The sequence below is a fragment of the Dermacoccus sp. GAS27A genome (genome assembly GCF_044909235.1).
In the GTDB taxonomy this organism is placed as follows: Bacteria; Actinomycetota; Actinomycetes; order Actinomycetales; family Dermatophilaceae; genus Dermacoccus; species Dermacoccus nishinomiyaensis.
Window position 1 is genome coordinate 230687 of record NZ_JBIYDW010000003.1, and the last position, 57358, is coordinate 288044.

56 protein-coding genes (1 of these 56 only partly in view) are annotated in these 57358 nt (G+C 67.4%); 22 read left to right on the forward strand and 34 right to left on the reverse strand.

The features are described from left to right. Window positions 1-608, reverse strand: the start of a protein-coding gene (locus ABH936_RS04685; protein ID WP_165584408.1) for an NADP-dependent isocitrate dehydrogenase. It extends 613 nt beyond the left edge of the window; the window shows 608 of its 1221 coding nt (coding positions 1-608); its start codon is at window positions 606-608; the stop codon falls past the left edge of the window. A 422-nt stretch (window positions 609-1030) separates the two neighbouring features. Between ABH936_RS04685 and ABH936_RS04690 the strand changes: the two genes are divergently transcribed. The 13 genes from ABH936_RS04690 (at window position 1031) to wecC (ending at window position 16376) form a co-directional block, all read left to right on the forward strand. Next, window positions 1031-2446, forward strand: coding sequence for a polysaccharide biosynthesis tyrosine autokinase (locus ABH936_RS04690; RefSeq protein ID WP_404602721.1), 1416 nt, complete (start codon window positions 1031-1033; stop codon window positions 2444-2446). A gap of 4 nt (window positions 2447-2450) precedes the next feature. Further along, window positions 2451-4367 (forward strand): polysaccharide biosynthesis protein, encoded by a 1917-nt coding sequence (locus ABH936_RS04695; protein ID WP_404602722.1) that lies wholly within the window; start codon window positions 2451-2453, stop codon window positions 4365-4367. Further along, window positions 4367-5500: an aminotransferase class I/II-fold pyridoxal phosphate-dependent enzyme gene (locus ABH936_RS04700; protein ID WP_404602723.1), complete on the forward strand. Its 1134-nt coding sequence runs from the start codon at window positions 4367-4369 to the stop codon at window positions 5498-5500. Before ABH936_RS04695 ends, ABH936_RS04700 begins: the two co-directional genes overlap by 1 nt. Continuing rightward, window positions 5500-6174, forward strand: a complete 675-nt coding sequence (locus tag ABH936_RS04705) for a sugar transferase (RefSeq protein WP_404602724.1) — start codon at window positions 5500-5502, stop codon at window positions 6172-6174. Before ABH936_RS04700 ends, ABH936_RS04705 begins: the two co-directional genes overlap by 1 nt. After that, on the forward strand, window positions 6167-6802 hold the full coding sequence (locus tag ABH936_RS04710; RefSeq protein ID WP_404602725.1) for an acetyltransferase: 636 nt from the start codon (window positions 6167-6169) through the stop codon (window positions 6800-6802). The genes ABH936_RS04705 and ABH936_RS04710 overlap by 8 nt, the downstream gene beginning before the upstream one ends. A gap of 95 nt (window positions 6803-6897) precedes the next feature. Continuing rightward, window positions 6898-8019, forward strand: coding sequence for a glycosyltransferase family 4 protein (locus ABH936_RS04715; RefSeq protein ID WP_404602726.1), 1122 nt, complete (start codon window positions 6898-6900; stop codon window positions 8017-8019). Then, complete coding sequence (locus ABH936_RS04720; RefSeq protein ID WP_404602727.1) at window positions 8016-9041, forward strand: polysaccharide biosynthesis protein; 1026 nt, start codon at window positions 8016-8018, stop codon at window positions 9039-9041. The genes ABH936_RS04715 and ABH936_RS04720 overlap by 4 nt, the downstream gene beginning before the upstream one ends. After that, on the forward strand, window positions 9038-10138 hold the full coding sequence (locus ABH936_RS04725; protein ID WP_404602728.1) for an NAD-dependent epimerase/dehydratase family protein: 1101 nt from the start codon (window positions 9038-9040) through the stop codon (window positions 10136-10138). Before ABH936_RS04720 ends, ABH936_RS04725 begins: the two co-directional genes overlap by 4 nt. Window positions 10139-10141: 3 nt before the next feature. After that, entirely contained in the window at window positions 10142-11272 is a 1131-nt protein-coding gene (gene wecB / locus ABH936_RS04730) for a non-hydrolyzing UDP-N-acetylglucosamine 2-epimerase (protein WP_404602729.1), read from the forward strand. A gap of 75 nt (window positions 11273-11347) precedes the next feature. Continuing rightward, complete coding sequence (locus ABH936_RS04735; protein WP_404602730.1) at window positions 11348-12496, forward strand: hypothetical protein; 1149 nt, start codon at window positions 11348-11350, stop codon at window positions 12494-12496. A gap of 388 nt (window positions 12497-12884) precedes the next feature. Then, the gene (locus tag ABH936_RS04740; RefSeq protein WP_404602766.1) at window positions 12885-13973 is read left to right on the forward strand and encodes an oligosaccharide repeat unit polymerase; all 1089 of its coding nucleotides are present in this window, start codon (window positions 12885-12887) and stop codon (window positions 13971-13973) included. Then, window positions 13951-15147 carry a glycosyltransferase gene (locus tag ABH936_RS04745; RefSeq protein WP_404602731.1) on the forward strand — a complete coding sequence of 399 codons (1197 nt, stop codon included), beginning with the start codon at window positions 13951-13953 and terminating at the stop codon, window positions 15145-15147. Before ABH936_RS04740 ends, ABH936_RS04745 begins: the two co-directional genes overlap by 23 nt. After that, window positions 15144-16376 carry a UDP-N-acetyl-D-mannosamine dehydrogenase gene (gene wecC / locus ABH936_RS04750; RefSeq protein WP_404602732.1) on the forward strand — a complete coding sequence of 411 codons (1233 nt, stop codon included), beginning with the start codon at window positions 15144-15146 and terminating at the stop codon, window positions 16374-16376. Before ABH936_RS04745 ends, wecC begins: the two co-directional genes overlap by 4 nt. Here the strand turns inward: wecC and wecB (ABH936_RS04755) are convergent, their stop codons facing one another. Further along, entirely contained in the window at window positions 16377-17507 is a 1131-nt protein-coding gene (gene wecB / locus ABH936_RS04755; RefSeq protein WP_281711050.1) for a non-hydrolyzing UDP-N-acetylglucosamine 2-epimerase, read from the reverse strand. A gap of 127 nt (window positions 17508-17634) precedes the next feature. On the opposite strand from wecB (ABH936_RS04755), the gene ABH936_RS04760 reads away from it, so the two are divergent. From ABH936_RS04760 to ABH936_RS04770, 3 genes are read left to right on the forward strand one after another with little or no spacing between them, the layout of a single operon-like run. Continuing rightward, window positions 17635-17958: an AAA family ATPase gene (locus ABH936_RS04760; RefSeq protein WP_281711049.1), complete on the forward strand. Its 324-nt coding sequence runs from the start codon at window positions 17635-17637 to the stop codon at window positions 17956-17958. After that, complete coding sequence (locus ABH936_RS04765) at window positions 17955-18497, forward strand: DUF4276 family protein (RefSeq protein ID WP_281711047.1); 543 nt, start codon at window positions 17955-17957, stop codon at window positions 18495-18497. Before ABH936_RS04760 ends, ABH936_RS04765 begins: the two co-directional genes overlap by 4 nt. Next, window positions 18494-18619 carry a hypothetical protein gene (locus tag ABH936_RS04770; RefSeq protein ID WP_281711046.1) on the forward strand — a complete coding sequence of 42 codons (126 nt, stop codon included), beginning with the start codon at window positions 18494-18496 and terminating at the stop codon, window positions 18617-18619. The genes ABH936_RS04765 and ABH936_RS04770 overlap by 4 nt, the downstream gene beginning before the upstream one ends. 64 nt (window positions 18620-18683) lie before the next feature. Here the strand turns inward: ABH936_RS04770 and ABH936_RS04775 are convergent, their stop codons facing one another. From ABH936_RS04775 to ABH936_RS04810, 8 genes are all read right to left on the reverse strand, one after another. After that, window positions 18684-19439 (reverse strand): low molecular weight phosphatase family protein, encoded by a 756-nt coding sequence (locus ABH936_RS04775; RefSeq protein WP_404602733.1) that lies wholly within the window; start codon window positions 19437-19439, stop codon window positions 18684-18686. Beyond that, complete coding sequence (locus ABH936_RS04780; RefSeq protein ID WP_404602734.1) at window positions 19432-20238, reverse strand: HAD-IIA family hydrolase; 807 nt, start codon at window positions 20236-20238, stop codon at window positions 19432-19434. Before ABH936_RS04780 ends, ABH936_RS04775 begins: the two co-directional genes overlap by 8 nt. A 30-nt stretch (window positions 20239-20268) precedes the next feature. Beyond that, entirely contained in the window at window positions 20269-21093 is an 825-nt protein-coding gene (locus tag ABH936_RS04785; RefSeq protein ID WP_404602735.1) for a hypothetical protein, read from the reverse strand. A 1-nt stretch (window position 21094) separates the two neighbouring features. Further along, entirely contained in the window at window positions 21095-21904 is an 810-nt protein-coding gene (locus ABH936_RS04790) for an exodeoxyribonuclease III (protein ID WP_404602736.1), read from the reverse strand. A 114-nt stretch (window positions 21905-22018) separates the two neighbouring features. After that, complete coding sequence (locus ABH936_RS04795) at window positions 22019-23362, reverse strand: UDP-glucose dehydrogenase family protein (RefSeq protein ID WP_404602737.1); 1344 nt, start codon at window positions 23360-23362, stop codon at window positions 22019-22021. Next, window positions 23353-23508 carry a hypothetical protein gene (locus ABH936_RS04800; protein ID WP_404602738.1) on the reverse strand — a complete coding sequence of 52 codons (156 nt, stop codon included), beginning with the start codon at window positions 23506-23508 and terminating at the stop codon, window positions 23353-23355. The genes ABH936_RS04795 and ABH936_RS04800 overlap by 10 nt, the downstream gene beginning before the upstream one ends. A gap of 77 nt (window positions 23509-23585) precedes the next feature. Beyond that, the gene (locus tag ABH936_RS04805) at window positions 23586-23849 is read right to left on the reverse strand and encodes a DUF3017 domain-containing protein (RefSeq protein WP_038569071.1); all 264 of its coding nucleotides are present in this window, start codon (window positions 23847-23849) and stop codon (window positions 23586-23588) included. Next, complete coding sequence (locus tag ABH936_RS04810) at window positions 23846-24703, reverse strand: bifunctional methylenetetrahydrofolate dehydrogenase/methenyltetrahydrofolate cyclohydrolase (RefSeq protein WP_074046135.1); 858 nt, start codon at window positions 24701-24703, stop codon at window positions 23846-23848. The genes ABH936_RS04805 and ABH936_RS04810 overlap by 4 nt, the downstream gene beginning before the upstream one ends. 125 nt (window positions 24704-24828) lie before the next feature. Between ABH936_RS04810 and ABH936_RS04815 the strand changes: the two genes are divergently transcribed. Next, on the forward strand, window positions 24829-25419 hold the full coding sequence (locus ABH936_RS04815; RefSeq protein WP_404602739.1) for an SGNH/GDSL hydrolase family protein: 591 nt from the start codon (window positions 24829-24831) through the stop codon (window positions 25417-25419). Between the two features lie 55 nt (window positions 25420-25474). Here ABH936_RS04815 and ABH936_RS04820 read toward each other — a convergent pair whose 3' ends face one another. The 11 genes from ABH936_RS04820 to pcrA all read right to left on the reverse strand — a co-directional run bounded on the left by ABH936_RS04820 (window position 25475) and on the right by pcrA (window position 38629). Continuing rightward, window positions 25475-26446, reverse strand: a complete 972-nt coding sequence (locus ABH936_RS04820) for a DMT family transporter (RefSeq protein ID WP_404602740.1) — start codon at window positions 26444-26446, stop codon at window positions 25475-25477. 104 nt (window positions 26447-26550) lie between these two features. Continuing rightward, the gene (gene purH / locus ABH936_RS04825) at window positions 26551-28161 is read right to left on the reverse strand and encodes a bifunctional phosphoribosylaminoimidazolecarboxamide formyltransferase/IMP cyclohydrolase (RefSeq protein ID WP_404602741.1); all 1611 of its coding nucleotides are present in this window, start codon (window positions 28159-28161) and stop codon (window positions 26551-26553) included. Next, window positions 28154-28849, reverse strand: coding sequence for a phosphoribosylglycinamide formyltransferase (gene purN / locus ABH936_RS04830; protein ID WP_404602742.1), 696 nt, complete (start codon window positions 28847-28849; stop codon window positions 28154-28156). The genes purH and purN overlap by 8 nt, the downstream gene beginning before the upstream one ends. Window positions 28850-29465: 616 nt before the next feature. Then, entirely contained in the window at window positions 29466-29852 is a 387-nt protein-coding gene (locus ABH936_RS04835) for a hypothetical protein (RefSeq protein ID WP_404602743.1), read from the reverse strand. Between the two features lie 60 nt (window positions 29853-29912). Further along, window positions 29913-31319, reverse strand: coding sequence for a DUF6350 family protein (locus tag ABH936_RS04840; RefSeq protein ID WP_404602744.1), 1407 nt, complete (start codon window positions 31317-31319; stop codon window positions 29913-29915). Window positions 31320-31490: 171 nt separating this feature from the next. Continuing rightward, window positions 31491-32177 (reverse strand): DUF4352 domain-containing protein, encoded by a 687-nt coding sequence (locus ABH936_RS04845; protein ID WP_404602745.1) that lies wholly within the window; start codon window positions 32175-32177, stop codon window positions 31491-31493. A gap of 58 nt (window positions 32178-32235) precedes the next feature. Further along, on the reverse strand, window positions 32236-32928 hold the full coding sequence (locus ABH936_RS04850; RefSeq protein WP_404602746.1) for a DUF4352 domain-containing protein: 693 nt from the start codon (window positions 32926-32928) through the stop codon (window positions 32236-32238). Window positions 32929-33161: 233 nt separating this feature from the next. Continuing rightward, entirely contained in the window at window positions 33162-34061 is a 900-nt protein-coding gene (gene sucD / locus ABH936_RS04855; RefSeq protein WP_038569090.1) for a succinate--CoA ligase subunit alpha, read from the reverse strand. Window positions 34062-34077: 16 nt separating this feature from the next. Further along, window positions 34078-35262, reverse strand: a complete 1185-nt coding sequence (gene sucC, locus ABH936_RS04860) for an ADP-forming succinate--CoA ligase subunit beta (protein WP_038569092.1) — start codon at window positions 35260-35262, stop codon at window positions 34078-34080. Window positions 35263-35355: 93 nt separating this feature from the next. Then, window positions 35356-35850 carry a cobalamin B12-binding domain-containing protein gene (locus ABH936_RS04865; protein ID WP_165584393.1) on the reverse strand — a complete coding sequence of 165 codons (495 nt, stop codon included), beginning with the start codon at window positions 35848-35850 and terminating at the stop codon, window positions 35356-35358. An 82-nt stretch (window positions 35851-35932) separates the two neighbouring features. Further along, window positions 35933-38629 carry a DNA helicase PcrA gene (pcrA, locus tag ABH936_RS04870; RefSeq protein WP_404602747.1) on the reverse strand — a complete coding sequence of 899 codons (2697 nt, stop codon included), beginning with the start codon at window positions 38627-38629 and terminating at the stop codon, window positions 35933-35935. Window positions 38630-38762: 133 nt separating this feature from the next. Between pcrA and ABH936_RS04875 the strand changes: the two genes are divergently transcribed. Beyond that, window positions 38763-39440 (forward strand): DedA family protein, encoded by a 678-nt coding sequence (locus ABH936_RS04875; protein WP_165584391.1) that lies wholly within the window; start codon window positions 38763-38765, stop codon window positions 39438-39440. 50 nt (window positions 39441-39490) lie between these two features. Then, window positions 39491-39838, forward strand: a complete 348-nt coding sequence (locus ABH936_RS04880) for a hypothetical protein (RefSeq protein WP_006945590.1) — start codon at window positions 39491-39493, stop codon at window positions 39836-39838. Between the two features lie 125 nt (window positions 39839-39963). Here the strand turns inward: ABH936_RS04880 and ABH936_RS04885 are convergent, their stop codons facing one another. Next, window positions 39964-40677, reverse strand: a complete 714-nt coding sequence (locus ABH936_RS04885) for an NUDIX hydrolase (protein WP_006945591.1) — start codon at window positions 40675-40677, stop codon at window positions 39964-39966. Then, on the reverse strand, window positions 40674-41792 hold the full coding sequence (locus tag ABH936_RS04890) for a glycosyltransferase family 4 protein (RefSeq protein WP_165584390.1): 1119 nt from the start codon (window positions 41790-41792) through the stop codon (window positions 40674-40676). The genes ABH936_RS04885 and ABH936_RS04890 overlap by 4 nt, the downstream gene beginning before the upstream one ends. Before the next feature lie 24 nt (window positions 41793-41816). Here ABH936_RS04890 and ABH936_RS04895 point away from each other — a divergent pair, with 24 nt between their 5' ends. Together ABH936_RS04895 and ABH936_RS04900 are read left to right on the forward strand one after the other, a co-directional pair. Beyond that, complete coding sequence (locus tag ABH936_RS04895) at window positions 41817-42686, forward strand: PIG-L deacetylase family protein (RefSeq protein ID WP_404602748.1); 870 nt, start codon at window positions 41817-41819, stop codon at window positions 42684-42686. Window positions 42687-42781: 95 nt separating this feature from the next. Further along, on the forward strand, window positions 42782-43828 hold the full coding sequence (locus ABH936_RS04900) for a lysylphosphatidylglycerol synthase transmembrane domain-containing protein (RefSeq protein WP_239304184.1): 1047 nt from the start codon (window positions 42782-42784) through the stop codon (window positions 43826-43828). Window positions 43829-43889: 61 nt separating this feature from the next. Here the strand turns inward: ABH936_RS04900 and ABH936_RS04905 are convergent, their stop codons facing one another. The 11 genes from ABH936_RS04905 to ABH936_RS04955 form a co-directional block, all read right to left on the reverse strand. Beyond that, a complete protein-coding gene (locus ABH936_RS04905) occupies window positions 43890-44810 on the reverse strand; it encodes a type 1 glutamine amidotransferase (protein WP_404602749.1) in 921 nt (306 codons plus the stop codon). Continuing rightward, window positions 44807-46126, reverse strand: coding sequence for a MurT ligase domain-containing protein (locus ABH936_RS04910; protein ID WP_404602750.1), 1320 nt, complete (start codon window positions 46124-46126; stop codon window positions 44807-44809). Before ABH936_RS04910 ends, ABH936_RS04905 begins: the two co-directional genes overlap by 4 nt. A gap of 9 nt (window positions 46127-46135) precedes the next feature. Next, window positions 46136-47152 (reverse strand): hypothetical protein, encoded by a 1017-nt coding sequence (locus ABH936_RS04915; RefSeq protein WP_404602751.1) that lies wholly within the window; start codon window positions 47150-47152, stop codon window positions 46136-46138. A gap of 18 nt (window positions 47153-47170) precedes the next feature. Continuing rightward, window positions 47171-48040, reverse strand: coding sequence for a phosphatase PAP2 family protein (locus ABH936_RS04920; RefSeq protein ID WP_404602752.1), 870 nt, complete (start codon window positions 48038-48040; stop codon window positions 47171-47173). A 147-nt stretch (window positions 48041-48187) separates the two neighbouring features. Continuing rightward, window positions 48188-49765: a glutamine-hydrolyzing GMP synthase gene (gene guaA, locus ABH936_RS04925; protein WP_006944852.1), complete on the reverse strand. Its 1578-nt coding sequence runs from the start codon at window positions 49763-49765 to the stop codon at window positions 48188-48190. A 66-nt stretch (window positions 49766-49831) separates the two neighbouring features. After that, window positions 49832-50200 (reverse strand): DUF3817 domain-containing protein, encoded by a 369-nt coding sequence (locus ABH936_RS04930; RefSeq protein ID WP_259878345.1) that lies wholly within the window; start codon window positions 50198-50200, stop codon window positions 49832-49834. Further along, entirely contained in the window at window positions 50197-51123 is a 927-nt protein-coding gene (locus tag ABH936_RS04935; RefSeq protein WP_404602753.1) for an SURF1 family protein, read from the reverse strand. Before ABH936_RS04935 ends, ABH936_RS04930 begins: the two co-directional genes overlap by 4 nt. Window positions 51124-51186: 63 nt before the next feature. Then, on the reverse strand, window positions 51187-52953 hold the full coding sequence (locus ABH936_RS04940) for a GMC oxidoreductase (RefSeq protein ID WP_038569104.1): 1767 nt from the start codon (window positions 52951-52953) through the stop codon (window positions 51187-51189). Next, on the reverse strand, window positions 52950-54530 hold the full coding sequence (locus ABH936_RS04945) for a succinic semialdehyde dehydrogenase (RefSeq protein ID WP_404602754.1): 1581 nt from the start codon (window positions 54528-54530) through the stop codon (window positions 52950-52952). Before ABH936_RS04945 ends, ABH936_RS04940 begins: the two co-directional genes overlap by 4 nt. Window positions 54531-54687: 157 nt before the next feature. After that, entirely contained in the window at window positions 54688-55809 is a 1122-nt protein-coding gene (locus tag ABH936_RS04950) for a GuaB3 family IMP dehydrogenase-related protein (protein WP_165584383.1), read from the reverse strand. Between the two features lie 9 nt (window positions 55810-55818). After that, the gene (locus tag ABH936_RS04955) at window positions 55819-56808 is read right to left on the reverse strand and encodes a bile acid:sodium symporter family protein (protein WP_281711503.1); all 990 of its coding nucleotides are present in this window, start codon (window positions 56806-56808) and stop codon (window positions 55819-55821) included. 72 nt (window positions 56809-56880) lie between these two features. Here ABH936_RS04955 and ABH936_RS04960 point away from each other — a divergent pair, with 72 nt between their 5' ends. Continuing rightward, window positions 56881-57219, forward strand: a complete 339-nt coding sequence (locus ABH936_RS04960; RefSeq protein WP_404602755.1) for a hypothetical protein — start codon at window positions 56881-56883, stop codon at window positions 57217-57219. The last annotated feature ends 139 nt before the right edge of the window (window positions 57220-57358 follow it).

The following is a 57358-nucleotide window of genomic DNA, read 5'->3' on the forward strand; positions in this document are numbered from 1 at the left end:
CGCTCGAGGCCGTAGTTGAACGACGCGCGAGCGAAGTCCTCGATCGACTTGTTGTAGTTGTACATGCCCATCGCGACGCCGCCGGACTCGGGGAACTCGGCGACCTCGTAGACCTGCTTCTCGCCACCGTCGGCCGGGGTGTAGGAGATCTCGACGGTGCCGGCACCGGGCACCTTGAAGTTCTGCGCCTTGTACTGGTCACCGTGAGCGTGACGGCCGACGATGATCGGCTTCGTCCAGCCCGGCACGAGGCGCGGCACGTTGCTGATGATGATCGGCTCGCGGAAGATCACGCCACCGAGGATGTTGCGGATGGTGCCGTTGGGGCTCTTCCACATCTCCTTGAGGCCGAACTCCTCGACGCGCGCCTCGTCCGGCGTGATCGTCGCGCACTTGACGCCGACGCCGTACTGCTTGATCGCGTTCGCCGCGTCGACGGTGACCTGGTCGTCCGTCGCGTCACGGTTCTCGATGCCGAGGTCGTAGTACTTGAGGTCGACGTCGAGGTACGGGTGGATCAGGCGGTCCTTGATGAATTGCCAGATGATGCGCGTCATCTCGTCACCGTCGAGCTCGACGATGGGGTTCTTGACCTTGATCTTCTCCATGGCCTGTGCTGGCTCCTTCGATCAGTTGGTGCGACGAATGTTCGCTGGCCTCAGGCTATCGCCATCCCACCCGCTCCCCGCAAAGTCCTCGTGGCGCGCGCGTCGCCCCCCACCTGCCGGGGGCGACACACAACAGCGACACGATGTGACCTTCATCACCATACCTGCGGGTAACCCATCTCACTCACACCCCCACCCGCTCGCCCGACATTGCCGAATGCTTGGCAGACGCTGCGAAAACCCTTGGAACCCCATGCAACTCGCGACGAGACACACTCGAGGGTGAGGTCGAATTCGCGTCATGACCACGTCAATGAATCAGGTCAGTTGTCCTAGATACAGACTTTGGTGTGGGTCACAGCCAGTCCGTAAGGTCTCAATGACACTCGCGCGCAGTGCGCGAACACAACAGGAGGCACTGGGTGGATCTTCAGTCGTACATGCGCGCCATCATGAAGCGCTGGCGCATCATTGCCGGCTGCGTGCTCATCGCACTCTCCCTCGCCGTGCTCCTCACTCTCTTCACGCACAAGACGTACAGCTCGTCGGTGCGCTTCTTCGTCTCGACCGCGGATGCGTCGAACAACTCGCAGCTGGCTCAGGGCAACACGTTCACGCAGGATCGCGTCAAGAGCTACACCCAGCTCATGAAGACGCCGAAGGTGCTCCAGCCCGTCGCAGACGAGGTCAAGATGCCCGGCGGCGCGGCGGCGATCGAACCCAAGGTGACGGCCAAGGCGGCGCCGGACACCGTCATCATCGACACGAGCGTCGTCGACACGAGCCCGAGGCGCGCGCACGCCATCGCGCAGGCGCTCGGCGAGCAGTTCCCCAAGGCCGTCGACGAGCTCGAGAGCGTCTCGGAGGACAAGCCGAGCCCCGTCAAGGTGACGCTCGTGCAGCAGGCGACGAAGAGCACGAAGGTCGGCCCGAGCTGGCCGACCAACCTCGTCCTCGCCGGTCTGCTCGGCCTGCTCGCCGGCACCGCGCTCGCGCTGCTGCGCGAGCGTCTCGACACGAAGCTGCGCACGAAGGACGACGTGCTCGAGGCCGCCGACGACGTCACCGTCCTCGGCGCCGTGCCGTTCGACAAGGACGCGAGCGCTCACCCGCTCATCGTCGCCGACGACCCGCACTCGACGCGTGCGGAGGCGTTCCGCTCGCTGCGCACCAACCTGCAGTTCATCGACGCGACGGAGCACCCGCGCCTCATCACCGTCACCTCGTCGCTGCCCGGTGAGGGCAAGACGACGACGACGGCGAACCTCGCTCTCGCGCTCGCCGAGTCGGGTGCGAGCGTCTGCCTCATCGAGGGTGACCTGCGTCGTCCGCGTCTGCTCAGCTACATGGGTCTCGAGGGTGGCGTCGGCCTCACCGACGTGCTCATCGGCCGTGTCGCCGTGCGTGATGTGGTGCAGCGCTTCGGTGAGCGTCGTCTCATGGTGCTCGGCTCCGGTGCGACACCGCCGAACCCGAGCGAGCTGCTCGGCAGTGAGCCGATGCGCGCGATGCTCGAGGATCTGCGCGGCCGTTTCGACTACGTCATCATCGACGCGCCGCCGCTGCTGCCCGTCACCGACGCCGCCGTCCTCTCGCGCGTCACGGACGGCACGCTGGTCATCGCGGGCGCCGGAATCGTCAAGCGCGACCAGTTCCTCGACGCGCTCGACCACCTCGACGCCGTCGACGCGAAGGTGCTCGGTGTCGTGCTCAACCGTGTCGAGCGGGGCCCGCGCGGCAACTACTACGACTACCGCTACGACTACTCCCCCTCCACCGCCGCCGACGACGACAAGGGACGCGCCCTGACGAGCCGTCGCTCGCGAAAGGGCAACTGAGGCGATGTCTGCGCCGGGGGGATCAACCCGACTGCCTCTGAGGGAACGTGATCGCGCCGTTCGTTACGGCTGGTTCGCGACCGACCTCGTGCTCGTCCTGTGCGCCGCCTATGCCGCGGCGTGGCTGCGCTTCGACCTCGACGTCTCCGATTCGGCATCCGTCGAGATCGCCATGTTCGCGTTGCTCGCGGTCGGGTTGTATACCGTCATCGGCCTCGCCGTCGGCCCGTACCGCATCGGGCACGTGCGAGGTTCGTTCGAGGAGACCGCCGACATCGCCCGCGCGACGGTGGCGATGGGGCTCGTGCTCGCGGTGCTGCGTCTGGCGTTCGGGGTGCCGCACGTGCCGCGCAGCATGCCGTTCACGGCGCCGATGTTCGCGCTGCTCGGCATGTTCACGCTGCGTTTCCTCGTGCGCTCGTGGCGCTGGGGCCGGCGCGTCTCGCGTGAGCAGGATGTGCAGGCCATCGTCTTCGGCGCCGGCCACAGCGGGCGTCAGCTCGTGCGCGGCTTGCACCGCGACACCTCGGAGGGCACGCGCTACGTGCCCGCCGCGCTGCTCGACGACGACCCGGGCAAGCGCCGCTTGAACGTCGACGGTCTGCGCGTCACCGGCACGCGTGAGGCCATTGCACGCGAGGCGGAGCGCACCAACGCGAGCGCGCTCATCATCGCGGCGTCCACGATGCAGGGCGAGGACGTGCGTGACGTCACCGAGCGCGCCCGTCAGGCCGGTCTCGACGTGCTGATCATGCCGCCGCTCAACGAGATGTTCCACTCCCCACGCGGCGCGGATCTGCGTCAGCTGAACCTCGAGGATCTGCTCGGGCGTCAGCGGATCGAGTTGGATCAGACGGCGATTCGTCAGTCGATCGCGGGCAAGCGCGTGCTCGTCACGGGTGCGGGCGGTTCGATCGGTTCGGAGCTGTGCCGTCAGCTCGACAAATACGGCCCGGCGAAGCTCGTGCTGCTCGATCGGGACGAATCGGCGATGCATGCGGCGCAGATGTCGATGACGGGGCGGGCGCTGCTCGACGACGGCACGCTCGCGCTGTGCGACATCCGTGACCCGCAGTCGCTCGCGACGGTGTTCGAGCGCGAGCAGCCGCAGGTCGTGTTCCACGCCGCGGCGCTCAAGCACCTGACGTTGCTCGAGCAGTTTCCGATCGAGGCGTGGAAGACGAACGTGCTCGGCACGCTCAACGTGCTTGAGGCTGCGCAGGCCGTCGGCGTCGAGACGTTCGTCAACGTCTCGACCGACAAGGCGGCGTGGCCGTCGTCGGTGCTCGGGTATTCGAAGCGTCTCGCGGAGCGCCTCACGGCATCGTTCGCGAGCGCCGGGAACGACACGTACGTCAGTGTGCGATTCGGCAACGTGCTCGGTTCGCGCGGGTCGGTCATCACGGCGTTCACGGCGCAGATCGAGCGCGGTGGGCCGGTGACGGTGACGCACCCGGACGTCGAGCGGTTCTTCATGCTCATCCCGGAGGCGTGTCAGCTCGTGCTCCAGGCGTCGGCGATCGGCACGGACGGTGAGGTCATGGTGCTCGCCATGGGCAAGCCGGTGAAGATCGTCGACGTGGCGCGCACGCTCATCGAGATGGCGGGCACGCACGACATCGAGATCCAGTACACGGGACTGCGCCCGGGCGAGAAGCTCTCGGAGCAGTTGTTCACGCCCGGTGAGGAGATCAAGACCTCCGAGCACCCGCTCGTCTCGCACGTCAACGTGCCGGCGATCGACCCGCAGCTCGTGCGCGCGCAGTACTTCGACACTGACGCCGACGCGCTCGCCTGGATGGTCGAGCACTCCGGCGGGCATCGCGATCACGACCCGAGCAAGGACATCGACATCACCGCGGAGGGGCCGATCCTCTCCCCCGATTCCGTCGCCGATCACCATGGTGGGGAGAACATCTGATGGCACGCATTCACCTGTCGAAGGCCACCGTCACCGAGCGCGAGGAGCAGCTCGTCGTCGAGGCGTTGCGCTCGGGGTGGGTCGCTCCCCTGGGCCCGATGGTCGACCGTTTCGAGGCGGAGATCGCCGAGCGCACCGGGGTCGCCGGCGCGTTGGCGCTCTCGTCGGGCACGGCTGCGCTGCACCTGGCGCTGCTGCACCACGGCGTCGGGGCCGGTGACGTCGTCGTCGTGTCGTCGATGACGTTTGCCGCCACGACGAACGCGATCGTCTACACGGGTGCGACGCCCGTGTTCGTCGATTCGCAGGCGAGTGACGCGAACGTCGATGTCGCCCTCATGATCGAGGCCGTCGACGCCTTGCGCGCGGAGGGTGAGAACGTCGCCGCAGTTGTCACGGTCGATCTGTACGGCCGTGCGGCCGACTACTCGACGCTCGTGCCTGCCCTCGCTGAGCGCGGCATTCCGCTCGTCGAGGATGCTGCGGAGGCGCTCGGTGCGAGTCTCGACGGTGCGGCGTGCGGGTCGTTCGGGTCGTGTGCGGCGATCTCGTTCAACGGCAACAAGATCATGACGACGTCCGGTGGCGGCATGCTGCTGAGCAACGACACCAAGTTGTTGGCTCGCGCGCGTTATCTGTCGACGCAGGCTCGCCAGCCCGCGCCGTGGTACGAGCACACCGAGGTGGGGTACAACTACCGCATGTCGAATCTGCTCGCGGCGCTCGGCATCGGCCAGCTCGAGCGGCTCGACGCGATGATCGCGCGCCGCCGGGAGATTCGCGACCTGTATGCCGACGCCTTCGCCGAACTCGACGGCGTGCGTCTGCTCGGCCGGAGCGAGGGTGACGACGACAGCCACGACAACTGCTGGCTCACGGGTGCCATCGTCGAGAGTCGCGAGCCCGGTTTCATCGACCACGTCGTCGAGGGCTTCAACGCCGCCGACATCGAGGCGCGTCACCTGTGGAAGCCGATGCACATGCAGCCGATGTACGCCTCGGCGCGCACGTTCGGTGGTGACGTCGCGGCCGGGTTGTTCCACTCGGGACTCAACCTGCCGTCGGGTGTCGACCTCAGCGACGACGACGTCGCGCGCGTCATCGCGAGGTTCCGTGAATTGGTGGCGCGCTGATGCGCCGTCAGGCCGTTCTCAAGCGGGCGATGGATCTGACGCTGACGGCGCCGGCGTTCGTCGTGTCGTTACCGGTGCAGGCCGGCATCGCCGTCGCGGTTCGTGCGAAGCTCGGCTCACCGGTGCTGTTTCGCCAGGAGCGCCCGGGGCGTGACGGCAAGCCGTTCACGATGATCAAGTTCCGCACGATGCTGCCGGTCGACGAGTCGCGCGGGTGGGTGACGGATGAGCAGCGGATGACGTCGTTCGGCGCGCTGCTGCGCTCGACGAGCCTCGATGAGTTGCCGACGTTGTGGAACATCGTCAAGGGCGACATGTCGCTCGTCGGCCCGCGGCCGCTGCTCATGGCGTACCTCGAGCGCTACTCCCCCGAGCAGGCCCGTCGGCACGAGGTGCGCCCTGGCCTGACCGGCCTTGCGCAGGTGAACGGCCGCAACGCGATCTCCTGGGAGGAGAAGTTCGCCTACGACGTGCGCTACGTCGACGAGCACGACTGGCGCATGGATCTCGACATCCTGCTCAAGACCCTCAAGGGTGTCATCCGACGTGAGGGCATCTCCGCCGACGGCGTCGTGACGATGCGCGAGTTCATGGGCGGTTCGGGCGGAGTGGACGATCCGAATATGAGTGAAACCGTGGCAGAGCAACATGGACTGGAGAGGCACAATGCGTGACATCGTCATCATCGGCTGCGGCGGTTTCGGCCGCGAGGTGCACGACATCATCGACGCGCTGAACGCGCAGGCCCCGAGGTATAACCTTCTCGGATACGCGGACGATTCCGCATCCGAGCAGAACACGGCCCTGGTTGAGCGTCGTGGTAGCCGTGTGCTGGGTAGCCTCGACGCCGTTCTGGCCCAGTACGACGCAGCCGAGTTCGCCATCGGAATCGGCAATCCGCAGGTTCGCAAGAAGCTCGATACTAAGCTCGTCGAGGCCGGGTGGCGGGCAGCGACACTTGTCCATCCGAGCGCGACCTTCGGCGGTGACGTTCGGATCGGTGAGGGATCCATCGTCTGCGCCGGCGTTCGCGTGACGACCGACGTGACTCTCGGACGTTCGGTGCATCTCAACCTCAATGCCACCGTCGGCCACGACGTCACCCTGCACGACTACGTGTCGGTCAACCCGCTCGTGGCCATCTCCGGGTGGGTCGAAGCGCACGAGGGCGTCATGTTCGGAACCCATTCGGCGATCTTGCAGAACCTCAGCGTGGGTGCCGGCTCCGTCGTCGGTGCCGGATCGTGCGTGGTCAAGAACGTGCCCGAGGGCGTCGTCGTCAAGGGAGTTCCCGCGAAGTGAGGGTCAATTTCGTCACCCAGTGGTACCCACCTGAGCCGGCAGGGCCTGCGTACGCGCCCGCGATTGGTCTGACGCAACGCGGCCATGAGGTCAATGTGCTCACCGGGTTCCCCAACTACCCCACGGGACGCATCTACGACGGTTATTCACTCAAGCCCTATTCCAGGGAGCGGGGTACCGACGGCATCACGGTTCACCGAGTTCCTATCTACCCGAGCCACGATGCTAACGCGGTCAAGCGAATGGGCAACTACCTGTCGTTCGCGACGAGTGCATCCGTGGCCGGACAGTTCCTCCCTCCGGCCGACGTGTGGCTGACCTACTCCTCCCCCGCCACGGCTGCGCTACCACGCATGCTTCAGCGCCCGGGACGGCGGGCGCCGCACTTCATGATCATTCAGGATCTGTGGCCTGACAGCGTCACTGAGAGCGGCTTCACGGGGGGCACGGCCGCGCGCGCCATCCACACCACGCTGGACGCGTTCTGCAAACTGTCGTACCGCGACGCATCGGGCATCGGCATCATCTCGCGGGGTATGCGCGACGTGCTCACCGAGCGAGGGGTGCCCGACGCCAAGATCTTCGACACCCCCAACTGGGTCGAGAACCGTCCCCTGCCGGAGAAACCGCGAACTCGCGCCGACCTCGGCCTACCAGCTTCGGGTCGCCTCTTTCTCTACGCCGGGAATCTCGGTGAACTGCAGGCACTCGACGACCTCGTGGATGCATTCTCAGGCGCCGCCGCGCACTTGGTCCTCATGGGCTCGGGGATCAAGCTCGGCGATTTGGAGCGCCGCCTCGCCTCGTCGCCGCAGTCGAACATCCACCTGCTGCCACCTGTCGCTGCCCATGAGGTGGCGGAGTACTACGAGCGGGCTGACGTGGTGATTGTCTCGCTCGTGGACACGCCGTTACTGCGGGTGACGATGCCGAGCAAGGTTCAGGCATCTCTGGCGGCGGGGCGGCCCATCCTCGCTCACGCGGCAGGTGATGCCGCCCAGGTCGTTCGGGAGGCAGATGCGGGCGTCGCCGTCACGCCGGGCGACGCTGCTGCGACGCGGGCGGCCATCAACCGGCTGGCTGCGCTCGATGATGCGGCTCTGGCGCGCTTGGGCGCGAACGGCCGTCGCTACTTCGACAGCAACTTCTCCGCGACCGCCGGGCTGGATCGTCTCGAGGCCGCCCTCCTCGCCATTTCGACGAAGGACAACACATGACTGACCTCACCGGCAAGACCATCGCCATCACCGGCGGCACGGGATCGTTCGGTTCGACGATGGTGCGCCACCTCCTCGCACAGGATGTCGCGCAGGTGCACGTCCTGTCCCGCGACGAGGCGAAGCAGGATGAGATGCGCAAGCGCTTCAACGATGCGCGGCTCAAGCTGTTTCTCGGCGACGTGCGTGACGCACACTCAGTCGAGGACGCGTTCGTCGGCGCCGACTACGTGTTCCACGCGGCCGCTCTCAAGCAGGTGCCGAGCTGTGAGTTCTTCCCCGACCAGGCGGTGCGCACCAACATCGACGGCAGCAACAACGTGCTGCGCGCCGCGAGCCGCGCCGGGGTCCGCTCCGTCGTGTGCCTGTCGACCGACAAGGCCGTCTACCCCGTCAACGCAATGGGCATGACGAAGGCCCTCATGGAGAAGAGCGCGCAGGCGTTCGCGCGCAACAACCCCGATTCCCCGTCGGTCGTGTCGACGACGCGTTACGGCAACGTCATGTACAGCCGCGGCTCGGTGATCCCCCTGTTCGTCAGGCAAATCATGGACGGCAAGCCGCTCACCCTCACCGAGCCGAGCATGACCCGTTTCCTCATGTCGCTCGACGACTCGGTCTCGCTCGTCCTGCACGCCTTCGAGAACGCCGAGCGCGGCGACCTGTTCGTCCGCAAGGCCCCCGGATGCACCGTGGAGACGCTCGCGCGGGCGACGGCCAAGGTGCTCGGCGTCGACGACCCGCAAATCAAGGTCATCGGTGCGCGCCACGGTGAGAAGATGCACGAGACGCTCCTGTCGAGCGAGGAGATGGTGAAGGCCACCGACCAGGGCGACTACTACCGCGTTCCGCTCGACGCGCGTTCGCTCGAGTACGAACTGTTCACGTCCGAGGGCGAGACCGAACTCAAGAACGCGACGGACTACACCTCCGCCAACACCGAGCAGCTCGACGTCGACGGTGCCGTCGACCTGCTCATGACCCTGCCCGAGATCCAGCAGATTGTTGAGGCCCGAGCATGAAGATCGTCATCACCGGAGCGCACGGCTTTCTCGGCTGGCACACGCGCGCACGGCTGCACACGCTGACCGACCATGACGTCGTCGCCATCGGCCGCGACGACTGGGACGAACTCCGGACGCAGGTCGCGGACGCCGACGCCGTCATGCATCTGGCCGGCATCAACCGTGCGGAGACGGACACTGCCGTCGAGGAGGGCAACGTCGATCTCGCACAGGACGTCGCTAACGCCGTGCGCGCAGCCGACAAGCCCGTACGCATCGTCTACTCGAGTTCCACGCAGGTCGGCAACGGCTCTCCCTACGGTCGAGGCAAGGAGCGCGCGGGCGAGATCCTCGCCGACGCCGCCACCGCGTACGTCGAGGTACGCCTGCCGAACATTTTCGGCGAGCATGCTCGCCCGTACTACAACACGTTCGTCGCGACGTTCATCGACAAGCTGCTCGAGGGCGAGACCCCGACGGTCAACGACAACCCCGTCGAGCTGCTGCACGTGCAGGATGCCGCGGCCTCGCTCATCGAGGCCCTGTCTTCGCGCGACCGCCTTATCCGCCCCCACGGCCACGACACGCGCGTGCCGGAGGTGCTGTCATTGCTCGAGCAGTTCCACGACGTCTACAGCCGCGGTGAGATCCCGAAGTTGCCGACGCGTTTCCACACGAACCTGTTCAACGCCTACCGGGCTGCGGCGTTCCCGAACAAGTACCCGTTCTCGCTCATGGTCAACGCCGACCAGCGCGGGGAGCTGATCGAGACGGTGCGCGCTCACGGCAGCGGCGGCCAATCGTTCGTGTCGTACACGAAGCCGGGCAAGACGCGCGGTGAGCACTACCACCTGAGCAAGATCGAGCGTTTCGTCGTCATCAGCGGGAAGGCGCGCATCTCGCTGCGCAAGGTGCTGACCGACGAGGTCGTCGACTTCGACGTCGACGGCACGAAGCCGGCCGTCATCGACATGCCGACGCTGTGGGTGCATAACATAACCAACACCGGGGATGAGGACGTCATCACGATGTTCTGGGCCGACCAGCTGTTCAACCCGGCTGCTCCCGACACGTACTGGGAACCGGTGCGCCCCGCCGAGAGCAAGGAGGCCTGAACGATGAAGGTCATGACCATCGTCGGCACGCGCCCGGAGATCATCCGGCTCGCGCGCGTGATGAACCGGCTGGACAACACGCCGGGCGTCGAGCACGTCATCGTGCACACAGGGCAGAACTACGACTACGAGCTGAACGGGGTCTTCTTCGACGACCTCGGCGTGCGCAAGCCCGATCACTTCCTCGCCGTCGACACCTCCAGCCTCGGCGCGGTCCTGGGCGGCACGCTGATGAAGAGCGAAGAGGTCATGCGCCAGGAGAGCCCCGACGCCGTCCTCGTGCTCGGCGACACGAATTCGTGCATCGCCGCCGTCATGGCCAAGCGCCTGCGGATCCCGACGTATCACATGGAGGCCGGCAACCGTTGCTTCGACGAGAACGTGCCGGAGGAGACGAACCGACGCCTCGTCGATCACGTCGCCGACTTCAACCTCGTCTACACCGAGCACGCGCGCCGCAACCTGCTCGCCGAGGGCCTGCACCCGCGCCGCATCATCAAGACGGGCTCCCCCATCCGTGAGGTCGTCGAGGCATACACCGAGCAGATCAAGGCCTCCGACATACTCGCTCAGCGTGGGCTCGAGGAGGGCAAGTACTTCCTCGTCAGCGCGCACCGCGAGGAGAACGTCGACAATCCTGAGCGGCTGCGCGCCCTGCTCGACGGGTTGATCGCCGTCCACGACGCCTTCCACATGCCCGTGTTCGTCTCGACACACCCGCGGACGCGCAAGCGTCTCGAAGCGCTACCGGGGTGGAGGGAACCGGAGGGCATCACGTTCAGCGAGCCGCTCGGCTTTCACGACTACAACAAGCTCCAGCTCAGCGCCGCGTGCGTGCTGTCGGATTCGGGCACGATCGCCGAGGAAAGCTCGCTCATGGGCTTCCCCGCCGTCACGCTGCGCGACTCGATCGAACGTCCCGAAGCGCTCGACACGGGCGCCATCATCATGACCGGCCTGCACGCCGACGACATGGTGACGGCCGTGCGCGTCGCCATGGAATTAGGCTACGAGCGCGACGGCGTGAGCGACATCACCCCGGAGGACTACCTCATCGACAACTGCAGCCAGCGAGTGGTGAACTTCATCCTGTCCACCGCTCATCGGCACCGTCAGTGGGCAGGAATCCGATAGAAAATGGCCCGAAGAGCCCTTCTGCCTGCTGTGCGCGCAGGCTCCATATACGGAGCATCTGTCGGAACGCTCTTCGTGGCAGAATTAATTTTTTCGCGCCGCGCAGGGATGAGCGGCTTCGGCGAATACCAGCTTGTTCGACAGGCAATTCCACTGATTTTGCTGATCTCTCTAATTGGAGTGGATCAGTCACTTATCCGCGTATCCATCGAGAGCGGGTCTACCAGCAGATTTGTTCCCCACACAAAGGCCGCTGCTATCCTGGGCCTAGCGTGGGGGGCCATTGCCGGGTTTGCTCTCCACAAGTTCTTTCGGACCGACCCGCTGACCACCGCGACCGTCACCTTCGCCCCAGCACTCGTCGCTGTCTCTGAGTTGGGGGCAGCTGTCCTAAGAGTCAATCGCAAGTACGCCGCATCGGCAGTCCTGCAACAGGGATATCGCTTGTGCGCCGCGCTGATCTTGCTGGGCAGCATGGCACTGCCGAATGCTACCTCAAGCAGCGACGGAGTCATCGCCCTAGCCATAGGCTCATCGATAGCGTGTGCCTGCGGCTGCTTAGCGCTTATAAAAAACTCCCACACCCATAGTTCTCTGAGTCGACACGTGTACACGATGGGACTTGGTTTTGCGGTATCAGGCCTCCCCTTCGCCGCAATTGACTGGCTGGACCAGGCACTCCTCTCCTGGAAATTTAACAACCTAGCGGCAGGCGGGCAGTATGCGACATCCAAACTGTGCATTGTCTACCCCGCGATCACCCTGGCATCAGTGCTGGGGTTTACTGCCTTGCCCGAAGCTGTGCGCTTAAGCAAGACGATGTCTAGCCACGCCCTCAAGAAAACGAATATCTTGTCCCTGCTGGCGCTCATACCACTGACACTGATTTTTTACATCGTTTTCCTCATGTCAGATCGCTTTCTTTTCGATACCCAAGCATCACCCACCGCGGCGCTACTACTGGCCGCAACAGGTTCGATTAGAGTTGCGTATGTTGTGCCCAGTGCATTGCTCGGGTCAATCTCATCCAGTCGAAGGTTAATGCGGACATCCACTCTGTCGTTAGGTTCCATTGCAATTCTCGCCGCGAGCATTCTGCTATTACCCATCGAAGACTCCGTGATGCTTGGCGCAGCATCCCTACTGTTCGCCACTTTCTTTAGGTACTTAGTAGCCCTTGTTTCAACACACCGCGCCATCGGGGAGGTGCAGACGCGTGAGTAACACTCGCAAACGCAGATCCACAAGCGGTGGGGAGCAGAGAAGAACCCTTCACCGAACCGGCCCTTCCCCAACGGCAGCGCTACAACTTCTCGGCTTGACAGTCGTTACCATCGGCCTAATGGCCTTGGGGCCGAAAGATGCGGCAATCGATACCGGCGGTTACGCCTGGTTAGGCTGTCTGGCAATAGCTCCGGCTGCCACGTGGGCTCTAGTCGCTATCGCGCGCGGATACCTATACGAATTTCTCTTGAGCCCGGCCGGCCTTGCCTTAGCCTACCTGTGGGCGTCGGTGATCATCGTCCCAATCGCCTGGAGGGCAGGCCTCGCGACTCCTTGGGATGACTTGGCGTCCCCCCAACGACGCGTCATAGTATGGGCATGTCTGCAAATGGTCTTTCTTACTGCAGGGACGGCTTTTGCCGTTAGGCAATTCAAACCGAGACGGATCCGTCTGACGATCACCAATGAACGACGCTTTGTACGCGTCCTTTACATCAGTGCCGCTTTTGGCATTGTGAGCATCCTGTGGCTGCTTCAGGCGGCCGGTGGTCTAACGAGCCTTCTGAGCGGGTTGAGCACGCGCAGAGACATGCTTAGCGGTCTCGGGTTTATTGGCGCTCTAGCGGCCATACCCGCGGCAGCTTCATTGCTCTTACTACTAGCCCGGCCCAAAGGCCCCGCGCAACGCATCCTTGTCGTCGCCCTGTCCGCAGAATATTTCGGTTACCTGTTTATCAGCGGAGCCCGATTTCCCCTAATATCCTATGCTATAGCTCTACTTCTCGCCGTGGCCCACAGAAGACGAGTGCCCCCAGGTGCTTTCGTGGTACTTTTGCTTGCGGCGGTCCCCTTCTCCACGTGGTACGCCATATCCGTTCGGAAGACTAGCCGCTCGGTGGCGTCTCAGGGTAGCGAGACATCGACAATCTTCTCTACACTACATTCGTCGTTAGAGCCGTTCATTAACGGTGGCGTGGACACCCTGAGAACACTGAGCGCCCCGATAGCAGCGGCCCCTGGGGATTGGCACTTCAACATATCGAATTTTTTTGGCGGACTCTTTACACTTGTGCCTAGAGTCGTGTGGCCTAACAAACCCAATGGCGTCTCAATTGCATTCTCGCAACAGTACTTCAGTGACCGATGGGAACAGGGAACGGGCGTACCGCCATCCATTCTTGCCGAATCCATATTCTTCTTCGGAGCAATCGGCGGCCTCCTCTACCTCCTACTCGTCGGAATCCTGCTTGGCTGGTGCTCTGTCCGCGCGTGGCGCACGACATCTCCTTTCATGCGGATAATGTTTATTTTCACCACATCGGATGCCATTGTGTGGGTAAAATCAGGCAGCGACTCATTCTTCCGAAGCTTAACTCTTCATGGCGTCGGCTTGCTAGTTCTCTATTTTATGACACGGCGGATAGAAATTGTCTCGAGTTTGCGAAAGGATACAAATGACGAAGCTTCTGGCCATTGACTTGGCGCCATATGAACACTCAACCCGTACCCGCAAGATCGCCCAACTAACTGCCGAAGCCGGAGTCGAAACTATTGCAATCACTCTCTCGCGGGTTGGTCGATCCGGAATGATAGGGTCGTCACGTGATGAGCACATCGACTCAGTCTTGAGTCTGAAAATCAAGACCCGAAAGCCCCGAGAAGGCGCATCCTTAGCGGCGCAGATTGTCAACTTGGTTGGCACATATGCATGGCCCGTGGGGACTCTTCTTCGCAAGACCCTCGCGACACCCGCAGATACGGTACTCGTCGGCCATATTTCTCTAGGTTTTATCGGCCTACTTCATCATAGGCGCTATGGTAGCCAGGTCCTTCTAAATGGGCGGGAACGTCCTGGGGGCGTACGTACTACTGGTTCTTTGGCCTCCCTGTTTTCCCGCATCGAACCCTTAGTTGTACGTCGCCTGGCGGCTTCGAGATGGATTCGGGTGGTAGCTGTCTGCGAAAGCCATGCTACCGATTTTCGCAGCCTGGGCGCGCGGACTTTTGTAGCTCGAAACGCGCCTCCGGCCTCATTCCGTCGCCCGTTTGCGCCTCCCCCCTCGTCGAATGATCACCTAATCGTAGGATGCTTAGGCACCTTGTACCCTGGTCGTGGCGTCGAAACCTTGATCGAGGCCGTGGGGATGGCTCGAGACAGCGGCATTAATGTTCAGCTCGAGATAGCCGGCCGCGCTAGCGCAGAGTTTATGTCACAGTTAGAGGATGTCGCGCTGTCAACGGGTCATCTCGACGCGATCACGTTTCACGGACCATGGCCTTCGGACGAGGTGCCGTCCTTTTACCAAATGGTTCATGTGGGCACGGCGCTCTACGAAAATGTAGATGCCGCGAACGATTCTTTGTCGAATAAGATCTTTGAATGCGTGGTTAGTGGTCGACCAGTTATTGCGAGTGACCTATCGGAAAACCGCCGCTTTGTTCAGGAGAACGAGGTGGGTTGGCTGACCGATGTCGCCGCGGGTGATTTGGCTGATTTACTGCGCGCCATCTATGAAATGCGGTCAAACCTTTCCACCCTTTCCAGAAGGGTGTTCGAACGGTCAGCCACAATGACCTGGGAGAACGAATGCCGCGAAACCATTGCCTGGATAGTACAGAGCAAGATCGAGAACAGGGATGCGAAGCTATGAAGATTTCTGTCATTGGCCTTGGCTACATCGGTTTGCCCACGAGTGCCGCTTTGGCCTCTCGGGGCACCCGAGTGCTCGGCGTCGACCTCAATACTCACTTCGTCGACGAGATCAACGCGGGCCGCGTGCCGATCGTCGAGCCAGATCTCGACGCCGCCGTCGAGAAGGCCGTGGCGGACGGAATGCTCACCGCCTCCACCCAGGTCGAGGCGGCCGACGCGTTCCTTATCGCCGTGCCCACCCCTTTCAAGGGTGAGCACGAACCCGACCTGTCGTACATCGAGTCGGCGGTTTCCTCCATCGCACCCGTGCTCCAGCCCGGCAACATCGTGATCCTCGAGTCCACGAGCCCGGCCGGCACGACCCGGAAGATCGCTGAGTGGCTCGCGCAGGCGCGCCCGGACCTCACGTTCCCTCACGACCATGAGTCGCCGGACGTGTTCGTCGCGCACTGCCCCGAGCGCGTCCTGCCCGGCCGCATCATGATCGAGATGGTCAGCAACGACCGCGTTGTCGGTGGTATCTCGCCTCAATGCGCCGAGAAGGCCGCCGAGATCTACCGGATCTTTTGCGAGGGAGAGATCCTCTTGACAGACGCGACCTCTGCGGAGATGGCCAAGCTCACCGAGAACGCCTTCCGCGACGTCAACATTGCCTTCGCCAATGAGTTGGCGGAGATCTCCCGCCACATCGGAGTCGATGTGTGGGAGGTCATCCGCCTCGCGAACCGCCACCCTCGTGTGAACATCCTCAACCCCGGCCCTGGCGTGGGCGGCCACTGCATCGCAGTCGACCCGTGGTTCATCGTGGATGCTGCACCTGACCAGGCGAACCTCATTCGCACTGCCCGCGAGACGAACGACGCACGCCCGGACACCGTGGTCGCCGACGTGGCGCGCATCGCGCCCTCCGGTGCCGTCATCGCGTGCCTTGGGCTCGCGTTCAAGGCGAACATCGACGACCTGCGCGAAAGCCCGGCTGTCACCGTGGTCTCGCGGCTGAGCAAGGCAGACCCGACGTGGCAGCTTCTTGCCGTGGAGCCCCATGTCGAGCACCTGCCTGCGGCCCTCGAAACGTTGGAAAACGTCCGACTCGAGGGCCTCGATGTTGCCCTAGCGTCAGCAGACGCCGTTGTGCTGCTTGTCGATCACGACCGGTTCAAGGCCATCAGCAACAGCGAGATCCGCCAGATCCCCCATGTCGACACACGGGGAATCTGGCGAGAGTAATCAGGGAGTGAACTCGGCTACCCTCCGACCCACCCCGAGAAGCTCCGCCATGGCGGCCACGCAGCGTTCCGCTGCGTGGCCGTCGCCGTAGGGGTTCACGGCCGTAGCCATCGCATCGTAGGCGACGGTGTTGTCAAGGAGCAGCTGGACCTCGGTATGGATCCGTGCACGGTCGGTGCCCACCAAACGCACAGTCCCGGCCTCCACAGCCTCGGGGCGTTCCGTCGTGTCACGCATGACGAGAACGGGCTTGCCCAGAGACGGAGCTTCCTCCTGCACCCCGCCGGAATCGGTGAGCACGATGTCGGCTGCCGCGAGCACGTGCGCGAACTCGTGGTAGCTCAGCGGCTCGGTGAGAACCACGTTCTTGGCCGCCGAGAGGATGGGTTCGATCGCCGTTCGCACGACCGGATTCTTGTGCATAGGGAGAAGCACGAGCAGATCTGTGTTCCGGGTTGCCAGGTCCGCGACGGCAGACATTGCGGCAGTCATCCGGTTCCCCCATGACTCGCGGCGGTGCGCGGTCACGAGCAAGATCCGTCGCCCGCTGTTCAACGCGTCCGCCACCTGCGGATCGGTGAAGTCTGTTTCGATGCCGGTCGTGGTCTTGAGCGCGTCGATGACCGTGTTACCCGTCACCACGATGTCCTCTGCAGCGATCCCCTCACGCTGGAGGTTGGCGCGAGAAGTAGATGTCGGAGCCAAGTGCAGCGACGCGATTGGAGCGACCAGCCGACGATTCGCTTCCTCGGGGAATGGAGAACTCATGTTTCCGGTACGCAACCCGGCTTCCAGGTGTACCACGGGAACACGATGATAGAACGCCGCGAGGGCCCCCGCGAGCGCACTTGTCGTGTCGCCCTGCACGACCACGGCGTCCGGCTTCTCCTCGGCGATGCACTCGGCGACCGCCTCGAGGGTACGTGAGGTGATTTGTTCGAGACTCGCGCCGTGCGCCATGAGGTTCATGTCCACGTTGGGCCTGATCCCGAAGAGACTGTTGACCTGGTCCAGCATTTCGCGATGTTGCCCAGTTACCGCGACAATCGGATCAAACCGCTGATCCTCGCGAAGGGCCAGAACCAATGGGGCCATCTTGATCGCTTCGGGTCTTGTGCCATAGACGGTCATGATCTTGTGAGTCACGTATTTCTCCTCTGTGCGGGGCCCGCCAGGTCGTACTTCGTGAGAAGCGTACCTGCGCAGCCCCCAGCGCCCTTACCCGGGACAGAATTGGGCCTCAGCACACCTAGGACGCCTGCCGAACCGTCCCGCCACGATCGTCCTCGACGAGCCCGAACTAGGGTTGCACCCGTTCGCCATTCACCTCTTGAGCGAACTTCTGCGGGTCGCAGCACGCGACGGCCACCGCGTCATCCTCGCAACCCAGTCCACGGATCTGCTCGGTGAGTTCGACCACGAGAAGATCGCAGTCCTCGAACGCCGCGACGGGTCGACCCACGTCTCCGGACCCGACCGCGGGCAACTCGACGACTTCCTCCACACCCACTCCGTAGCCGAGATGTGGGAGATGAACCTCCTCGGCTGCCGCCCGACGGCCGACAACGTCAGCGCGTCATGAAGTACTACGCGCTGGTGGTGGAAGGGCAGACGGAGGAAGCCTTCGTCACGCAGATCCTCAATCCATATCTCTCGCGGCACGACATGTTCGCGTTCCCCGCGATCGCCAAGGCCAAATCGACGCCGACGGGCAGCCACAAGGGCGGCGCGCCCTGGCACAAGTATGTGCCCCCGGCCTGCGCACTAGGCGCCCAGCCCGACAAGGCTGCGGTGGGCATCCTCATGGACTTCTACGAGGTTCCCCGTGACACACCCGGCTTCGACGCCGAACGCTCCGGCGCGGAATACCGCGAAGCTTTCCTGGGCCGCATGCGCGAAAATCTGAACTCCTACCGCGTTCAGCCGCACCTCATCATGCACGAGTTCGTGACACTGGTCTTCGCCGCCATCGACGCGGGCGCGCGGTCGAGCCTGATCGATGCCGGACTCTTCGCGCTACGAGACGTCATCCGCAATTGTGGTGGGGACATCGAAGCCATCAACGGAAGCAGGCAAACGAGCCCATCGCACCGTCTCGCCGCGGCATCCCGACCTACGTGAAGACGGCGACCGGCATCAGCTTGCTCGATGAGGTGCCGTTCGACGACATCCTGGAGGGCCGCCCGACCTTCGCCCAATGGCTGTCAGAAATCGTGACGGCGGCACACAACCACGCGACCTGAGTGCTTGGGCACATAAACGATGGAGCAAGTGCGTTAACGAGGCATCCCCATGACTCGTGATGCGTCACACCGACGGGCTGAGCACCCTGGAGATCGTCGCCAACGGCCCGTCGAGCTGCGCCTGCATCTGGCGAAACACCGCGTCACCACGCATGAACGGATCGACGACGTCCGCCGCGTCGTCCTGACGCGCCGGCACTTGAGCACGCCGGGAGCCCGCTGCAGCGACGAGCTGCGCGACGACGTTGTCGCCTCGCGCGCGGGCCACGTCAGCGGGGGTGAGCCCTTCACACAAATCCGCGAAGTCGAGGACGGCGAACACCCTGCGCAACGCGAACGGCGCCACCTGCACGATGAGACGACGATGCTCGCGCGTCGCAGCCAAGACGAGATCGGCTCCGGCCACCATCTCCTCGGTGAGCTGACGCGCCGCATAGTTCGACGTGTCGACGCTCCGCGCCTCCAGCAACCGCGCACTGCCCGGCTCGATCGGCTGCCCGACGAGCGCACCCGTGCCTGCACTGCTGACACGCACCCCGAGCGGCGCCAACTCGTGCGCCAACACACGCTCCATATACGGAGAGCGACAGATGTTGCCCGTGCAGGCCGTCAGGATGCTCGGCTCATGCGGCGCCTGCTGCGTCCCCGATGCCGGCCGCGTGCGGCGTGCGAGCCGAAGCGTCGTGGCGGCGGCGTCGGCGTCGTCGTCGCCCCACCATGAATCGGGCTCCTCGGCCGGTGAGTCGCCGGGCCGCTGCGCTGTGCTGCTCGGGTTCGACGGTGTGTCGCGTTCGTCGGCCCAGGGGTCGAAGTCACTCATGGTCGAGCGGCGCGAGCTCGTGGACGAGCGGCACGACGTCGGCGATCGAATCGCAGATGCGCGTCGGCACGAATGGGTAGCGGTCGACCTGGTCGGGCTTCGTCGACCCGGTCAGCACGAGGATGCTGCGCAACCCCGCCTCGAGGCCGCTGCGCACGTCCGTGTCGAGACGGTCACCGATCATCACCGTCGACTCCGAGTGCGCGTCGATGCGGTTGAGCGCACTGCGCATCATGAGCGGATTCGGTTTGCCGACGTAGTACGGCTTGACGCCCGTCGCCGCCGTGATGAGCGCCGCGATCGACCCCGTCGCCGGCAACGGCCCCTCCGTGCTCGGGCCCGTGACGTCCGGGTTCGTCGCGATGAACCGCGCGCCACCCTCGATGAGACGGATCGCGCGCGTGATCGCCGTGAACGAATACGTGCGCGTCTCCCCCAGCACGACGTAGTCGGGTTCGCGCTCCGTCATCGTGTAGCCGACGTTGTGGAGCGCCGTCGTCAGCCCCGCCTCACCGACGACGTACGCGCTGCCGCCAGCGCGCTGATCGGCGAGGAACTGCGCCGTCGCGAGCGCCGACGTCCAGATCGCCTCCTCCGGCACGTCGATGCCCGACGCGAGCAAACGCGCACGCAGATCGCGCGGCGTGTAGATCGAGTTGTTCGTGAGCACGAGGAAGCGACGCCCCGTCTCCTGCAACGCTTGCAAGAACTCCGAAGCCCCCGGAATGGCGCGCTCCTCATGCACGAGAACGCCATCCATGTCCGTCAGCCAGCACTCCACTGCGTGGTGGTTGCTCATCCGCTCATCCTCACTGTCGTGCCGAATCGTTCAACCCATGATGCGACGAACGGCCGCCGCCACCGCCGCAAGCGCTGGATCGGCCTGCGCCGCCATCCTCGCAAAGACCTCTGGGCCCTGACGGAACGGGTCGAGAATCTCCGCCTCGGCACGCGAACGAGTGCTGTGACGCTCGACGCTGCCCGCCGTCGAATTGGCGACGAACTCGCGCAGCCCGTCGACGCCCTTGGTTCGGGGTAGGGGCGCCTCGGCGCAGACGTCGGCGAAGTCGAGCAACGCGAAGATGCGCGACGCCGCCGTCGGCGCCTCTTCGGCGAGGACGCGCCGATGCTCGCGCGACGCTGCCAGCACGAGGTCCGCCTCGCGCACGAGCGCGGGCGTCACCTGACGCGGACGGTAGCGCGCGCCGTCGAGGCCGCGCTCACGCAGGAGAACCTGCGTCCCCGATGACATCCTCTCGATGAGCAACGCGCCCGTCCCGGCGCCCTCGACGCGTACCGGCAGGCCCGCCAGGTCGGCAGCCAGCACACGCTCGAAATACGGTGAGCGACAGACGTTTCCCGTGCACACGCCGAGGATGGTGAAGGTCTCGCGATCATCCCCGGTGGCCAGGCTGTCGACCTCATGGCCCGCCTGCTGAGGGCGAACCGGCGCCGGCCCAGCATCGAGGCTGAGCGAAACGTCCGGGCGGGCTCGCGCTGCCTCACGCTCGCGCTTCGCGGCCTGCACCTGCGCGAGCCGTCGCTGATCGGCGCGTGTGCGGAACGTGCCCCACTGCCCGGGCGTGACGGGCTCGACGGCCTCGTCAGCCTGGGCCGGTTCGCCCGACGACGCGGCGTCGCGCGGTTCGCTCACGTCACTCCCCCGTCCTCTCGAGCGCGGCCAGGTCGTAGTCGACGACGACCGCCGCGTGGTCGCTCCACCGCTGATCGTAGGCTGCGGCGCGCCCGATCCACGGTTCGCGGGCGACAGCGGCGAGCGTCGGGCTCGCGAACTGGTAGTCGATGCGCCACCCGGAGTCGTTGTCGAACGCCTTTCCGCGCCACGACCACCACGAGTACGGGCCCGGCACGTCGCCGTGATTGGCGCGCACGACGTCGACCCAGCCGTTCTGGGTGAGCCGCGTCAGGTACGCTTGCTCGTCCTCGAGAAACCCGGCCTTGCCACGGTTTCCCTTCCAGTTCTTGAGGTCGTTCACCGTGTGCGCGACGTTGAAATCGCCCATGACGAGCGCCGGACGATCGACGAGCTGCGCCATCCGCGCCTCCAGCGCGTCGAGGAAGGCGTACTTCGCAGTCTGCTTGTCGGTGCCCGCCTCACCGGTGTGCACGTAGACGCTCGAGATCGTGACAGTGCGACCGCCGACGACGACGTCAGCCTCCACCCAGCGGCCGATCTCGTCGAAGCCGTCGATGACGCAGCTCGACGACGCGAGCGCATGCTTCGTCAGGATGGCGACGCCCTCACGGCCCGCAGCGGCCGACTCGGCGTGCGCGAGTTCGTACTCGGCGAGAGCCGAACCGTCGAGTGCGGTCGCGAACTGCTTCGCCGACGCGCGCACCTCCTGCATGGCGACGACGTCCGGCTCCTGCTGCGCCAACCACTCCAGACCCCCGCGACGCCGCGCTGCCCTGATGCCGTTGACGTTCGCCGTGATCACTCGCATGGGCTCATCGTTTCAAGGCCGGATGATCGTGTCGAACCCACCGACCGCAACCGCGCCCAGCCCGAAACCCTGCGTCCAAGTGCACCCGCGTGCATCTGGACGCGGGGAAGGTGGTCAGTTCGCGGGGGTGATCGTCGGGCGGCCGAGGGCGTGGACGGTGAAACCCGCCTCAGCCCACCGCTGCCGATCCAACGCATTCCGCCCATCGATGAGCACACGACCCGCGACCTGCTCAGCAACATCGGCCGGGTCGAGATCGCGGTACACCTGCCACTCCGTCAACAACACGACCACCCGCGCCCCCACCAACGCCTCATCAACCGTGTCGACATAACCCGGCCCCGGACGCTGAGCCCGCGCCACAGCCAGTGCCTCCGGATCATGCACCCGCACATCCACACCCAAGGCCACCAAACGCTCAGCCACGTCCAACGCCGGACTATCCCGAATATCATCCGAATTCGGCTTGAACGCCGCCCCCAACACCGCCACCGGCGCCCCCACGACGTCCTCACCCAACACGTCACGCACGAGCTCCACCACCCGCGAACGACGACGCACGTTCGTCGCATCCACCGTCCGCAAGAACTCCACCGACTCCGCCAGGCCGAGCTCCTCACCACGTGCCATGAACGCACGAATGTCCTTCGGTAAGCACCCCCCACCGAACCCGACACCCGCACCCAAGAACTTGCGGCCGATGCGCTCGTCATGCCCGATCGCATCCGCGAGCGCGACGACATCACCGCCGCTCGCCTCGCACACCTCAGCCATCGCATTGATGAACGAGATCTTCGTCGCGAGGAACGCATTCGCGCTCACCTTGACCAACTCAGCCGTCGCGAAATTCGTCACCAACCGCGGCGTACCCGCCGCCAATGCCCGCGCATACACCTCATCCAGACGCGCGACATTCGCATCCGCGAACTCCCCCTCCACGCCGTACACGAACCGATCCGGCGTCAACGTGTCCTTCACCGCGAATCCCTCACGCAAGAACTCCGGATTCCAGGTCAGACGCGCATCCACCCCGTCACGCACGCCGGCCTGCAGCACCTCCAGCACGCGCGGCACCGTCCCCACCGGCACCGTCGACTTGCCCACCGCCACTGACCCCGCCTTCATGTGCGGCGCCAACGACGCGAACGCACCGAACACATAATCCGTGTTTGCCGCATACTCCCCCGGCTTCTGCGGCGTCCCCACACACACGAAATGCACATCAGCATCCGCCACATCAGCGATGTCCGTCGACCACCGCAACCGACCCGACGCCTGCGCACTCGCCAACAACTCCGGCAACCCCGGCTCGAAGATCGGACTACGCCCCGCCGCCAACGCCTCGATCTTCAACACATCCGTGTCGACACCCACGACGTCATGACCCAACTCAGCCATGCACGCCGCATGCACCGCGCCCAGATAGCCCGTGCCGATGACCGAGATCTTCAAACCCATGCCGCAGATTCTAGGGTGCCGCCCCTGCTGCGACGCTCATTCGCCGCGCGCGGCCCCCCACGCAGGTCGCCGTTGCGCCCGTTGTCGACAAGGACGAGGACGAACGGCGGCGCGCCGAGCTGCGCGGCGAGCACGTTCAGCTGCACGGCCTCGCTCGCTCGCCTCACGGACGGGGATGATGACGCTCACCTCGACGTCCGAGGGACGTGTCATCGGCTGCGACCTAACCGAGCTTGACGCCCGTGAAGGCGACGAAGGTGACGATCGCACCGAGCGCGTACAACGCGACGTCCGTGCCCCTCGAACGCACCTTGAGATCGGGCACGACACGCTCGGGGAAGACGGCGCGCATGATCGCCCCCAGCAGCGGACCCACGGCCATGAGGATGCCTCCGACACGCACATGCCCGCCGAAGACGACGGCGAGGCCCAACGCGACCGGCAACACGACGACGAGCCACGGGACGCCGAGCTTGAAGTGACTCACCGACCCCGAGCCTCGGCCTCACGCTCGGCGGCCTCCACGACGTTCGTCAGCAGCAGCGCACGCGTCATCGGGCCGACGCCGCCGGGGTTCGGCGACATGAATCCGGCGACCTCAGCGACGTCCGGTGCGATGTCACCGGCCACCTTGCCGTCGACGCGGCTGACTCCGACGTCGAGCACTGCGGCACCCTGCTTGACCATGTCCTTCGTGATGAGCCCCGGCACACCGGCGGCGGCGACGATGACGTCCGCGTTCTTCGTGTGAGCTGCGAGATCCTTCGTGCCGGTGTGGCACAGGATGGCCGTCGCGTTCTCGCTGCGACGTGTGAGGATGAGACCGAGCGGGCGCCCCACCGTCAGCCCACGCCCGACGACGACGACCTCCGCGCCGTTCAGCGGCACGTCGTAACGGCGCAGCAGTTCGATGACGCCCATCGGCGTGCACGGCAGCGGCGCCTCCTCGCCGAGCACGAGCTTGCCGAGGTTGACCGGGTGCAGACCGTCGACGTCCTTCTCCGGCTTGACGCGTGAGAGCAGCGCGACCTCGTCGAGACCCGTCGGCTGCTGGATGAGGAAGCCCGTGCAGTTCTCGTCGTCGTTGAGCTCGTCGATGACGGCCTCGACCTCGGCCTGTGTCGCGGTAGCCGGCAGATCCTTGCGGATCGAGGTGATGCCGACCTCCGCGCAATCCTTGTGCTTGGCGTTGACGTACCACTGCGAGCCTGGGTCATCGCCGACGAGCACCGTGCCGAGGCCCGGCGTGATGCCGCGCGCCTTCAACGCAGCGATGCGCTCGCGCAGCTCTTCCTTGATCGTCGCGAGGGTGGCCTTGCCGTCGAGCGTCGTCGCAGTCATGGCTCAATCCTGCCAGACGCCCCGGGCGCGCGGTCGGCGCTCACACCGGGGTGTGACGGGACGCTCGTGATCGACCTGGGCTCACGCGTACGGTCGTCGTATGACACGAGCGTGCCGAGCGGCGAGTGGCGTGGCGCGTTCCCGCGCTCGTAGCACTCGTCGTCGGGGTGCTCGTCGTGGCGTTGTTCATCGTCGTCGGCCGCCGTTCGTCAGCCCCGGTCGCCGACGCGCCCTCACCCAGCCTGAGCGGACGCCCCGTGGTGGCCTTCGTCGGCGACAGCCACTCCGCCGGCTCGGAGGCGAGCTCACCGGACAAGCGATGGCCAACCGTCCTGAGCGCTGAGCGCGGGTGGAACGAGATCAACGTCGCCGTGCCTGGCATGGGCCACGACGTGGGGCGTCCGACGCAGCACTACGCTTCCCAGGTCGCACGAGCCGCAGCGTCGAAGCCGGGCACGGTCATCATCTCCGGCGGATGGAACGACGTCGCCCGCGGCGTGCCGACGGCGACCATCGTCGAGGGCCTGCGCGAGACGCTCGCGGCGGTGAAGAAGCACGTCCCCGAGGCGCGCGTCGTCGTCATCGCACCGATCGGACCGGCGAGTTCTCCCCCACCCGACCTCGTACGGCTGCGCGATGCCGCCGCACCCGTGGTGCGCAGCTCAGGTGCGGCGTGGCTGGATCTCGACTTCCCGCTCACCGGTCACCGGGAGTGAATCAGCCCTGACGGCCTGCACCCCAACGACGCGGGCTACAAGCGTCTCGCCGAGCTCACGAACGCGCGTCTGAAGTAGCCCGTCGGCCACCGGAGCGTGCCGCCATGGCTGCCGCCGCAGCGGTGACGACCATGCCGACGACGGTGCGCACACCGACACCTTCGCGCGCCACCGGGTCGAGCAGGTCGATGACGAGCGCCGCGACGAGCTGTCCCATGATGCCCATGAGGCCCAGCACGAGCACGCTGATGTGCTCCGTCGCCCAGGCCGACAACCCGATGAACGCGATGCCCAGCGGCGCACCGAGCCACGCCCACCAGGGAGCGTCGTGCGGCCACTGCCACTGCGTGAAGCCGAGGAGCACGCGCGCACCGGCGAACACCACGAGAGCGATCACGCCGACGAGGAAGTTCTGCAGCGTCGTCGCGTACGAACTACCTGCCCGCGCACTGACGCGCCCGTTGAGACCCTGCTGGAACTGCGTCATGACGCCCGCGATGATGACGGCGAGGGCCGGCAGGATCGCGATGCCACCCGGGACGTGCTGGCCGCTCACCGTGATGCCGACCCCGACGACGGCGAACGCGCCGGCGAGCGCGCGAGCGGGGGTGATCGGCGTGCGTCCCTTGGGGCCGGCACCGACGTGGTCGGCGAGCAGCCCGCCGAGTGCCCGGCCACCGACGCTCGCGACGATGAAGACCGCTACCCCGAGGATGGCGACCGTGCTCGTCTGCACGGCGACGAACGCGCCACCCAGGACGCCGCCGAGGCACTCCCACCAGCGCAGACGCCCAGCCCGAATCGCGTCGACGAGCCGACCGGCGCCGCGGCGCAGGCTCGGCACGACGAGCGTCAGCACGAGCAGCGCGAGCCCCGAACCGAAGCTCCACACCGCCGCGACGAGCGGCTCGGACAACGGCTCACCGAGCGTCCCGTTGAAGCGCGCCTGCAACGACAGGCACGCCCCACCGAAGAACGCGGCAGTGAGGGCAAGCGCCTCGGAGGAGGCTCTGGCGTCACGCGTCATCGCAGGGCACCGCGACGATGGCAGGTTTGGCCGAAGATGTGGCCGACGTTCAGGCCATCTTGAGCCAAACCCGCCATCTGGGGGTTGTCGATCATAGGTGTCACTCAGTGCGCGAAGTGACGCGTACCGGTGAAGTACAGGGTGACGCCGGCCTTGTTCGCGGCGTCGATGACCTCGGCGTCACGAATGGACCCACCCGGCGCGACAACGGCCTGGACGCCCGCGTCGAGCAGGATCTGCAGGCCGTCGGCGAACGGGAAGAACGCGTCCGACGACGCCACCGAACCACGGGCCCGCTCGGCGCCCGCACGCGTCACGGCGAGGTTGCACGAGTCGACGCGGTTGACCTGGCCCATGCCGATACCGAGCGACGCACCGTCCTTGGCGAGCAGAATCGCGTTCGACTTCACGGCGCGCACCGCACGCCACGCGAACTCGAGGTCACGCATCGTGGCCTCGTCCGCGGCCTCGCCGGCGACGAGCTGCCAGCGCTCGGGGTCGTCACCCGTGGTGCGACCGTCCTTGTCCTCGCCCTCTGCGTCGATGAGGTCGCGCTCCTGCACGAGCAGGCCGCCCGAGATGGGGCGTGTGTCGAGGCTCGAGCCGGCCGGCGCGGGCACCGTCACGAGGCGCATGTTCTTCTTCTGCGTGAGCACCTCGAGCGCGTCGTCGTCGAACGCGGGCGCGACGACGACCTCGGTGAAGATGTCCTTCACCGTCTCGGCCATCGCCTTCGTCACCGGGCGGTTCGTCGCGATGATGCCGCCGAACGCGCTCGTCGAATCGCACTCGTGCGCCTTGCGGTGCACGTCCGCGATGTCATCGCCGTCAGCCCCGACGGCGATGCCGCACGGGTTGGCGTGCTTGATGATGGCGACGGTCGGCGCGTCGCCGTGGTCGTACGCGGCACGGTAGGCGGCGTCGGCGTCGACGTAGTTGTTGTACGACATCGCCTTGCCGTGCAGCTGCTCCCCCTGGGCGATGCCGGCCTGACCCTCAGCGGTGTACAACGCCGCGCCCTGGTGCGGGTTCTCGCCGTAGCGCAGGCTCGCGGCCTTCGTGAACGTCGCGCCCATCCAGTCGGGGAACTGATCGCCCGTCGCCTCGTCGTCCGAACCGGCGAGGTTCTCCCCCATCCACGTCGCGACGGCGACGTCGTACGACGCGGTGTGGACGAACGCCTCACGCGCGAGCTCGGTGCGCTGCTGCAGCGTGAAGCCGCCACCGTTGACGGCGGTGATGACGTCGTCGTAGCGCGACGGGTCGGTGACGATCGCGACGGTGGGGTGGTTCTTCGCGGCCGCGCGCACCATCGTCGGGCCGCCGATGTCGATCTGTTCGACGCACTCGTCGATGCTCGCGCCGGACGCGACGGTCTCGGCGAACGGGTACAGGTTGACGACGACGAGGTCGAACGGTGCGACGCCGAGCTCACGCAGCTGCGCCAGGTGGTCGTCCTTGCGCGAGTCGGCGAGGATGCCCGCGTGCACCTTGGGGTGCAGCGTCTTGACGCGACCCTCGAGGCACTCGGGGAACCCGGTCAGCTCCTCGACGGGCGTCACCGGGACGCCGAGACCGGCGATGAGCTTGCTCGAACCACCGGTCGAGACGATCTCGACGCCGGCGTCGGCCAGGGCGCGTGCCAACTCCTCCAGACCCGTCTTGTCGTACACCGAGACGAGGGCCCGCTTGATGGGGCGCAAACCGTCACTCATTGATCAAAACCGTCCTGCCGTTGATGGACCAACCACGTGCGAACCTGCGGACGACGTCCACAAGCATGTCGCGCTCCTCGACCTTGATGCGTTCGTGGAGCGAGTCTTCGTCGTCATCGGCGCGCACCTCGACGGCGCGCTGCGCGATGATCGGGCCCGTGTCGACGCCGGCGTCGACGACGTGACACGTCGTACCCGTGATCTTGACGCCGTGGGCGAGGGCATCCCGCACACCGTGCGCGCCGGGGAAGCTCGGCAGCAGCGCCGGATGCGTGTTGATGACGGTGTGGCGCGCGAGCGTCGTCGCACCCAAGATCTTCATGAAGCCGGCCGAGACGACGAGGTGCGGCGGCACATCGGGGTCGTCCGAGTCGTCGTCGAAGCTGCGCTCGATGGCGTCGGCGAGCGCCTCGTCCCAGGCGTCGCGGTCGGCGAAATGGGCGGTGTCGACGACGAACGTCGGGATGCCTGCGAGCATCGCGCGCTCGAGACCGGCGCACTCGCGGTCGGCACCGACGGCGACGATCGTGAACGGCGAGCGCTGACCGCGAGCGGCCGCGTCGGCCTCTGCGTCGATGAGCGCCTGCAGCAGCGAACCGCTGCCGGAGACGAGGACGACGACCTCGAGCGGTCGGGTGTCGGGGCGCAGCTGCGGCGTGGCACTCACATGGACAACCCTACCGACCATGCTTGACGAAGCAGCGACTGCGAACCCGGTAGTCCTGAGGGGTGGAAAGCTGCACGCGCCCGCTCGTGAGGCACGGCTGCGACCTGCTGTGATGGGCGAAGGATTTCATGCTTCATATCGGCTCGACTCGGCCTATGCGGAGTACGCATCGCACGAGACAGGAGACGACCTCGAGCATGCCCGGAGCAATCGGGCGCGCCGCGAGCAGCGCGAACGGCGTCGATCGAACGACGAACACGCGGCAGGGTCACAGCGGTGACGATGCACCGAGGCCAGATCTACTGGCGCGACCTCGGCCACGGGGAGAAACCCTGACTCGTCGTCTCGAACAACGCCCGTAACACCCATCTGCGCATCGCTCTCGTCGTGCGCGTCACGACCTCGACGAAGCCGCCGCTGCCAAGCATCGTCCCGATCGAGCTCAGCGGCGCGAATCGCGCGGGCCAAGAACTCATCGGCAGCGTCCCCGCGACGACATCGAGGTGCTCGACGACGACCACCACGTGCACCCCGGGGTGGGTTACCACCGCACATCATGCGGCGCGTCGATGCTGCCCTCGAGGTGGCCCTGGCCCTCACGAGACCAGGCGATGACGCCGAGCACGCCACGCCGAGGTCAGTTGAAGAAGAACTTCTCGACCTCGTTGGGGTTCTGGCTGTAGGAGCTCTCGCAGGATTCGCGCGCCTGGTTGGTGTTGGCGCCCCACAGGCACTCCTGATAGCTCTTCGTGCGTTCGTAATGCACGAGCGGCGCGGCCGTCATCACGAGCAGCAGCGCTGTCAGCACGAGGCCGACGAGGTTGGGCCCGAACGCGCCCGGGGCGCCGGCGCGGCGCACGTCGCGCAGGTAGCGGATGCCGTAGAAGAGCGACAACGCCAACGGGATGGCGGCCAGGCCCGACGCGGGCAGCGGCAGCCACGACAGCAGAAACCCGAGCAGCAGATACCGCAGCGACAGGACGTTGTTGCGCAGACCGGGCGGCAGCTGGGGCATCTCACTCACAGCACTCCCAACGATCGAGAACGACGATTTGATCCCGCCGCGCGGGCCACGTACGTCGCGTCACGTCTGGTGGCTCGAACGCCAGTGACGCGCCGCCGCCGTCGCGAGCGCGGGCAGCACGAGCAGCAGCGGCGCGACGAGCCACGCCTGCCACGACGGGCCGACGTACTCGAGCAGCCCCCGCGACACCGAAGCCGTCGAGAACCACCACAGCAGCCACATCGTCACCGTCGTGACGGCGGCGGCGCTCGCCGCGACCGTCAGCTTCGCACGCAGACTCGCGAACCGGGTGAGTGCCCGGCCCGAGGCCCAGCCGATGAAGACGCCGACGCCGATGGGCACGGCGAGCGCCGCCCAGGCCCACGGGCCGACGTGGTCGGGCAGCGCCCCGAGGACGGGGACCATCGGCAGGGTGCCGGGCGTCATCCCGGAGTGGCCGATGCTGACGGCACCCGCCTCGAACGGCGCGCCCGTCGTCCACCCCGCCATGTGGGCGAGAAGGTTGGGCAGGGCCATCACCTGCGCCAGCACGAGCAGGCAGCCGCCAACGACACCGGGCGCGAGCGCTTGCTGAACCGCCCACACGCGCGGCGCGTGCCAGGCGATGAGCACGACGAGCAGCAGCAGCGACAACGCCGCGAACAGGCCCGCGCCGCGCAGGCCCGCAGACAGCGAACGGCGCAACAGCAGCGGGGTGGCCTCGACGACGACCTCGTCGAGCGCCGCGAGTTCGGGCGAGTGCTTGCGTTCGTGCCAGGCCGTCCACGCCACGCCGAGCGCGGCCACGAGCGCCGGGCCCACGATGAGCGACCACCAGTGGATGTGGCTGTGGCCGAGCCCCGCGACGATGCCGAGCACCTGCGCCGCGACCACGTATCCCCCGACGTACGCGAGCATGATGGCGCGCAGGTCCGCGGCGCGCAGCCGTTCGTCGGGGAACGCCGCGCGCGCGCCGAAGCAAGCGGCGAGCACGCAACCGAGCGTCAGCAGCAGCGGGCTGAAGACGACCGTGATGCCGTCGACGACGACGTGCCCGCGATGTGCGAGCGCCCACAGGTCGATGGCGACGCCGAGTGTGTCGTTCCACGACGACGTCGACTGTGCATCGAGCGTCCATGCGGCGAAGACCGGGACCATGAGGACGACGAGTGACGCGAGCGCCGCGACGATGCCGTACCCGAAGGCGAGCGGGACGTGCGGGCGCCCGGCCGGTCGCGATTCGTTCGTCGAGCGACCATTCGCCCCGGTGCGCGCCGCATCTCGTTGAGACGGTCCTGTCGAACCTCGTGACGCCGAGTCACGAGACGCTGCGCTCTGTCGCGGCGGGCGGGAGCCGCCACCCACGCCGTCACGGGCACCCGCGCGCGCGGGTGAACTGCCGCCCGCACGCTGCGGGCGCTGCGGTCGAGGGCGTTTGTTCGCCGGAGACGAGGCGGACGAGGAACTGCGGGGGCGACGATCACTCATGGCCCGGCCATCCTCTCAGGCCGCGCTGGGCCGATGCTCGAGGCTCGCCGCAGGAACGACTGATCCCGCCACCTGGAGCAGGTGGCGGGATCAGCGAGAGGCGCGAGCCTCGGCCGCACGGGTCGAAGCCGTGGGCCATCGAGAGCGCTCAGACCTGACGGAACGCTCACGTCACTTGGCCTGGATACGGATGGCCTGCTCGTCGCCGTAACCGCACTTGACGTCGATCGTCTTGATCTTCTTGCCGTTCGGCACCTTGTAGACGACGTCACCCGTCGTCGTGTCGCCCTTGTAGAGGGTGCCGTAGTCGAGACGCTGCCCGTACGAGGCGAAGTCCTCGCGCGCGGACGTGTTGTCGTCGAGCTTCACCTTGAGACACGTCGTGCCGGCGTTGAGATTCTTGTCGCCGAGGTTCGTCATCGTGATGTTGACGGCGACGTAGTGGTTGCCGTTGCCCGGCTTGTCGAAGTCGTTCTCAGGGGTGATCGGGTCGGCGATCTTGTTGACCTTGGCCGACATCTCCTTCGTCTTGACCTCTTCACCGACCTTGCCGGTCTTGGGGCCCGACGCGTCTCCCGAGTCGCCCGTACCGGTGTCGGAGGACGGAGACTCGCTCGTCGTCGGTGCAGCCGCGCTCGAGCTCTGATCGGGCGTGGAGGCCGGCGACGTGGCGTTCGGGGCCGCCGAGGTGGCCTCGCCCGCAGCCGACGACGCGGCCGAGGCCACGGACGGCGCCGCGCTGTTCGCGGCCGACGTGGCCTGGGACGCGCCGCCCTCGACCTGGGTGCAGGCGCTCATGCCGAGCGTCATCGTTCCGGCCAGCAGGGCCAGGCCCATCGTGCGTGCGGTGGTCTTCATCTGGGTGTTCCTTTCGGTGCGTCCGAGCCGCGGCGGGCCCGGGCTGAGGGTGAAGTGGTCAGTGGGCGAGGTCGACGCGGATGGTGCGCTGATCCCCGGCGAAGTCGAGGGAGCATCGCACGTCGACGGACTTGAGCTTCTGGTTCTTCGGCAGCTCGAACGTCACGTCCCCGCTCGCGGCGTCACCCTTGTGCAGGGTGGACGAATCCATCGGCGAACCGTGATCGGCGAACAGTGACGCCGACGCCGACCCGTTCGTCGTCGTCTTGGCGTCGATGCACATCGACGGGCTGAAGTTGATCGGTGCGCCGCCGACGTTCGTCACCGTGATCGACACGGCCGCCCACTTCTTGCCGGCCCCCGGCTTGAAGACCGCAGAATCGCCGACCGGCACCGGATCGACGACCTTGGTCACCTTCACCGACAACTTCGAGGTCTTCGCCTCCCCACCGACCTTCGTGGTGACGAGCCCCTGCTGGCCGGAGCCGAGCGGATCGGACGCCGGCGCGGACGACGCGGCCGCCTCGCTCGACGCGGCACCAGCGGACGTGGCGGGCGCCGACGACGACTCGGGCGCGGGCGCAGACGTCGCCGCGCTCGGAGTCTGCGCGGCCGCGTTCGACGACACGGCGGCACTCGGCGGCGCAGACGCGCTCGCCGCCGGCGACGAACCGTCGACGCTCGTGCACGCGCCCACCGACAACGTCACGCCCACAGCTCCGACGAGACCGAACCCTCGCTTCAAGTCCATGACGATCCCTCCCAGGTCGACGGACTCTCGCCCGCGTCATCATTCATAACTTAATCGTCACTGGGACGCCGCTGCATCATTACTGGTTCCATCCGTACTGGTTCCATCCGTGCGCCGACTTCTCGCGGCCATGTCGCCGGCACCTCGGCGACACGACGAACGCCCCCGCACCAGCGCGAGCCGATGCGGGGGCGTTCGTCGAGATCACCGAAGCGACGTTCGGTGAATCCGCCTCACTTGCTGAGGTTGTTCATGATCTCCGTCATGAGAGCGGCCGTCTCGGACGGCGTCTTGCCGACCTTGACGCCGGCGGCCTCGAGGGCCTCCTTCTTCGCGGCAGCCGTACCCGCCGAGCCGGAGACGATGGCGCCGGCGTGGCCCATCGTCTTGCCCTCGGGAGCGGTGAAGCCCGCGACGTAACCGACGACCGGCTTCGTCACGTTCTCCTTGATGTACGCCGCAGCGCGCTCCTCGGCGTCGCCGCCGATCTCACCGATCATGACGATCGCGTCGGTGTCGGGGTCGTTCTGGAACGCCTCGAGCGCATCGATGTGCGTCGTGCCGATGACGGGGTCGCCGCCGATGCCGATGGCCGTCGAGAAACCGAAGTCACGCAGTTCGTACATCATCTGGTACGTCAGCGTGCCCGACTTCGACACCAGGCCGATGCGGCCCTTGCCGGCGATGTTCGCCGGGATGATGCCGGCATTCGACTCACCGGGGCTGATGATGCCCGGGCAGTTCGGGCCGAGCAGGCGCGTCTTCGAACCCTTGCTCAGGTTGTAGAACTCGGCCGAGTCCTTCACCGGGATGCCCTCGGTGATGACGACGGCGAGCGGCATCTCGGCCTCGATGGCCTCGACCGCGGCGCTCTTGGCGAAGGCCGGCGGCACGAAGATCACGGAGACGTTGGCGCCCGTCTCGGTCATGGCGTCCTTGACGGAGCCGAAGACCGGAACCTGCTTGGTCTCGCCGTTGACATCGAAGTCAACCGTCTGGCCGGCCTTCTTCGGGTTGACGCCACCGACGACGTTCGTGCCCGAGGCGAGCATGCGCGCCGTGTGCTTCATGCCCTCGGAGCCGGTCATGCCCTGAACGATGACCTTGGAGTCAGCGTTGAGAAAAATCGACATGGAAGTCAGATCCCTTTCAGTTGGCCGCGGCCAGCTCGGCAGCCTTGCGGGCTGCGCCGTCCATGGTGTCCACGACCGTCACGAGCGGGTGGTTGAAGTCGGAGAGGATCGCACGGCCCTCTTCGACGTTGTTGCCGTCGAGGCGCACGACGAGCGGCTTCGTCGCCGCGTCCCCGAGCTTCTTCAGGGCGCCGACGATGCCGTTGGCGACGGCGTCGCACGCCGTGATGCCACCGAAGACGTTGACGAAGACGCTCTTGACCTGCTCGTCGTTCAGGATGACGTCGAGACCGTTGGCCATGACCTCGGCCGAGGCGCCGCCACCGATGTCGAGGAAGTTGGCGGGCTTGGCCTTGCCGCCGGTGAAGTCCTCACCGGCGTAGGCGACGACGTCGAGCGTGCTCATGACGAGGCCGGCACCGTTGCCGATGATGCCGACGTTGCCGTCGAGCTTCACGTAGTTGAGGTCGAGCGCCTTGGCCTTGGCCTCCAGCGGGTCGGCCGCGGCCTTGTCCTCGAGAGCCTCGTGGTCGGGGTGACGGAAGCCGGCGTTCGCGTCGAGCGTCACCTTGCCGTCGAGCGCGATGATGTCGCCGTCCTCGGTCTTGACGAGCGGGTTCACCTCCACGAGCGTCGCGTCCTCGTCACGGTACGTCTCCCACAGCTTGACGAGCACGGGAGCGACCTTCGCGGCCGTCTCGTCGTCGAAGCCGGCGGCCTTGACGATCTCGTCGGCCTTCGCGCCGTCGATGCCGACGTTCGGGTCGACCTCGATGCGCGCGAGTGCCTCGGGACGCTCGACGGCGAGCTGCTCGATCTCGACGCCGCCCTCCTTCGAGCACATCGCGAGGTAGCTGCGGTTCGCTCGGTCGAGCAGGATCGAGAAGTAGTACTCCTCGGCGATCTTGGCGCCCTGGGCGATCATCACGGTGCCCACGGTGTGGCCCTTGATGTCCATGCCCAGGATGTCCTTGGCGTACTGCTCGGCCTCGTCAGCCGACTTGGCTACCTTGACGCCGCCGGCCTTGCCGCGACCACCGGTCTTGACCTGGGCCTTGACGACGGTGACACCGCCCGACTTCGCACCGATCTGCTCGGCGGCTGCCTTGGCTTCTTCCGGGGTGGTGGCCGTCTGGCCGGCCAGCACCGGAACGCCGTGCGCCTCGAACATGTCGCGCGCCTGGTACTCGAAGAGATCCACGCGAATCCATCCTCATCGTTGAAAGGAGTGTTCCTCTTGTGACTTTAACGCGCTTTGCCGCGCGGGGGTAACCAGGGGTTCGCGCCGGTGCTCTCAGGCGTGTGCGGACGCCGCGTCCCCGACGTTCTCGCGCACCCACGCGACGACCTCGTGCGTCGGCGCACCGGGCGTGAAGATGCGCGCGACACCCATGTCGAGCAGCGGCTTGATGTCGCCCTCGGGGATGATTCCGCCACCGAAGACGACGACGTCGTCGATGCCCTGCTCGCGCAGCAACGTCATCAGGCGCTCGAACTGCGTCATGTGCGAACCGGACAGGATCGACAGGCCGATCGCGTCGGCGTCCTCCTGCACCGCAGCCGTGACGATCTGCTCCGGCGTCTGGTGCAGGCCCGTGTAGATGACCTCCATGCCGGCGTCGCGCAACGCCCGCGCGATGACCTTCGCACCACGGTCGTGGCCGTCGAGGCCCGGCTTCGCGACGACGACGCGGAGTCGATCGGAGCCGTTCGTGGCAGCATTCGTAGGGGTGGCGTTCGCGGCGGCATTCGTAGGGGTGGCGTTCGTGGCAGGCGCGTGCTGAACCATGACTCAATCCTCTCGGGCGGTTACTCGCACTGTAACGCCCGCCACACCCTCCGCTCAGTTGATGATCCTCAACTCATGCGTGTCACAGCTTCGTGACGGGCGCGTAGCGCAGGAGCAGGCGCTTGGGTGGGCCGTCGCCGAAGTCGATGTGAGCCATCGCTCGGTCGCCCTGACCCTCGACGCGCACGACGGTGCCGAGGCCGAAGCTGTCGTGCGTCACCTTGTCGCCGGCGTCGAGGTTCGGGATCTCGCGCATGCCGCGGCCGACGGCGGAGTTCTTCGTGGTCGAGAACGAACCGGCCCCGGATCTGCGACCGCTCGACGACATCCGCGCCACCGGCGCGGTGCCGCGCCCGATGACGGGGCCGTCATCGTCGTGCCTGCTCCCACCCGAGCCGTAGCGCGAACCGCCCCCGCCGCCGAACGCGGCGTACCCGCGCGGCTGGGACGACGCGAACGCCGTGGCCTCGCGCTCCCAGTGGACGAACTCCTCCGGGATCTCGCCGAGGAAGCGCGACGGCGGGTTGTACTGCGGCGCACCCCACGCGCTGCGCACGGCAGCGCGTGACAGGTGCAGGCGCTCGCGCGCCCGGGTGATGCCGACGTAGGCGAGGCGCCGCTCCTCCTCGAGCTCCTTCGTGTCGCCGAGAGCGCGCATGTGCGGGAACGTGCCGTCCTCCATGCCGGTGAGGAATACGACCGGAAACTCGAGGCCCTTCGCGGTGTGCAACGTCATGAGGGTGACGACGCCCTGATCCTCGGCGTCCTTCGGTATCTCGTCCGCGTCGGCCACGAGGGAGACCTGCTCGAGGAAGTCCTCGAGCGTCGCGCCCGGGTAGTTGTCGTCGAACTCGTTGGCGACGGCGACGAGCTCGGCGAGGTTCTCGATGCGCGTCTCGTCCTGAGGATCCTTGCTCGTGCGCAGCTCCTTCAGATACCCCGTGCGCTCGAGGATCGCCTCGATGAGGGGTCCGACGCCGCTACCGGACTCGCGCGTCTGCCGCAGGCTCTCGAGGATCTCGGTGAAGCCCTTGACGGCGCTCACCGACCGCGTCGCGATGCCCGGCGCCTCGTCGGCCCGCGCGAGCGCCTCGATGAACGTGATGCGCTCCCGCTCCGCGAGCGCGCCGAGGCATGCCTCGGCGCGGTCACCGATGCCGCGCTTCGGTGTGTTGAGGATGCGGCGCAGGTTGACGGTGTCGGCCGGGTTCGAGATGACGCGCAGGTACGCGAGCGCGTCCTTGATCTCCTTGCGCTCGTAGAACCGCGTGCCACCGACGACCTTGTACGGCAGGCCGACACGGACGAACACCTCTTCGAGCGCGCGCGATTGCGCGTTCGTCCGGTAGAACACCGCGACGTCCTTGGGCTTGACGCCGTGATCGTCGCCGAGCTTGTCGATCGTGCGCGCGACGAACGCGGCCTCGTCATGCTCGGAATCGGCGACGTACCCGACGATCTTCTCGCCGTCGCCCTGATCGGACCACAGGTTCTTCTTGCGACGCTCCGGGTTGCGCTCGATGACGGAGTTCGCCGCGCCGAGGATGTTCTGCGTCGAACGGTAGTTCTGCTCGAGCAGGATCGTCGTCGCGTTCGGGTAGTCCTCCTCGAACTCGACGATGTTGCGGATCGTCGCCCCACGGAAGGCGTAGATCGACTGATCGGCGTCACCGACGACGCACAGGTCGGCCATGGGCACCGCGCTCGTGGCGCGCGAATCGCCCTCGGCGTCCTGGCTCGCCATGCCGCCCGAGGCGTGCTCACCGCCGGCGAGCTCGCGCACGAGGACATACTGCGCGTGGTTCGTGTCCTGGTACTCGTCGACGAGGATGTGCCGGAAGCGGCGCCGGTAGTGCTCGGCCACCTGCGGGAACGCCTGCAGGATGGTGACGGTCGTCATGATGATGTCGTCGAAGTCGAGCGCGTTCGCCTGACGCAGGCGCTGCTGGTAGAGACGGTAGGCCTCGGCGACCTTGCGCTCCTGATCCGTCTCGGCGCGCTTCGCGGCCTCCTCGGCGTCGATCAGCTCGTTCTTCAGGTTGCTCACCTGGAAACTGAACGACTTCGGCGGGTAGCGCTTCGGATCGAGGTCGAGATCGCGCGTCACCATCGCCATGAGGCGCTGACTGTCGGCCGCGTCGTAGATCGAGAACGTCGAGCGCAACCCCACGTGCTTGGCTTCACGGCGCAGGATGCGCACGCACGCGGAGTGGAACGTGCTCACCCACATGGCGTTCGCCGCACCCCCGACGAGCTGCTCGACGCGCTCACGCATCTCGGCGGCCGCCTTGTTCGTGAAGGTGATCGCGAGGATCTGGCCGGGCTGCGCGCCACGCGCCGCCATCAGGTAGGCGATGCGGTGCGTCAGCACGCGCGTCTTGCCCGAACCGGCGCCCGCGACGATGAGCAACGGCGTCCCGAAGTGCTCGACGGCCTGCACCTGCTGCGGGTTCATGCCCTCGAGCAGGCTCGCAGGATCGGCCTCGAAACGTCGCGTGCCGCGCCCCGAATCGGGGCGACCCCAGTGCGATCCGCGACCCAGCATCGGCGCGTCGTCGCCCCATGTGCCGGCGTCGGCGGGGGCCTCGTCGGGCGGCGGTTCCTGCAGGGCCCACAACGGGATGCCGGACGCGTCGACCGCCCCCGGATCGACTGCGGCGGCCCCGGCGGGAGCCTCCGTGCTCGGGGTACGCGACGGCGACGCGTCGGTACCGCTCCTGGAGGAGGGACGGGAGGCGTCGGCCGCGGTCAGCGGAAGGTCGTCGAAGAGGCCACTCATGATGAGGCCAGTCTAGGAGTGAGAACCGACAACCGCGCAGGCGACGAGCGCGGCGGCCGCGCGGCCAAGCGCGGCTGCGGGCATCGGGCTCGAGGCGGCGGGCGCGGGCGGCATCGTCGCCTACCCTTGGGGCGTGGATGTTCAGGCGATTCTCGATGCGATTCCGGCCCCGGCCGTCTACGTGCTGACCGGTCTCATCATCCTGCTCGAGAGCGTCGGCATCCCCCTGCCCGGCGAGATCATGCTCGTCACCGCGTCGCTGTTCGCCTCAGGGCCGCACCCGCACGTCAGCATCCACCTCGTCGCACTGGCCGCCATCCTCGGCGCCGTCATCGGCGACTCGATCGGCTACTACGTCGGTCGACACTTCGGTGAGCGCCTGTTCGCGTGGCTCGGCACACGCTTCCCCCATCACGTCAACGACGAGACGATCGGGTACGCGAAGCACGCCTTCCACACCCACGGCATCTGGGCGGTGTTCTTCGGACGCTTCGTCGCGCTGCTGCGCATCTTCGCCGGCCCGCTCGCCGGCTCGCTGCACATGAAGTATGCGCGCTTCCTGGCCGCCAACGTGCTCGGCGCCATCTGCTGGGCCGGCGGCACCGCCTACGGCGTCCACTTCCTCGGCAAGATCGCCGAGAAGTGGATGAAGAACTTCTCCTACATCGGGCTCGGCGTGGCGATCGTGTTTGGCCTCGTCCTGTCGACCGTCGCTCGCAAGCGCATCAGCGCCAACGTCGCCGAGTACGCCGAACGCAAGCGCGCCGCCGGTGAAGAGATCAACCCCGCCGATCCGCGCGCGGTGAGCTGACGGACGCTCACCCGAGCATGGCTGGAGCGACGAACGCCTACCCTTGTGGCATGTCCACGCTCAACGAAATCCTCCTGCTCGTCCACCTGCTCGGCATGGCCGCCATCGTCGGTGGCTTCCTCGCTGTCCTCAAGGCGCCGCGCGCGATCCCCGCGATGGTGTGGGGCGCGCGCCTGCAGCTGCTCAGCGGGCTCGCGATGGTCGGCGTCGCCGAGTCGCAGCACTGGTCGCTCGACCACACGTGGGTCGCGGTGAAGCTCGTCATCGCCCTCATCGTCGCAGGTCTGCTCGAAGTCTCCTCGTCGAAGGAGAAGAAGGGCGACAGCGCCGCGCCGCTCGTCCAGGCAGCCGCCGCGCTCGCCGTCATCAACGTCATCGTCGCGATCTTCTGGCACTGACCGACCACCCCGCATGACGAGCGGGTGCGACGACGCATGAGGCGTCGACGCACCCGCTTCGCCGTCGCTGGCCACGCCCCGTCGACGCATCCGGTCGCCGGGCTCGGCTCCTGGATGGCTCGGCGTCAACCTGAGGAGCCGAGCACCTGCCGCACCGATTCGAGCGCCCAGGGAGCCATGCCGCCGCTCGGGTAGCCGTCGGAGGTGGGGTCGACCACGTCGGCCGCCGCGAACCACGCCGCGTGCTGCGTCGAGCCCCCGACGTCGTGGACGGTGGGTTCGCTGGGCTCGTCGCAGCGGGCCGAGTAGATGAGGCGGACGGCGTGGAAGTCCTCGACCATCCCCTCCCTGCCATCGCCGACGCGGTGCGAGGACGAGACGTCCCACAACCGCGCGTCGCTGATGCGCTGCCCGGCCTCCTCCCAGACCTCGCGCGCGGCGGCCGCCTCGGGCGCCTCGCCGGCCTCGACCCCGCCCCCGGGCAGGATCCACAGCCCCGGACGCCCCGTCTCGCGCGACAGCTGCGTCAGCAGCACGCCCCTCTCGCTCGTCACGACCGCGTACGCAGCCAGGCGTTGGCGCACCAGATCGACCGGGCCGGCGGCGCGCGCGACACCCGCGAGGCGATGATGAGCCGCATGCATGCGCGCGACCTCGAACGTCAGCTCGACGCCGTCATGCACGAGTGTCGCCGTGCGTAGGGCGACCGGTTTGAACCCCGCGTCGCGCACCTGACGCCGCGGCGCGATGCCCTGCGCCAACCGGGCACGCAGCACCTCGCGACCGTCCTCCAGACCCCGCACGAAGATCGGGATGTCGGGGACGCCGTCGCCCTTCATCGCGCCGCTCGCAGTGCCGCGGCCCGTGCGTACTCGGCCTCGGCGAGACGGACGACCTGATCCCACGTCTGCGCCGGGCGATGCGTGCGGTTGTACTCGGCCATTGTCCGGCGCAGGTCGGTGTCGAGCGCGAGGCGGATGATGGCCTGCGCGAGGTCGTCGTCACCGCCCGCGAGCAGCCCGTTGACGCCCGAGGTGACGAACTCCGAGACGCCGCTCGTCGACGGCGCGACGACGGGCAGCCCTGACGAGCGCGCCTCGAGCGCCGCGATGCCGAACGACTCGAGCCGCGCCGGCGCGACGTACAGGTCTGAGGCGCGGTAGCGGTCGTGCAGTTGCGCGCGCGTCATGCGTCCTGGCAAGGAGACCCACTCGTGGGCGTCGGCGAGGTCAACGGCGCGCACGAGCTTCGGGCGCAGGTCGCCCTCCCCCGCGATCTCGAGCCGGACGTTCGGTGCCTCGCGGTGCACCGCCTTCATCACCGAGAAGAACTCGAGTGGACGCTTGCGCGTGGCCAGCCGCATCGCCGAGATGACACGCACCTCGTCGCCCGTGCGCGGCTCGCCGGGCGTCCACGCGTCGGCGTCGATGCCGTTCGGCAGCACGACGACCTCGTGGCCGCGGCCGGCCATGTCGCGGATCGGGCGCGCCGCGACCTGCGAGACCGCCGACAACGCAGCGCCGCCCTTGGCCCAGCGGCGTACGAAACCGAGCGGCTTGAGCAGCGGACCGGCCCACGCCATGACGGAGTGCCACGTCACCGCCGTCGGCAGGCCCAGATCGAGGGCGAGGCGGACGGCGTCGAAGGAGAACACGCTGATGACGCCGATGTGCGCGTGGACGACGTCGAAACCGCCTTTCGACAGCGCCAGGCGAAGCTGCGAGACGGCCATCGGATTGAGCGCGACATCGTGCGGCAACCCGAGCGAAAACCGATGCACCGGGATGCCGTCGACGATCTCGAGGCCGCTGTGCTGCTCACGGTGAGCCGGGGTGACGGTGTACGCGACGACCTCGTGCCCCTGCGCCACCAGGCGCTGCGCGAGGTCGTGCACCTGCACCTCGATGCCGCCCAGACGCGGCAGATAGCAGTCGGACACGAGGGCGATCTTCACGGCACGAGTCTTTCATGCGAGAGGATGAAGACGATGATCACCACCCCAGACGGCCAGCCGCGACGCACCCTCGTCGCATTCCATGCCCACCCCGACGACGAGGCGCTGCTCACCTCCGGCACGATGGCGAAGGCCGCGGCGCAGGGGCATCACGTCGTCCTCGTCGTGGCGACGGACGGCGCGCTCGGCCTCGCCGGGTCGGAATACGGCACGGCTGACGAGCTCGCGGCGCGACGTTGGGACGAAGTATCGGCTAGTGCCCGCGGGCTCGGCGTCGCCCGGCTCGAGACGCTCGGCTACGCCGATTCGGGTATGGGCCCGCAGGTGTTTCCCGACCCGCCGGGCAAGCGGCGCTTCGTCACGGTGCCCGTCGAGGAAGCAGCCGAGGCGCTCGCCGTCATCCTGCGCGAGGAGGACGCCGACGTCCTGCTCACCTACGATGCCGCCGGCGGCTACGGACACCGCGACCACGTGCGCGTCCATGAGGTCGGCGCGCGCGCGGCTGAGCTGGCGGGCACGCCGCGCGTACTCGAAGCGACGGTGCCCCGCGACCTGCTCGTGCGCGCGCTGCACCTCGTGGCGCGTTTCTACCGTTTGCCCGACGACTTCGACATGGCCGGCTTCGAACGCGCCTACTCGGCCCGCAAGGACATCACTCATCGCGTCAACGTCCTCCGTCAAGCGGGCGCGAAGCGAGCGTCGATGGCGGCGCACGCGTCACAGGCGAGTGCTGACGGTGACGCCGACCGCACCCTCGCCGCGTTCCTGCGCATCCCGCGGCCGCTGTACGCCATCGTCTTCGGACGCGAATGGTTCCGCGACCCCGCCCACGTCGGCCCCGTCAGCCACGACATCTTCGCAGGGCTGACCGAGCACGAGGACCGCGCCGAGTGAGTTCGCCCTCGTCGTCCCGTCAGCCCGGGAGCACCTCGCCTGACGCCTCGTCCGGCCATGGATCCCGTTCCGAGGATTCACCTCTGTCGCCCGCGATGCCGCGTCCCAACGCGTGGCAGAGCGCGCAGGCCGTCATCGGCATCGGCCTGGCCGCGGCGATCCTGTACTGGGGCGTGCCGTGGTTCGGCGAGACGACATGGCCCGAGATCGGGCGGCATCTGCAACTGCTCGGGTGGGCGAGCAGCCTCGAACTGTTCGCGCTCGTCGCGTTCGGGCTGTGGCTCTACACCTTCGCGCTGACCGGCTCCATACCCGGGCTGGGGCACGTCAAGGCGCTCATCGTCAACGTCGCAGGGTCCGCGGCCGGCAACCTCCTGCCCGGCGGTGGCGCGGCCGGCGTCGCCGCGACCTACCTGATGCTGCGCTCCTGGGGGTTTCAGGCCGCAGCGATCTCGACGTCGGTCATCGTCACCGGCGTGTGGAACCTCGTGGCGCGCCTCGCGATGCCGCTGCTCGGCGTCGCGCTGCTCAGCTCGACGGACGCCCTGCCGAAGGGAGTGCGTCGCGGCGCGCTGACCGGCGGAATCGTCGGGCTCGTCATCATCGCCGCGTTCGTCGGCGTGCTGCTCTCCCCCGGTCTGACGCAGCGGTTCGGCGCGTGGCTCGATCGCCGCGTCGGTGGACGTGTGCGACGTCGCCGGCCCGGTTTCGAGATCGAGGCCACGCTCGTCGATCAACGACGCCGTCTGGCGGGCGTGACGGCGCACGGGTGGGCGCCGATGACGGTGGGCGTCGTCGGGTACCTCGCCGTCTACTTCGTGCTGTTCTGGCGGACGATGGAGGCGGTCGGCGTCGACATGCCCCTGAGCAAGTTGTTCGCGGCATACGCCGTCGGGCGCCTGCTGACGACCGTCGGCGTGACGCCGGGCGGCCTCGGCGTGACGGAGGCCGGCACCCTCGCCGTCCTCGTCGCATGGGGCGCTGACAAACCCGCCGCAGCTGCGGGCGTCCTCGTCTTCGCCTTGTTCACGCACCTGCTCGAGGTGCCTCTTGGCGCACTGGGCTGGCTGGCGTGGTGGCTCATGCCGAAGCAAGCCGTCCTCGACGCCGCGACGTCGCCCAGGTCGTCATCGCCGACCTGATATGACCAAGAATCGCCAATCTCGTCGGCCTTCGCGGCTGAGGTACACCGACGTGGCGGGGTCAGTTCTTCTTCGTCAGACGTGCGACCTGGCGGGCGCGGGCTTCGTCGGCGAGGTGGTCGTCGATCTCGCCCGGCTCGAACGGACGGCCGGTGGCGCGCTCGGCGGCGACGGCGATGAGGAAGTCCGCGAGCTTTGGGTTCGACGGCAGGATCGGGCCGTGCAGATACGACCCGATGACGTTGTGCGTGCGCGCGCCCTCCTTGCCGTCCTCGCCGTTGTTGCCAAAACCGGAACGCACGTCACCGAACGCACGCTGGCCGTCGCCGAGCACCGTCGAACCCGAGTGATTCTCGTACCCGACGACGTCGCCGAACTCGGTCGACAGCACGACGGGCCCGATCATGCGCTTCGCGTTGCCCTGCGTCGTGACGTCGAGGATGCCGAGACCGGGCAGCGTTTCGCCCTCGACGGTGCGGAACGCCTTGCCGAACAACTGGTACATGCCGCAGATCATGAGCATCGGGACGCCGTCCTCAGCCATGCTGACGAGGCGCGGGCCGATGCGTTCGAGATCGGCCTCGACACGCGCCTGCCCCGAATCCTGGCCGCCACCGCCGACGACGAGGTGGATGTCGTCGGGCAGTTCGTCGCCGGGGTTGTGGCTCACGACGTTCGGTTCGTAACCGTGCCAGCGCAGGCGTGCCTCGAGGCAGCGCGTGTTGCCGAGGTCGCCGTAGATCGACATCTCCCGCGGGTACAGGTGCACGAGCGTGACGCGGCCCTTGCTCGGGCCACTCGGATCGCCCAGTGTCGTCGGGACGACATCCATCGCCGCCGGGTCCTCGTTGACCCGCGCCTGCACCTCACCCGATGTCGACGAGTCGACTCGCCCAGCATCCGTGGGCACCCCGCCCATCGCCGCGGGGTCGTCGTCGATCCGAGGGGCAGCCGTCGGCTGGGGGTTCGTCTGCTCGCTCATTCGGCGGCGTCCTCTCCGAAGTCGGGCAGGTCGTAGCGCTCGGCGAGCGTGCGACGCAGCGTCATCATGGCGGTGTACGTGCAGAAGATGCGCTTCGGTTCGTCGGCGTGCTCGGCGAGGAACCGATTAAGAGCGGCGTGCAGGTCGGGTTCGACCGCGCGCACCTCGACGCCGTCATAGGCGAGCCGCAAGGCCATGTCATAGGCGCGCACCCCACTCGTCAGTTCGACGCCGCGCTCGCGCAGCGACGCGAAGTTGACGTCGTAGAGCCATGAGACGTCGCGTCCGTCGGCGTAGTTGTCGTTGATCGCGACCATGCTCGCGACCGGCCGGCCCCCGTACGTCGACAGCGCGACGGTGAATCCGGCCGGGTTCTTGACGAGCACGAGCTCGAGTTCGGTGCCGTCGGCGTCGATCACCTCTCCGCGCCCGAACGGCGGCTGCACGGCTTCGAGTGCCGTCACCGCCGTCTCACCGCTGAACGCGTCGCCGAGCAGGCGGCGCGCCATCGACGTCGCCGCGGTCGCGTTGATCATCGCGGCCAGACCGTGCTGACGCATCTGCATGGGCCCGACGTTGCCGCTGCCGTCGGCACGGTCGGCGAACGTCACGAGGAAGCGACGTTCGTCGAGCGGCTTGAGCAGACCGTCACCCGGGCCGACGAGCGGCGCGACGAAGTCGTCGTCGCTGCGTACGTCCTGCTCCATGAGCTCGCCGAGGCGGTCGGCGATCGTCTCGTCGACACCGAAGTACGACACCTCGACGCCATCGGCCAGGCGCCCCGCGATGCGCGCGACGAACGAGTCGTCGCGGTTGAGGACGACGCCCTGCGTGGTCTGCTCGGCCAGCTGCGCGAGCAGTTTCGCCGTGTAGTCGATCTCGGCGAATCGGTCGAGCTGGTCGCGTGCGACGTTGAGCAGCAGCGCGTGCGTGGGCTTGACGACCTTCGCGAAGTGCAGCGAGTGCGCCTCGTCCAGCTCGAGCACCGCGATGTCGGCGTCGAGACCACCCTGGAGGGAGATCTCTCCGAGCACCGACGAGATGACGCCACGCGTGAAGTTCGAGCCCGTCGGGTTCGTGAACACGCGCAGACCATGCGCGCGCAGCAGCGCGACGAGCATCTTCGTCGTCGTCGTCTTGCCGTTCGTGCCGGTGACGACGACGATGCCCTGCGGCAGGTCCGCCAGCGCCTGGGAGAGGAAACGCGGATCGATCTTCTCGACGACGAGACCGGGCAGGGCGCTTCCGCCCCCACGCAGCCTCGTCGCGATTCGCGCGGACTTGCCCGCGAGCACGGCAGCAGCAGTTCTCAACACCCGGCCAGCCTAGTGCGTGGTCCGCGCGACCTCCCGGACGGCACGCGCGGCGGAGGCGACGATCATCGTGACGCCCAGCGGGACGGCGACGAGTTCGAGCACAGCCGCGCCCACCCACCACGCACCGAAGGCGTTGACGTCCGTGCCCCACCCGAGGAACGTGACGACGACCCACGCGGCGCCCGCAGCCGCCGCGAGCACGTCGTGGGGCGCCGGGCGGGGCCAGGCACCCACCATGCCACCCGAGGCCGGCCGGCTGACGGTGGCGCCATCGTGGTGCGCTGGGGTGCGGAGCTCCCCGCGCTGTCCAAGGCGGGCGCCGGCGTCTTCCTCAGCATCGACACCTTCGTCAGGGATCGCCAGGTCGCCCAAGAACGGGTGCGGCCCACCCCCACCGCCTCGAGGCGCCAGCAGCAGATGCGCAACGCCCAGCCAGGCCGCGACGACGGCGATCGCGGCGACGACGTCGCCCAGCGCGTGCCAGTACGCCGCAATGACGCCGAGACACCCCAGCGTTCCCCAGGCTCCGGCGCCGACGAGCGCCGCACGCCGCCATCGCGGGGGCGCGAGGAGGACGACGGCGGCAGCGCTCGTCAGCGCGAGCGTGGCGTGCCCACTGGGCAGCGTCGCGACCTCAGGCGTGAGCGCCCGGGCGAGCAGCAACTTGGCCGCCTGCGTGCTCAGATTGGCGCCGGCGATGACGAGCAGAGCGGCGGCGGCGCGCGGGGGCGTCACAGCCCATGCGCCGCCGCGGCGCAGCAGCGAAACCGGGAGCGCAACGACCGCCACGACAGCGACCACGAGCGCCCCGCGCGGTACCCACCCGACGCAGGCCGCGATCGTCTCGAACGTGCGGCCCGTACCACTCAACGCGTGCATGCCGTCCCGGGCCCTGCTGACCCCGCCCGGGAGATCACGCGCCATCGCCACGATGCCGACCACGACGGCTGCGAGCAGCATCATGAACGCGGCCGGCACGAAGCGCCGACCCCACGACCGCACCGCGTCGCGCGTCACACGGGCCACCATGGTCTGCTCGAGACCTCAGCCGACGGCGTCGTCGGCGGCGGCGCTGATCCACGCCAGCGTGAGCGCCGCCGTCACGGCGATGCTCACCAGGGAGACGAACGCCAGGACGAGCGAGACGTCGTGATCGAGCGGACGCACCCCGAGCGCGACGAAGATGAGGCCGACGCCGATGCTGCCCGCCAGGCTGAGCACGGGTCGCACCGCGTACGACGTGTCGCGCGGATGACGGCCGTGCTGGACGCGCTGCACGACGCCCAGCGCGATCGCGGCGAGGAACGTGGTCAGCAGAAAGGCCGCGATGACGTCGGCGGGCCGGTGCCAGTGTCCGACGAGCGTGCCCGCGCCGACGAACGTCACCCCGAAGCCGACGAACGGCAGCAGCCATCGCCTGGCGCCCACGGGCGCGACGATGAGGGCAGCCGTGGCGATGCTCATCGCCACCGTCGAGTGCCCACTTGGCAACGAGTTCGACCACCAGTGTGGTTGCGTGGGCCAATAGGCCTTGAACAGCTGCGTCGTCACGTTCGCCACAGAGACGACGCAGACGGCCGACGCCGCGAGAGCGAAACGGCGTCGCACGAATGCGATCGCGACGAACGCGAACAGGAACGCGCCTGTGCTCGCGATCGTGATGTACGTCAGGGGGTCGACGATGTGCGCCCAGGCTCGCGCGCTGGAACCGGTGCTCAGGCGCGCCCGTTCGCCCCACATCTGGCCGCGTGCCGTGCGCGTGAACACCCACAGCACCAGAAGGAACCCGGTGAGCGACACGAGCGCCATGGTCGTCACCGAGCAGACGAGACGACGCACGGACTCCGGGATGTCGCCGGCCGGCTCGGCGTCGTCGCCAGCGCGTGTCGCGCCCACGAGGTCATCGGCGCTCATCGCGCACCACCGCCGGGGCGTGCCGACCTGCCGGGCCGATCGTCGTGACCGCGTCGAGGACCACCGGGATGCGACGACGGCGCAGCCGTGCGGGCTGCGCCGTCGTCGTGCGTGAGCTCAGGAGGCATCATGCCGTCACCTTCGAACTCACTCCCACTCGATGGTGCCCGGTGGCTTGCTCGTCACGTCGAGCACGACGCGGTTGACGTCGGCGACCTCGTTCGTGATGCGGTTCGAGATCTTGGCGAGCACGTCGTAGGGCAGGCGCGTCCAGTCGGCCGTCATCGCGTCCTCGCTCGATACGGGGCGCAGGACGATGGGGTGACCGTACGTACGGCCGTCGCCCTGCACGCCGACTGAGCGCACGTCGGCGAGCAACACGACGGGGCACTGCCAGATGTCGCGGTCGAGACCGGCGGCCGTCAGTTCTTCGCGGGCGATGAGGTCGGCAGCGCGCAGGATCTCGAGGCGCTCGGCCGTCACCTCGCCGATGATGCGGATGCCGAGGCCGGGGCCCGGGAACGGCTGGCGCCACACGATCGCCTCGGGCACACCGAGCTCGAGACCGACCTGACGCACCTCGTCCTTGAACAGCGAACGCAGCGGCTCGACGAGCGTGAACTGCAGGTCGTCGGGCAGGCCGCCGACGTTGTGGTGGCTCTTGATGTTGGCCGCGCCCGTGCCGCCGCCGGATTCGACGACATCGGGGTACAGCGTGCCCTGGACGAGGAACTCGACGGGGTGCTCGCTGCTCGACTCAGCGCCGACGATGTCGCGCGCGGCCTGCTCGAAGACGCGGATGAACTCGCGACCGATGATCTTGCGCTTCGTCTCCGGGTCACTCTGACCCGCGAGCGCGTCGAGGAACTGCTGCGACGCATCGACGACGACGAGGTCGACGCCGGTGGCGGCGACGAAGTCCTCCTTGACCTGCTCGGCCTCACCGGCGCGCAGCAGGCCGTGGTCGACGAAGACGCACGTCAGTCGGTCGCCGATCGCCTTCTGCACCATCGCCGCGGCGACCGAGGAGTCGACACCACCAGAGAGGCCACAGATCGCGCGGCCCTCACCGATCTGCTCCCGCACCTGCTCGACGAGCTCCTCGGCCATGTTGGCGGCCGTCCACGTCGCCTCGAGGCCGGCGCCCTTGAGCAGGAAGTTACGAAGCACCTCCTGGCCATGGGCGGAGTGCAACACCTCGGGGTGCCACTGGACGCCGAACAGCTTGCGCGCCGGATCCTCGAACGCCGCGACGGGCGCGCCGGGTGTGCGGGCACACACCGTCATGCCCGCGGGAGCCTCGGTGACGCCGTCACCGTGCGACATCCACACGTTCTGCTCGGCGGGCTGCCCTGCGAACAGAACGGACTCGGTGTGCGTGATCGTCGCCGTCGTGTTGCCGTACTCACGACCACCCGTGTGGCCGACGGTGCCGCCCAGAGCGTCAGCCATCGCCTGGAAGCCGTAGCAGATGCCGAACACGGGCACGCCAGCCTCGAGCAGCGCGACGTCGAGCGACGGCGCCCCCTCGGCGTACACCGACGACGGCCCGCCCGACAGCACGATGGCCGCGGGCTCCTTGGCCAGCATCTCGGCGGCACTCATCGTGTGCGGCACGACCTCGGAGTAGAGGGCGCACTCACGCACGCGTCGCGCGATCAGCTGCGCGTACTGCGCGCCGAAGTCGACGACGAGAACGGGATGATCCTGCAGATTTTCGGTCACGTCACTCATCCTATCGGCCGGGGCGACAACCCCGGAATCACGCGGTTATCGGACGCTGCCAGCCGCTCAACGGGTGGGGAGTGCCTCGAGATCGCGCTCGACCTCACCGCTGATGCGGCGCTCCACCCAGAAGGACAGGAACGGGACGCAGCCGGCCAGGATGACGAGCACCATCTTGCCGATTCCCCAGCGCATGGCGAAACCCAGATTTGCCGTCGCGGCGACATAGACGAGGAAGAGCAGACCATGCGGTTGCGGCCACCAGTCGAGGGCGTGGTTGTCGAAACCGTAGTGCAGCACCATCTCGAGCACGAGAACGAGCAGGCCGATACCGACGATGAACGCGGCGACCTTGAAGAACTTGAGGGCAGAGCGAGCCTTGAGTGCGTCGATGCGCACCATGGGGCGGCCGGGGGTGGGAGCAGGCTTGGTCACGGCGTTTCCTTTCGTGTCGCCGGGCGCATCGCGCCCTGTTCGGCGAGGGTTTCGGGAGCCGACGACGCCCGGGCGGCACCGTCGTCGGGCTGGTCGAGATCGTCAGCGGCGTCGCCCTCGCTGCGTGCGGCGCGCACGTCGGGCGCATCTGTTGCCTGCGGCCCGTCGGAGATCGCGGCTTCGGCGGCCGCCCGGTCGGCGAGGTATTCCTCATGCAGGATTCGCAGCCACATGAAGACGGCGAAGATCGCGAAGATCCACCACTGCCACGCATAGGCCGCGTTGCGCAGATCGACCTTCGTCGCCTTCGGCACCGGCGGCGGAATGTGCTGCACGACAGCGGTTCCCGACTGCGGCGCCGCGGCCGGCGCCTGCTTCGTCGAGAAGACGAAGCCGTTGTAGACCTTGCCGCCCCACTCGTTGAGCAGCCGGCCCATGTCGATCGTGCCGATCTGCCCCTCGGGAAGTTCACCGAGCGTAGAGACCGATTCACCGGGCGCGAGCGCGCCCTCGATCGTCACCGCGCCTGACGTCGGCGCGGGCAACTTCGTCGTCTGCGTGACGAACCCGCGCACCACCGGGATGCGCGCGCCCGTCGTGTCGACGACAAGCGGTGTCATGAGCCAGTAGCCGTTCTTGCCGTCGAGTACGCGGCCGACGACCAGTTCGGTCTTCGCGGCGTCATAATGGCCGGTCGCACGAATCGGCTGCAAGGAGCGCCCGTTGTCGAACGTCGTCTGCGGTTTCAGGACGTCGTCAAGTGGTTCCACAGCGCGCCTGTTGCTCTCCTCGAGCACCTGCTGGTTGGCCCTGTTGTGGGCCGTCTGCCACTGCCAGTTGCCCAACCAGACGAAGGCTGCCGTCAGAACGAGCATGACGACGAACAACCGCAGGAGGCGGGGTTTCATCGCGGTTCGCAGCACCGACTCAGCCTACGGGGTCGAACTGAACGTTGCCTCAGACGGGTCGCTCTGCATTGTGGAGCGTCATGGCGTCACCTCGACGGCGCCCCTTTCACCACCGGCAAGCCCACCGATGCGCGGCATCCCGACGTCGACGACCTGCCCGGGCACACGACCCGGCGCCATGTCGAGCCTGACGTACTCCTCACCCGGCGCCGGGCGCTCGTCCCGCTCCCCCTTGGCCGGCCACGCACTCATCGCACGTTCGGCCTGGGCGGTGATCGTCAGCGAAGGATTGACGCCAAGGTTCGCGGAGACAGCCGAACCGTCGACGATCGACAGAGTCGGGTAGCCGTGGACGCGGTGATAGGCGTCGATGACGCCCGTGCCCGGCCCGTCGCTGATCGGTGCGCCGCCGAGGAAGTGCGCCGTCATCGGCACCTCGAACAGCTCGTTCCACGTGCCGCCCGGCACCGCGGTGCCCTTGACGGCCTTCTGCAGCTCGCTCGCCATCGCGTGAATCGCCTTGTGCCCGCCAGCAATCCACGACGGATTGGGTTCGCCGTGGCCCTGCGCGGACGTCAGCTTCCACCCGCGGCGCGTGCGCTGCGGTGAGACGTCGATCGAGTTGTCGAGCGTCTGCATGACGAGGGCGATGACGGTGCGCTCACTCCATCTTCGCGGCACGACGGTCTTGAGCAGGGTGCCCGGGCGCTTGATGAACTCGCGCGCGAAGGCACGCGTGCGGCTCGGCACGTCGCCGGGGATGAGCAGGGTGGAGAAGAAGCCCATCGCGTTCGAGCCCTTGCCGTAACGGCAGTTCTCGACGTGCGTCGTGGCGTCGACGTGAAAGCTGGAGGTGATGGCGACGCCCTTCGTCAGGTCCGCGCCGCGCGGTACGTCGACGAGGGCCGCACCACCGAGTTCTTCGGAGTTGGTACGCGTCAGCTTGCCCAGCCGCGGCGACAGGTGCCGCAGGCGCCCCTCGGCCCGCAGCGTGTGCAGCAACGACTGCGTCCCCCACGTCCCGGCGGCGAGGACGACGTGGCGGGCCGTCATCGTCCGGCGATCCCGACGCAGCCACGCGCCGGTGCGCTCACTCGTCACGCGCCAGCCGCCTTCGCCATGCTCACCGATCGGTTCGAGATCGACGACGGTGCGCATCGCCTCGATGCGTGCGCCGGCCCGTTCGGCGAGGGGCAGGTAGTTCTTGAGCAGCGTGTTCTTCGCGCCGACGCGGCAGCCGACCATGCAGTTGCCGCACTCGGTGCAGCCGGTGCGCGCCGGGCCCTCGCCCCCGAAGTAGGGGTCGTCGACGCGCTCGCCGGCGCGTCCGAAGTACACGCCGACCGGCGTCTTGCGGAACGTGTTCTCGACACCGAGGCTGCGGGCTGCGTCGCGCATGACGTTCTCGACGACGCCCTCACACGGGTTGGCCTCGACGACGCCGAGCATCTTCTTCGCCACGGTGTAGTGCGGCGCGAGTTCTTCCTGCCAGTCGGTGATGTGCGCCCACTGCGGGTCGTCGAAGAACGTCTTCGGCGGCACGTAGAGCGTGTTCGCGTAGTTGAGGCTGCCGCCGCCCACGCCCGCGCCCGCGAGGATGACGGCGTGCGGCAGCTTGTGGATGCGCTGCACGCCGAAGCACTTGAGCTTGGGCGCCCAGACGTAGTTGCGCACGTCCCAGCTCGTCTTGGCGAACTCGTCGTCACGCCGCCGCGGGCCGGCTTCGAGCACGACGACGTCATAGCCCTTCTCAGCCAACCGCAGCGCCGCGACCGAGCCGCCGAAACCGGAGCCGATGACGGCGACGTCGACGTCCATCGCCTGATCGCGCGAGGTGGTGTTCATGACAGGCCCGCCTTCTTCATGACGCGCAGACCCGTGCTCAGGGCGCGGGCGAACTGTCGCTGCGACACGCCCTTCGGCACGCCGAAGCCCTGCAACCGCTGCACGCTGACGTTCTGGATGTCGGTGTACTTCGTGATGCCTTCCGCGCCGTGACGCCGCCCGAGGCCGGAGGCCTTCATGCCGCCCATCGGCGCGCCGTTGCTCGCGTAAGCGGCCGCGTAGCCCTCGTTGACGTTGACGGTTCCGGTGCGGATGCGGGCGGCAATGGCGCGCCCGCGCGCGACATCCTTCGTCCAGACGGAGGCGTTGAGGCCGAAGTCGGTGTCATTGGCGAGGGCGACGGCCTCGTCGTCGTTGCTCACGCGGTACACGCTGACGACGGGCCCGAATGTCTCCTCGTCGCGGCACAGCATGCCGTCCGCGACGCCGTCGAGGACGGTCGGTTCGTAGCAGTACGGGCCGATGTCGGGGCGCGCCTTGCCTCCGGCCAGCACGGTCGCGCCCTTCGCGACGGCGTCGTCGACGTGCTGTGTGACGCGTTCGAGCTGGTCGGCCGAGATGAGGCTGCCCATGTCGTAGCCCCAGTCGAGCGCCACGCCGATCTTCATCGCTGTGACGCGTTCGAGGAAGCGTCGCAGGAACTCGTCGGCGATCTTCTCGTGCACGACGAGACGCTCGATCGAGATGCACAGCTGGCCCGCGCTCGCGAAGACGGCGCGCTGCGCGCACTCGGCGGCGCGCGTCAGGTCGGCGTCATCGGCGATGTACATGGCGTTCTTGCCACCGAGTTCGAGCGACGCGCTCTTGAGCCGCTCCCCCGCGTCGCGCGCGACGATGCGGCCCGTCTTCGTCGAACCGGTGAACATCACCGAGTCCGCGTGCTCGAGCACCGCCCCGCCGACGTTCGGCCCGTCGCCGAGGACGACCTGGAGCAGCCCCTCGGGCAGGCCCGCCTCGTCGCACAGTTCGACGGCGCGCAGGCACGTGAAGCTCGACTTCTCGTCCGGGCGCAGGACGACGGCGTTGCCCGCCGCGAGCGCCGGCAGCGCGTCCGTGATCGACATCGACAGCGGGTAGTTCCACGGCGCGACGATGCCGACGACGCCCTTCGGCAGATAGTGCGTGCGCGCCTGCGTCAGCACCGGAAGCGCGCCGAGGGCCTTGCGCTCGGCGAGATAGCTCGGCGCCTTCTTGGCGTAGTGACGGCACACGCCCGCGGTGTCGAGCACCTCCTCGAACGCCTGGATGCGCGCCTTGCCCGACTCGATCTGGATGAGGTCGAGCAACTCGTCCTGGCGATCGAGCACGAGGTCGTGCAGCCTCGTGAGGAACTCGACGCGTTCGCGGACGTCGCGCTGTGCCCATTCCTGCTGCGCTGCGCGCGCCCGTTCGTAGGCGGTGACGACGTCGTCGGGCGTCGACGTGGGCAGCGCGCCGATCGTCTCCCCCGTCAGCGGCGTCATGCGTTCCTGCGCCGGGCCGCTCGCGACGACGCGGGCGCTCATGCGTCGGACGGTCGCCTCGTCGAGAGCGAGCGGACGCTGCGGGCGGGGCTGGGTGTGCAGTGAAGGCGTCATCCCCCCACTGTAGATGTGACCTCCGACACCGTGGTTACTTTCGCGTACACCGTGCACATGGCGGACGCCGTCGTGCGCTCTGCCGACGCGATGCGTCCCCTGACGCAGCACGCCCCCGCTCTTCGAAAGAGCGAGGGCGTGCCGGCTGGGGTGCGGGTCAGCTGCGCTGGTAGGGCGCGACGACGAGTTCGACGCGCTGGAACTCCTTGAGGTCGGAGTAACCGGTCGTCGCCATCGCGCGCTTGAGGGCGCCCATGATGTTGGTCGTGCCTTCGGCGCTCTGGCCGGGGCCGTCGAGGATCTGCTCGAGCGAACCGACGGTGCCGACCTCGACGCGCTCACCGCGCGGCAGCTGGCTGTGGTGCGCCTCGGGTCCCCAGTGGAACCCGCGGCCCGGCGCCTCCTCGGCACGCGCGAGGGCTGCGCCGAGCATGACGGCGTCAGCGCCGCACGCGACGGCCTTGACGATGTCGCCGGATGTGCCGACGCCGCCGTCCGCGATGACGTGGACGTATCGTCCGCCCGACTCGTCGAGGTAGTCGCGGCGCGCCGCCGCGACGTCGGAGATCGCCGTCGCCATGGGCGCGTGGATGCCGAGCGTGCGGCGCGTCGTGTGCGCGGCGCCGCCGCCGAAGCCGACGAGGACGCCGGCCGCGCCGGTGCGCATGAGGTGCAGCGCAGCGGTGTAGGTGCCCGCGCCGCCGACGATGACGGGGACGTCGAGCTCGTAGATGAAGCGCTTGAGGTTGAGCGGTTCGGACGCGCCGGAGACGTGCTCGGCCGAGACGGTCGTGCCGCGGATGACGAACAGGTCGACGCCCGCCGCGACGACGGTGCGCCAGTGCTCCTGCGTGCGCTGCGGTGTCAGGGCGCCGGCGACGGTGACGCCCGCGTCACGGATCTCCTTGAGGCGTGCGGTGATGAGTTCGGGCTTGATGGGCTCGGCGTAGATCTCGCGCATGCGGGCGGTGGCCTCGTCAGGGCTGCACGTCGCGATCTGCGCGAGCTGCTTCTCGGGCTCCTCGTAGCGCGTCCACAGGCCTTCGAGGTCGAGCACCGGCAGGCCGCCGAGCTTGCCGAACGCGATGGCCGTCGCGGGCGACATGAGCGAGTCCATCGGCGCGGCCATGACGGGCAGCTCGAAGTGGTAGGCGTCGATCTGCCACGACGTCGACACCTCCCGCGGGTCGCGCGTGCGGCGCGACGGGACGATCGCGATGTCGTCGAGTGAATACGCGCGGCGACCGCGCTTGCCCTTGCCGATCTCGATCTCAGTCACGCGTCGATCCTATTCCCTCACGCCGTCTTCCGGCGCCCGCCCGAGGGCGGGTTTGTCGGGCCACTGGCGCGCGACCTGCGCGCAGACGATGAGTTGCAGCTGGTGGAACATCATGAGGGGCAGCACGAGCAGTCCGACGCCGGAGGGGAACAGCACGGTCGCCATCGGCAATCCGGACGCCATCGACTTCTTCGATCCGCAGAACACGATGGCGACCTGGTCGGCCCGCGAGAAGCCGAGGCGGCGCGCCGTCACGTACGAGCCGACCATGACGACGGCGAGTAGCACAGCGCAGATGAGAAGCAGCGCCACGACCTGCCACACGGTGACGTGACTCCACATGTGTTCGCGCATGCCGGCGCTGAATGCGGAGTAGACGACGAGCATGATGCCGCCGCGGTCGAGGTACGTCAGGCCCTGCTTGTGTTCGGCGAGGAAGCCGCCGAGGCGCTTGTGGCAGAACTGGCCGAGGATGAACGGCAGCAGCAGTTGGACGACGAGTTTCTCCGCCGAGTCGAGGCTGAACGCGGCCTGCCCGCCCATGACACCGATGACGAGCAGGGGCGTGAGCACGACGCCGAGCATGTTGGAGAACGAGGCGGCGCAGATCGACGCGGCGACGTTGCCGCGCGCGAGTGAGGTGAACGTGACGGACGACTGCACGGTCGACGGCAGCAGCGTCAGGTACAGCAGTCCGAGGCTGAGGGTGTGGGGCAGGAACGTGTCAGCGATGGGCCGGATGACGAGGCCCAGCAGTGGGAACGCGACGAACGTGAACGCGAGGACGAGCAGGTGGAGGCGCCAGTGGCGGAAGCCCTCTTTGGTCTCCTCGGTCGAGAGGCGCGCGCCGTAGAGGAAGAACAGCAGCCCGATGGCGATGTTCGTCGCCCATTCGACGGGCGCGACGGCACCGCCGCGTGCCGGCAGCAGGCACGCCAGGGCGACCATTCCGAGCAGGGCGAGGACGTATCCGTCGAGGTACTTGGTGATGAAGCGCACGGGTCATGAGTATCACCGGTCCTCGATGATGGAAACCTGCGGTGCCTTCCTCGGCGTGGCTACGCTCTTCGCATGGATGCCGCGAAGAAGCTCGACAAGGCCCGTATCGATCGGAGCCTCGTGGACGTCCATCGCAACCCTCGCTCTTCTGAGACCGTTTGGGGCTACGTGAGCGCCGTCGGCAAGAAGTGGGCTCTCATCGCGAACGCGCGCGACGGCGGGTACCCCGACGGGTTCACCGCTATTCGTCTGAAGGACGTGATCGCGGTGCGCAGACGCGCAGGCTTCGAGGACGCGTTCGCCAAGACGCGGACCGACTGGCCTGAGTCGCCGCTCTATCTCGATCTCGAGGCAGTTCTGCCCGCGCGTCCTGATGTGGGCGTCGTCGCGACCAAGATGCTTCGTGACTGATCCGAGGTGCGGAACCGGTGACTCCATCCAACGCGCACCAGCGAGGCCAGCTGAACTGATCGTTGCCCGCAATCGCGTCATCCATGGGGCGTTTTCGGGCAACGTCCGTGGTCACCCGTACCAGCCGCTCCCTCCCACG

Excerpts from the sequence above, each read along its gene's own strand:
- purN (WP_404602742.1), bottom strand. The coding sequence starts at position 28,849 with ATGGTCGGTAGGGTTGTCCATGTGAGTGCCACGCCGCAGCTGCGCCCC.
- ABH936_RS04700 (WP_404602723.1), top strand. The coding sequence starts at position 4,367 with ATGGCACGCATTCACCTGTCGAAGGCCACCGTCACCGAGCGCGAGGAG.
- ABH936_RS04820 (WP_404602740.1), bottom strand. The coding sequence starts at position 26,446 with ATGACGCGTGACGCCAGAGCCTCCTCCGAGGCGCTTGCCCTCACTGCC.
- ABH936_RS04720 (WP_404602727.1), top strand. The coding sequence starts at position 8,016 with ATGACTGACCTCACCGGCAAGACCATCGCCATCACCGGCGGCACGGGA.
- pcrA (WP_404602747.1), bottom strand. The coding sequence starts at position 38,629 with ATGAGTGGCCTCTTCGACGACCTTCCGCTGACCGCGGCCGACGCCTCC.
- ABH936_RS04940 (WP_038569104.1), bottom strand. The coding sequence starts at position 52,953 with ATGAACACCACCTCGCGCGATCAGGCGATGGACGTCGACGTCGCCGTC.
- ABH936_RS04865 (WP_165584393.1), bottom strand. The coding sequence starts at position 35,850 with ATGGTTCAGCACGCGCCTGCCACGAACGCCACCCCTACGAATGCCGCC.
- purH (WP_404602741.1), bottom strand. The coding sequence starts at position 28,161 with ATGAGTGACGGTTTGCGCCCCATCAAGCGGGCCCTCGTCTCGGTGTAC.
- ABH936_RS04745 (WP_404602731.1), top strand. The coding sequence starts at position 13,951 with ATGACGAAGCTTCTGGCCATTGACTTGGCGCCATATGAACACTCAACC.
- ABH936_RS04920 (WP_404602752.1), bottom strand. The coding sequence starts at position 48,040 with ATGAGCGCCGATGACCTCGTGGGCGCGACACGCGCTGGCGACGACGCC.
- ABH936_RS04765 (WP_281711047.1), top strand. The coding sequence starts at position 17,955 with ATGAAGTACTACGCGCTGGTGGTGGAAGGGCAGACGGAGGAAGCCTTC.
- ABH936_RS04905 (WP_404602749.1), bottom strand. The coding sequence starts at position 44,810 with ATGAGCGAGCAGACGAACCCCCAGCCGACGGCTGCCCCTCGGATCGAC.
- wecB (WP_404602729.1), top strand. The coding sequence starts at position 10,142 with ATGAAGGTCATGACCATCGTCGGCACGCGCCCGGAGATCATCCGGCTC.
- ABH936_RS04840 (WP_404602744.1), bottom strand. The coding sequence starts at position 31,319 with ATGAGTGATCGTCGCCCCCGCAGTTCCTCGTCCGCCTCGTCTCCGGCG.
- ABH936_RS04880 (WP_006945590.1), top strand. The coding sequence starts at position 39,491 with ATGTCCACGCTCAACGAAATCCTCCTGCTCGTCCACCTGCTCGGCATG.
- ABH936_RS04850 (WP_404602746.1), bottom strand. The coding sequence starts at position 32,928 with ATGGACTTGAAGCGAGGGTTCGGTCTCGTCGGAGCTGTGGGCGTGACG.
- ABH936_RS04900 (WP_239304184.1), top strand. The coding sequence starts at position 42,782 with ATGCCGCGTCCCAACGCGTGGCAGAGCGCGCAGGCCGTCATCGGCATC.
- ABH936_RS04710 (WP_404602725.1), top strand. The coding sequence starts at position 6,167 with ATGCGTGACATCGTCATCATCGGCTGCGGCGGTTTCGGCCGCGAGGTG.
- ABH936_RS04790 (WP_404602736.1), bottom strand. The coding sequence starts at position 21,904 with ATGCGAGTGATCACGGCGAACGTCAACGGCATCAGGGCAGCGCGGCGT.
- sucD (WP_038569090.1), bottom strand. The coding sequence starts at position 34,061 with ATGTCGATTTTTCTCAACGCTGACTCCAAGGTCATCGTTCAGGGCATG.
- ABH936_RS04895 (WP_404602748.1), top strand. The coding sequence starts at position 41,817 with ATGAAGACGATGATCACCACCCCAGACGGCCAGCCGCGACGCACCCTC.
- ABH936_RS04725 (WP_404602728.1), top strand. The coding sequence starts at position 9,038 with ATGAAGATCGTCATCACCGGAGCGCACGGCTTTCTCGGCTGGCACACG.
- wecB (WP_281711050.1), bottom strand. The coding sequence starts at position 17,507 with ATGACCGTCTATGGCACAAGACCCGAAGCGATCAAGATGGCCCCATTG.
- ABH936_RS04810 (WP_074046135.1), bottom strand. The coding sequence starts at position 24,703 with ATGACTGCGACGACGCTCGACGGCAAGGCCACCCTCGCGACGATCAAG.
- ABH936_RS04795 (WP_404602737.1), bottom strand. The coding sequence starts at position 23,362 with ATGGGTTTGAAGATCTCGGTCATCGGCACGGGCTATCTGGGCGCGGTG.
- ABH936_RS04845 (WP_404602745.1), bottom strand. The coding sequence starts at position 32,177 with ATGAAGACCACCGCACGCACGATGGGCCTGGCCCTGCTGGCCGGAACG.
- ABH936_RS04885 (WP_006945591.1), bottom strand. The coding sequence starts at position 40,677 with ATGAAGGGCGACGGCGTCCCCGACATCCCGATCTTCGTGCGGGGTCTG.
- ABH936_RS04705 (WP_404602724.1), top strand. The coding sequence starts at position 5,500 with ATGCGCCGTCAGGCCGTTCTCAAGCGGGCGATGGATCTGACGCTGACG.
- ABH936_RS04740 (WP_404602766.1), top strand. The coding sequence starts at position 12,885 with ATGGTCTTTCTTACTGCAGGGACGGCTTTTGCCGTTAGGCAATTCAAA.
- ABH936_RS04945 (WP_404602754.1), bottom strand. The coding sequence starts at position 54,530 with ATGACGCCTTCACTGCACACCCAGCCCCGCCCGCAGCGTCCGCTCGCT.
- ABH936_RS04960 (WP_404602755.1), top strand. The coding sequence starts at position 56,881 with ATGGATGCCGCGAAGAAGCTCGACAAGGCCCGTATCGATCGGAGCCTC.
- ABH936_RS04695 (WP_404602722.1), top strand. The coding sequence starts at position 2,451 with ATGTCTGCGCCGGGGGGATCAACCCGACTGCCTCTGAGGGAACGTGAT.
- wecC (WP_404602732.1), top strand. The coding sequence starts at position 15,144 with ATGAAGATTTCTGTCATTGGCCTTGGCTACATCGGTTTGCCCACGAGT.
- ABH936_RS04775 (WP_404602733.1), bottom strand. The coding sequence starts at position 19,439 with ATGAGTGACTTCGACCCCTGGGCCGACGAACGCGACACACCGTCGAAC.
- ABH936_RS04780 (WP_404602734.1), bottom strand. The coding sequence starts at position 20,238 with ATGAGCAACCACCACGCAGTGGAGTGCTGGCTGACGGACATGGATGGC.